This is a genomic window from Brevundimonas sp. SPF441, from assembly GCF_009661015.1.
Taxonomy (GTDB): Bacteria; Pseudomonadota; Alphaproteobacteria; order Caulobacterales; family Caulobacteraceae; genus Brevundimonas; species Brevundimonas vesicularis.
Window position 1 is genome coordinate 1 of sequence record NZ_WJWX01000014.1, and the last position, 54,368, is coordinate 54,368.

General features: G+C 65.7%; 60 protein-coding genes and 1 tRNA gene (1 of these 61 running past the window's edge). 31 read left to right on the forward strand and 30 right to left on the reverse strand.

The genetic code is table 11. The features are described from left to right. Positions 1–174 precede the first annotated feature (174 nt). Both GGC30_RS09375 and GGC30_RS09380 read left to right on the forward strand, forming a co-directional pair. Positions 175–495, forward strand: coding sequence for a hypothetical protein (locus GGC30_RS09375; protein ID WP_153923603.1), 321 nt, complete (start codon positions 175–177; stop codon positions 493–495). Then, positions 492–980 carry a hypothetical protein gene (locus tag GGC30_RS09380; RefSeq protein ID WP_153923604.1) on the forward strand — a complete coding sequence of 163 codons (489 nt, stop codon included), beginning with the start codon at positions 492–494 and terminating at the stop codon, positions 978–980. Before GGC30_RS09375 ends, GGC30_RS09380 begins: the two co-directional genes overlap by 4 nt. Here the strand turns inward: GGC30_RS09380 and GGC30_RS09385 are convergent. Then, positions 951–1,517: an HNH endonuclease signature motif containing protein gene (locus tag GGC30_RS09385; protein WP_153923605.1), complete on the reverse strand. Its 567-nt coding sequence runs from the start codon at positions 1,515–1,517 to the stop codon at positions 951–953. The genes GGC30_RS09380 and GGC30_RS09385 overlap by 30 nt on opposite strands. 111 nt (positions 1,518–1,628) lie before the next feature. Here GGC30_RS09385 and GGC30_RS09390 point away from each other — a divergent pair, with 111 nt between their 5' ends. The 5 genes from GGC30_RS09390 (at position 1,629) to GGC30_RS09410 (ending at position 4,167) form a co-directional block, all read left to right on the forward strand. Continuing rightward, the gene (locus GGC30_RS09390) at positions 1,629–1,853 is read left to right on the forward strand and encodes a hypothetical protein (protein WP_153923606.1); all 225 of its coding nucleotides are present in this window, start codon (positions 1,629–1,631) and stop codon (positions 1,851–1,853) included. Next, the gene (locus tag GGC30_RS09395) at positions 1,850–2,530 is read left to right on the forward strand and encodes a hypothetical protein (protein WP_228763690.1); all 681 of its coding nucleotides are present in this window, start codon (positions 1,850–1,852) and stop codon (positions 2,528–2,530) included. The genes GGC30_RS09390 and GGC30_RS09395 overlap by 4 nt, the downstream gene beginning before the upstream one ends. A 109-nt stretch (positions 2,531–2,639) precedes the next feature. Further along, positions 2,640–2,861: a hypothetical protein gene (locus GGC30_RS09400; protein ID WP_153923607.1), complete on the forward strand. Its 222-nt coding sequence runs from the start codon at positions 2,640–2,642 to the stop codon at positions 2,859–2,861. After that, entirely contained in the window at positions 2,858–3,097 is a 240-nt protein-coding gene (locus tag GGC30_RS09405; RefSeq protein WP_153923608.1) for a hypothetical protein, read from the forward strand. Before GGC30_RS09400 ends, GGC30_RS09405 begins: the two co-directional genes overlap by 4 nt. Positions 3,098–3,168: 71 nt before the next feature. Then, positions 3,169–4,167: a tyrosine-type recombinase/integrase gene (locus GGC30_RS09410; RefSeq protein WP_153923609.1), complete on the forward strand. Its 999-nt coding sequence runs from the start codon at positions 3,169–3,171 to the stop codon at positions 4,165–4,167. Between the two features lie 32 nt (positions 4,168–4,199). On the opposite strand, the gene GGC30_RS09415 is transcribed toward GGC30_RS09410, so the two are convergent. Further along, positions 4,200–4,273: transfer RNA gene (locus GGC30_RS09415), tRNA-Cys, on the reverse strand. A 133-nt stretch (positions 4,274–4,406) separates the two neighbouring features. On the opposite strand from GGC30_RS09415, the gene GGC30_RS09420 reads away from it, so the two are divergent. The 5 genes from GGC30_RS09420 to GGC30_RS09440 all read left to right on the forward strand — a co-directional run bounded on the left by GGC30_RS09420 (position 4,407) and on the right by GGC30_RS09440 (position 11,093). Continuing rightward, on the forward strand, positions 4,407–5,036 hold the full coding sequence (locus GGC30_RS09420) for a protein-L-isoaspartate O-methyltransferase (RefSeq protein ID WP_153923610.1): 630 nt from the start codon (positions 4,407–4,409) through the stop codon (positions 5,034–5,036). A 140-nt stretch (positions 5,037–5,176) separates the two neighbouring features. Beyond that, on the forward strand, positions 5,177–6,712 hold the full coding sequence (locus GGC30_RS09425) for a TolC family outer membrane protein (RefSeq protein ID WP_153923611.1): 1,536 nt from the start codon (positions 5,177–5,179) through the stop codon (positions 6,710–6,712). A gap of 130 nt (positions 6,713–6,842) precedes the next feature. After that, positions 6,843–7,448 carry a DUF2497 domain-containing protein gene (locus GGC30_RS09430; protein WP_153923612.1) on the forward strand — a complete coding sequence of 202 codons (606 nt, stop codon included), beginning with the start codon at positions 6,843–6,845 and terminating at the stop codon, positions 7,446–7,448. A gap of 81 nt (positions 7,449–7,529) precedes the next feature. Further along, positions 7,530–10,340 carry a valine--tRNA ligase gene (locus tag GGC30_RS09435; protein ID WP_153923613.1) on the forward strand — a complete coding sequence of 937 codons (2,811 nt, stop codon included), beginning with the start codon at positions 7,530–7,532 and terminating at the stop codon, positions 10,338–10,340. Positions 10,341–10,361: 21 nt separating this feature from the next. Next, positions 10,362–11,093, forward strand: coding sequence for a TlyA family RNA methyltransferase (locus GGC30_RS09440; RefSeq protein WP_370451936.1), 732 nt, complete (start codon positions 10,362–10,364; stop codon positions 11,091–11,093). A gap of 144 nt (positions 11,094–11,237) precedes the next feature. On the opposite strand, the gene GGC30_RS09445 is transcribed toward GGC30_RS09440, so the two are convergent. Further along, positions 11,238–11,900, reverse strand: coding sequence for a glycine zipper 2TM domain-containing protein (locus GGC30_RS09445; RefSeq protein WP_153923614.1), 663 nt, complete (start codon positions 11,898–11,900; stop codon positions 11,238–11,240). 195 nt (positions 11,901–12,095) lie between these two features. Between GGC30_RS09445 and GGC30_RS09450 the strand changes: the two genes are divergently transcribed. Together GGC30_RS09450 and GGC30_RS09455 are read left to right on the forward strand one after the other, a co-directional pair. Beyond that, complete coding sequence (locus GGC30_RS09450) at positions 12,096–13,340, forward strand: class I SAM-dependent RNA methyltransferase (protein ID WP_153923615.1); 1,245 nt, start codon at positions 12,096–12,098, stop codon at positions 13,338–13,340. Positions 13,341–13,342: 2 nt separating this feature from the next. Then, positions 13,343–13,723, forward strand: coding sequence for a hypothetical protein (locus GGC30_RS09455; protein ID WP_228763691.1), 381 nt, complete (start codon positions 13,343–13,345; stop codon positions 13,721–13,723). An 11-nt stretch (positions 13,724–13,734) separates the two neighbouring features. On the opposite strand, the gene GGC30_RS09460 is transcribed toward GGC30_RS09455, so the two are convergent. The 3 genes from GGC30_RS09460 to GGC30_RS09470 form a co-directional block, all read right to left on the reverse strand. Beyond that, positions 13,735–14,577, reverse strand: coding sequence for a S9 family peptidase (locus tag GGC30_RS09460; RefSeq protein ID WP_153923617.1), 843 nt, complete (start codon positions 14,575–14,577; stop codon positions 13,735–13,737). Between the two features lie 43 nt (positions 14,578–14,620). Continuing rightward, a complete protein-coding gene (locus tag GGC30_RS09465; RefSeq protein WP_153923618.1) occupies positions 14,621–15,706 on the reverse strand; it encodes a PA0069 family radical SAM protein in 1,086 nt (361 codons plus the stop codon). A 61-nt stretch (positions 15,707–15,767) separates the two neighbouring features. Continuing rightward, on the reverse strand, positions 15,768–17,258 hold the full coding sequence (locus tag GGC30_RS09470; RefSeq protein WP_153923619.1) for a serine hydrolase: 1,491 nt from the start codon (positions 17,256–17,258) through the stop codon (positions 15,768–15,770). Between the two features lie 275 nt (positions 17,259–17,533). Here GGC30_RS09470 and GGC30_RS09475 point away from each other — a divergent pair, with 275 nt between their 5' ends. After that, positions 17,534–18,025, forward strand: a complete 492-nt coding sequence (locus GGC30_RS09475; protein ID WP_153923620.1) for a phasin family protein — start codon at positions 17,534–17,536, stop codon at positions 18,023–18,025. 61 nt (positions 18,026–18,086) lie between these two features. Here the strand turns inward: GGC30_RS09475 and GGC30_RS09480 are convergent, their stop codons facing one another. Continuing rightward, on the reverse strand, positions 18,087–18,560 hold the full coding sequence (locus tag GGC30_RS09480; protein ID WP_153923621.1) for a nuclear transport factor 2 family protein: 474 nt from the start codon (positions 18,558–18,560) through the stop codon (positions 18,087–18,089). A gap of 171 nt (positions 18,561–18,731) precedes the next feature. Here GGC30_RS09480 and clpS point away from each other — a divergent pair, with 171 nt between their 5' ends. Continuing rightward, positions 18,732–19,061 (forward strand): ATP-dependent Clp protease adapter ClpS, encoded by a 330-nt coding sequence (gene clpS, locus GGC30_RS09485; RefSeq protein ID WP_017504641.1) that lies wholly within the window; start codon positions 18,732–18,734, stop codon positions 19,059–19,061. A gap of 13 nt (positions 19,062–19,074) precedes the next feature. Continuing rightward, positions 19,075–21,375 carry an ATP-dependent Clp protease ATP-binding subunit ClpA gene (gene clpA, locus GGC30_RS09490; RefSeq protein ID WP_153923622.1) on the forward strand — a complete coding sequence of 767 codons (2,301 nt, stop codon included), beginning with the start codon at positions 19,075–19,077 and terminating at the stop codon, positions 21,373–21,375. A 52-nt stretch (positions 21,376–21,427) separates the two neighbouring features. On the opposite strand, the gene GGC30_RS09495 is transcribed toward clpA, so the two are convergent. Together GGC30_RS09495 and GGC30_RS09500 are read right to left on the reverse strand one after the other, a co-directional pair. Further along, positions 21,428–22,573 carry a GNAT family N-acetyltransferase gene (locus GGC30_RS09495; protein ID WP_153923623.1) on the reverse strand — a complete coding sequence of 382 codons (1,146 nt, stop codon included), beginning with the start codon at positions 22,571–22,573 and terminating at the stop codon, positions 21,428–21,430. Further along, positions 22,570–23,028, reverse strand: a complete 459-nt coding sequence (locus GGC30_RS09500) for a RidA family protein (protein WP_153923624.1) — start codon at positions 23,026–23,028, stop codon at positions 22,570–22,572. The genes GGC30_RS09495 and GGC30_RS09500 overlap by 4 nt, the downstream gene beginning before the upstream one ends. Before the next feature lie 105 nt (positions 23,029–23,133). Here GGC30_RS09500 and GGC30_RS09505 point away from each other — a divergent pair, with 105 nt between their 5' ends. Beyond that, entirely contained in the window at positions 23,134–24,030 is an 897-nt protein-coding gene (locus tag GGC30_RS09505) for a hypothetical protein (protein WP_153923625.1), read from the forward strand. A gap of 4 nt (positions 24,031–24,034) precedes the next feature. Here the strand turns inward: GGC30_RS09505 and GGC30_RS09510 are convergent, their stop codons facing one another. The 3 genes from GGC30_RS09510 to GGC30_RS09520 are packed head-to-tail and all read right to left on the reverse strand — an operon-like array spanning position 24,035 to position 27,384. Next, on the reverse strand, positions 24,035–24,775 hold the full coding sequence (locus tag GGC30_RS09510) for a polysaccharide deacetylase family protein (protein ID WP_153923626.1): 741 nt from the start codon (positions 24,773–24,775) through the stop codon (positions 24,035–24,037). A 36-nt stretch (positions 24,776–24,811) separates the two neighbouring features. Further along, positions 24,812–26,107 carry a nicotinate phosphoribosyltransferase gene (pncB, locus tag GGC30_RS09515; RefSeq protein ID WP_153923627.1) on the reverse strand — a complete coding sequence of 432 codons (1,296 nt, stop codon included), beginning with the start codon at positions 26,105–26,107 and terminating at the stop codon, positions 24,812–24,814. A gap of 8 nt (positions 26,108–26,115) precedes the next feature. Next, positions 26,116–27,384, reverse strand: a complete 1,269-nt coding sequence (locus GGC30_RS09520) for a DNA polymerase IV (RefSeq protein WP_370451937.1) — start codon at positions 27,382–27,384, stop codon at positions 26,116–26,118. Between the two features lie 106 nt (positions 27,385–27,490). Between GGC30_RS09520 and GGC30_RS09525 the strand changes: the two genes are divergently transcribed. Beyond that, entirely contained in the window at positions 27,491–27,856 is a 366-nt protein-coding gene (locus tag GGC30_RS09525; protein WP_164952723.1) for a response regulator, read from the forward strand. After that, positions 27,853–29,214 (forward strand): PleD family two-component system response regulator, encoded by a 1,362-nt coding sequence (locus tag GGC30_RS09530; RefSeq protein ID WP_153923628.1) that lies wholly within the window; start codon positions 27,853–27,855, stop codon positions 29,212–29,214. Before GGC30_RS09525 ends, GGC30_RS09530 begins: the two co-directional genes overlap by 4 nt. 75 nt (positions 29,215–29,289) lie before the next feature. Here the strand turns inward: GGC30_RS09530 and rpmG are convergent, their stop codons facing one another. Further along, on the reverse strand, positions 29,290–29,457 hold the full coding sequence (rpmG, locus tag GGC30_RS09535) for a 50S ribosomal protein L33 (protein WP_003164451.1): 168 nt from the start codon (positions 29,455–29,457) through the stop codon (positions 29,290–29,292). 126 nt (positions 29,458–29,583) lie between these two features. Here rpmG and GGC30_RS09540 point away from each other — a divergent pair, with 126 nt between their 5' ends. Further along, the gene (locus GGC30_RS09540) at positions 29,584–30,150 is read left to right on the forward strand and encodes a hypothetical protein (RefSeq protein ID WP_153923629.1); all 567 of its coding nucleotides are present in this window, start codon (positions 29,584–29,586) and stop codon (positions 30,148–30,150) included. Between the two features lie 2 nt (positions 30,151–30,152). On the opposite strand, the gene GGC30_RS09545 is transcribed toward GGC30_RS09540, so the two are convergent. The 3 genes from GGC30_RS09545 to rnr are packed head-to-tail and all read right to left on the reverse strand — an operon-like array spanning position 30,153 to position 33,575. Further along, entirely contained in the window at positions 30,153–30,566 is a 414-nt protein-coding gene (locus tag GGC30_RS09545; protein ID WP_153923630.1) for a DUF5990 family protein, read from the reverse strand. A gap of 1 nt (position 30,567) precedes the next feature. Next, positions 30,568–31,269, reverse strand: coding sequence for an NUDIX domain-containing protein (locus GGC30_RS09550; protein WP_370451938.1), 702 nt, complete (start codon positions 31,267–31,269; stop codon positions 30,568–30,570). Next, entirely contained in the window at positions 31,266–33,575 is a 2,310-nt protein-coding gene (rnr, locus tag GGC30_RS09555; protein WP_153923631.1) for a ribonuclease R, read from the reverse strand. Before rnr ends, GGC30_RS09550 begins: the two co-directional genes overlap by 4 nt. Before the next feature lie 118 nt (positions 33,576–33,693). Between rnr and GGC30_RS09560 the strand changes: the two genes are divergently transcribed. Together GGC30_RS09560 and GGC30_RS09565 are read left to right on the forward strand one after the other, a co-directional pair. Continuing rightward, complete coding sequence (locus GGC30_RS09560) at positions 33,694–35,094, forward strand: cystathionine beta-synthase (protein ID WP_228763692.1); 1,401 nt, start codon at positions 33,694–33,696, stop codon at positions 35,092–35,094. Between the two features lie 4 nt (positions 35,095–35,098). Continuing rightward, on the forward strand, positions 35,099–36,262 hold the full coding sequence (locus GGC30_RS09565) for a cystathionine gamma-synthase (RefSeq protein WP_153923633.1): 1,164 nt from the start codon (positions 35,099–35,101) through the stop codon (positions 36,260–36,262). 2 nt (positions 36,263–36,264) lie between these two features. On the opposite strand, the gene GGC30_RS09570 is transcribed toward GGC30_RS09565, so the two are convergent. The 5 genes from GGC30_RS09570 to GGC30_RS09590 form a co-directional block, all read right to left on the reverse strand. Continuing rightward, positions 36,265–36,522, reverse strand: a complete 258-nt coding sequence (locus GGC30_RS09570) for a hypothetical protein (protein WP_153923634.1) — start codon at positions 36,520–36,522, stop codon at positions 36,265–36,267. 23 nt (positions 36,523–36,545) lie between these two features. Continuing rightward, a complete protein-coding gene (locus GGC30_RS09575) occupies positions 36,546–36,740 on the reverse strand; it encodes a hypothetical protein (protein ID WP_055754798.1) in 195 nt (64 codons plus the stop codon). 51 nt (positions 36,741–36,791) lie between these two features. After that, positions 36,792–37,004: a cold-shock protein gene (locus tag GGC30_RS09580; protein ID WP_008260450.1), complete on the reverse strand. Its 213-nt coding sequence runs from the start codon at positions 37,002–37,004 to the stop codon at positions 36,792–36,794. Between the two features lie 176 nt (positions 37,005–37,180). Continuing rightward, the gene (locus tag GGC30_RS09585) at positions 37,181–37,897 is read right to left on the reverse strand and encodes a TorF family putative porin (protein WP_153923635.1); all 717 of its coding nucleotides are present in this window, start codon (positions 37,895–37,897) and stop codon (positions 37,181–37,183) included. Between the two features lie 38 nt (positions 37,898–37,935). Beyond that, positions 37,936–38,868: a nitronate monooxygenase family protein gene (locus GGC30_RS09590; protein WP_112861696.1), complete on the reverse strand. Its 933-nt coding sequence runs from the start codon at positions 38,866–38,868 to the stop codon at positions 37,936–37,938. 472 nt (positions 38,869–39,340) lie between these two features. Here GGC30_RS09590 and queF point away from each other — a divergent pair, with 472 nt between their 5' ends. After that, the gene (queF, locus tag GGC30_RS09595; protein ID WP_055805377.1) at positions 39,341–39,802 is read left to right on the forward strand and encodes a preQ(1) synthase; all 462 of its coding nucleotides are present in this window, start codon (positions 39,341–39,343) and stop codon (positions 39,800–39,802) included. 43 nt (positions 39,803–39,845) lie between these two features. On the opposite strand, the gene GGC30_RS09600 is transcribed toward queF, so the two are convergent. Then, complete coding sequence (locus tag GGC30_RS09600) at positions 39,846–40,613, reverse strand: EAL domain-containing protein (protein ID WP_153923636.1); 768 nt, start codon at positions 40,611–40,613, stop codon at positions 39,846–39,848. Between the two features lie 157 nt (positions 40,614–40,770). Between GGC30_RS09600 and GGC30_RS09605 the strand changes: the two genes are divergently transcribed. Then, positions 40,771–41,643 carry a DUF817 domain-containing protein gene (locus GGC30_RS09605; RefSeq protein ID WP_370451939.1) on the forward strand — a complete coding sequence of 291 codons (873 nt, stop codon included), beginning with the start codon at positions 40,771–40,773 and terminating at the stop codon, positions 41,641–41,643. On the opposite strand, the gene GGC30_RS09610 is transcribed toward GGC30_RS09605, so the two are convergent. Then, positions 41,615–42,277, reverse strand: coding sequence for a DedA family protein (locus GGC30_RS09610; protein ID WP_153923637.1), 663 nt, complete (start codon positions 42,275–42,277; stop codon positions 41,615–41,617). The two genes, GGC30_RS09605 and GGC30_RS09610, sit on opposite strands and share 29 nt — an antisense overlap. Positions 42,278–42,349: 72 nt before the next feature. Further along, positions 42,350–42,943: a nitroreductase gene (locus GGC30_RS09615; RefSeq protein ID WP_153923638.1), complete on the reverse strand. Its 594-nt coding sequence runs from the start codon at positions 42,941–42,943 to the stop codon at positions 42,350–42,352. A 45-nt stretch (positions 42,944–42,988) separates the two neighbouring features. Here GGC30_RS09615 and GGC30_RS09620 point away from each other — a divergent pair, with 45 nt between their 5' ends. Next, positions 42,989–43,615: an NUDIX hydrolase gene (locus GGC30_RS09620; protein WP_153923639.1), complete on the forward strand. Its 627-nt coding sequence runs from the start codon at positions 42,989–42,991 to the stop codon at positions 43,613–43,615. Positions 43,616–43,635: 20 nt separating this feature from the next. Then, positions 43,636–44,463 carry a serine O-acetyltransferase gene (gene cysE, locus GGC30_RS09625; RefSeq protein ID WP_153923640.1) on the forward strand — a complete coding sequence of 276 codons (828 nt, stop codon included), beginning with the start codon at positions 43,636–43,638 and terminating at the stop codon, positions 44,461–44,463. A gap of 9 nt (positions 44,464–44,472) precedes the next feature. Here cysE and GGC30_RS09630 read toward each other — a convergent pair whose 3' ends face one another. Continuing rightward, positions 44,473–46,560, reverse strand: a complete 2,088-nt coding sequence (locus GGC30_RS09630) for a TonB-dependent siderophore receptor (RefSeq protein WP_153923641.1) — start codon at positions 46,558–46,560, stop codon at positions 44,473–44,475. A 54-nt stretch (positions 46,561–46,614) separates the two neighbouring features. On the opposite strand from GGC30_RS09630, the gene GGC30_RS09635 reads away from it, so the two are divergent. Beyond that, positions 46,615–47,811, forward strand: a complete 1,197-nt coding sequence (locus tag GGC30_RS09635) for a DUF1624 domain-containing protein (protein ID WP_194943572.1) — start codon at positions 46,615–46,617, stop codon at positions 47,809–47,811. Between the two features lie 72 nt (positions 47,812–47,883). After that, positions 47,884–48,105, forward strand: coding sequence for a DUF3126 family protein (locus GGC30_RS09640; RefSeq protein ID WP_039243756.1), 222 nt, complete (start codon positions 47,884–47,886; stop codon positions 48,103–48,105). Positions 48,106–48,186: 81 nt separating this feature from the next. On the opposite strand, the gene GGC30_RS09645 is transcribed toward GGC30_RS09640, so the two are convergent. After that, positions 48,187–48,438 carry a DUF2164 domain-containing protein gene (locus tag GGC30_RS09645; protein WP_153923644.1) on the reverse strand — a complete coding sequence of 84 codons (252 nt, stop codon included), beginning with the start codon at positions 48,436–48,438 and terminating at the stop codon, positions 48,187–48,189. After that, positions 48,435–50,342 carry an ABC-F family ATP-binding cassette domain-containing protein gene (locus GGC30_RS09650; RefSeq protein WP_055754807.1) on the reverse strand — a complete coding sequence of 636 codons (1,908 nt, stop codon included), beginning with the start codon at positions 50,340–50,342 and terminating at the stop codon, positions 48,435–48,437. Before GGC30_RS09650 ends, GGC30_RS09645 begins: the two co-directional genes overlap by 4 nt. Positions 50,343–50,493: 151 nt before the next feature. Between GGC30_RS09650 and ndk the strand changes: the two genes are divergently transcribed. Together ndk and GGC30_RS09660 are read left to right on the forward strand one after the other, a co-directional pair. Beyond that, the gene (gene ndk, locus GGC30_RS09655; RefSeq protein ID WP_017504672.1) at positions 50,494–50,913 is read left to right on the forward strand and encodes a nucleoside-diphosphate kinase; all 420 of its coding nucleotides are present in this window, start codon (positions 50,494–50,496) and stop codon (positions 50,911–50,913) included. A gap of 211 nt (positions 50,914–51,124) precedes the next feature. Beyond that, the gene (locus tag GGC30_RS09660; protein ID WP_017504673.1) at positions 51,125–51,325 is read left to right on the forward strand and encodes a YMGG-like glycine zipper-containing protein; all 201 of its coding nucleotides are present in this window, start codon (positions 51,125–51,127) and stop codon (positions 51,323–51,325) included. A 91-nt stretch (positions 51,326–51,416) separates the two neighbouring features. Here GGC30_RS09660 and GGC30_RS09665 read toward each other — a convergent pair whose 3' ends face one another. From GGC30_RS09665 to purM, 3 genes are all read right to left on the reverse strand, one after another. Beyond that, complete coding sequence (locus tag GGC30_RS09665) at positions 51,417–53,486, reverse strand: M13 family metallopeptidase (protein WP_153923646.1); 2,070 nt, start codon at positions 53,484–53,486, stop codon at positions 51,417–51,419. Positions 53,487–53,573: 87 nt separating this feature from the next. Further along, positions 53,574–54,158 carry a phosphoribosylglycinamide formyltransferase gene (gene purN / locus GGC30_RS09670; RefSeq protein WP_370451941.1) on the reverse strand — a complete coding sequence of 195 codons (585 nt, stop codon included), beginning with the start codon at positions 54,156–54,158 and terminating at the stop codon, positions 53,574–53,576. 4 nt (positions 54,159–54,162) lie between these two features. After that, a protein-coding gene (gene purM / locus GGC30_RS09675) for a phosphoribosylformylglycinamidine cyclo-ligase (RefSeq protein WP_153923648.1) crosses the window boundary here: on the reverse strand, positions 54,163–54,368 show its 3' end. 832 nt of this gene lie beyond the right edge of the window; 206 of the gene's 1,038 nt are visible here — the last part of the coding sequence; its start codon lies beyond the right edge, outside the window; it ends in the stop codon at positions 54,163–54,165.

Genomic DNA, 54,368 nt, shown 5'->3' on the forward strand with positions numbered 1-54,368 from the left:
CCCATCCCCGACCCCCGCCGGGGAGGCCGACAGGGTGCGGGAGGCGCTTGCCCGCATCGTCAAGAACCACGGGGCTTACATCGAGCGGTTGCCGGGAGCGACGGGACTTTCGGACCTCACGTTTGCAAGAGCCGCCCTGAAATCGACCGCCGCGAAGGAAGGGGAGAAGAAGTGATGGACAACCGAACCGATCGACAAGTCGCGGCAGAAATGGACGAAGCAGGAGTTCCTTTGATGACGCGCGACGCGCTGGATCAAATGATTGCAACTCGGTCTGGATTGATCCACGCACTGCTGACCGTGAAGCGCCATATTCAGCGTCACAGCCCCGATCAGCGATATAGAGAAATCCCCGCTCATCACACGCGCAAACGTCGGGACGCTCAGCGTGTTGTCGATGCGTTGGCTGCGGCAGAGGCTGAAATCGAAGAACAGCAGCAGGGATGTGCGCGCCGGTTGCGTGTTGAGGCTCTGAGAAAAGGCCCAGTCCAATGACCGCCCCCTCCCAAACCTCCGAAGCTGCGGGGCTGGAAGTGGTGGCTTGGCGGTGGAGGTTCCGGACAGATGGAGTCTGGAACTACCAAGAGGCCCAGCAGCACATCCCCGACGTGACCTGCGAATCCCTCGTCACCGCCGCGTCCGCTCAAGCCAGGATCGCGCAGTTGGAGGCTGAGCGGGACCAGGTCGCAGGCGAAAGCATCTGGTGGAAAACCGTGATTGGCGACGACCAATACACGCCATCCGGCGAGGTGCCGTCGATCAAGCACCTTCATCCGGCAACGGTGAAACCAATCTTTGAAGCCCACAAAGGAAGCGCCGTAGCCGACGTGATTGCGGGTCTGATCTTCAGTCGCGCGATCACAGAGAACCGCGAGCAGTTTCTCGTCGGTTATCACACCGACCGCGCCACCGCAGCCGAAGCCCGAGCGGATAGGCTCGCTCAACAAGTACTAAGCTTGGGGGGAACGCCCATGGCCTAGGCTGTACCCGTGCAGTTTAGAGGCCTCGCTGCGAGCCTGGATTGCTTCTTCAATAGTCTTGAAGCGCCCAAGATTTTTCATGCGCCCATTGATGTTGATGTAGGCCATCCACCTGTTCCGAGTTTTGCTCCAGCTAACGCCATTTGACCCGCTGCTGTTGTCCCGCTGAAGAGACTTGTTTCTTTGGTTCTCGGCATTCGTAACCGCGCGAAGATTTTCCAATCGGTTGTCAGCGCGCACTCCGTTGATGTGATCAATCTGGTCTTCTGGGAATCGACCGGTCTGCATCAGCCAAATGACCCGGTGGGCTTTCTGCTTCGTACCGAGGATGCGTCCATGCTTGTAACCATTGCCATCAATACTCGTGAACGCTTCGGCCCCAGAGTATAATGTGTTCCATCTAAGCCATGAGTTTTCTGAGTGGCACGTATCACGTGCCCTCTCTCGCCAGAACAGTCGCCCGGTGTCGGGTTCATATCGAAGCAAAGCGCGGGCTTGTTCCGCTGTCAGCTCAGGAGTATTTTCCGTGATAGCCATTTCGATCCTTCCGAGATCGTCAAGGTTAGAGGTTTCAGCAGCGTTAGAGCGCGCTGAGACCTCGAACTTTACCACAAAATCACGCGCCGCCCTACAGCAGGAGACACAGAAGTGAGCAGCAAAATCACTGTTGAGCGCATTCTCCGTGATGCCGACGATGCTTCAGGCCAGACCATTCGCGAATGGAAACTGGAACTAGAAGGCAAGACGCTGACCATCAGCGGAAGCCGTCACCGCCCTGACTCCTGGATCATCATCCGCCTGTCTGATGCTGACGAGTTCATCGCGGACATCAAGGGCCTGATGTCGGTCCACTATGCCGGAGAGATCAAATGACCCAGACCCCTACCGATGCGCTGCGCTTGGTGCCTGTGGAGCCGACTGAGGCGATGCTCGTGAATGGTAGGGAGGCGCTTATGCCCCTACTGACGCTGAGCAACTATGGTCCGCTGATTGGTTTATGGCGCGACATGATCGCCGCCGCCCCCGCATCGCCGCTGCCGGAAGGGAACGGGTGGCCTCATATCTTCCTGGATTGCGACGGGGTGCTGGCAGACTTCGACACCTACGCTGAGGCCTATTTCGGCATGAACCCGCGCGAATATGAGAAGCGCATGGGGTCGGAGCAGTTCTGGCGCGAGTTAGAGGCCAAGGGCGACTTCTACCGCAACCTTCCCCTCATGCCCGACGCCCGTGCGCTCTACGAGGGCGTCAAACACCTGAACCCCACCATCTTGACCGGATGCCCTCGTGGCAACTGGGCCGAAGCGCAGAAGGTCGCATGGGCGCATGAACACTTCCCCGGCGTTCCGGTCATCACTTGCCGGTCATCGGACAAGCGCGCCCATGCTAAGCCCGGCGACGTTCTGATTGATGACTGGCCCCAGCACCGCCACCGCTGGATCGAACACGGCGGCGTTTTCATCAGCCACTTCGACGCCGAGACTTCGCTCGCGGCTTTGTGGGCGCACTATCCCCAGCTCTCCGCCGCCCCGACAGGTGAACCGAAATGATCGGGATCGCGCTAATGCTGTTCGCCGTCGTTCTAACGCTCGTCTCTATCGACCGAAGGCTCGCCAAGATCAGCGCCTTCCTCGCCCGCAATGGGAAGGGGGAGGGACAGTGAACGACGTGACCGTATTGGACCCATCCCGTTCGGCCTGGGATGTGGCGCACGACCAGCAGCGGTTCGACCGTTTAGGCCTGACGCGCGAAAACATCCTCTCGAAGATGGCCGAGGCCGGAACCGAGATTGCGGGCTGGGGTGCCGGCAATGAGGCCGCCGTCATGCGCTTCGCCATGGCTGAGATCGTCAGGCTTCGGGCTGGGAAGGGGGAGGGATGAGCGCCAACCGCAACGTCTTGCCGATGAGCTGCCCGCCCCGTGGTCTGTCGCGGGTCGAGGGTGCCGCCTACATCGGTGTGGGCGTCAGCAAGTTCGATGAAATGGTTGATGACGGCCGGATGCCGCCACCGCGACCCATCGACCGCCGACTCGTCTGGGACCGGCTGGAGCTTGACGCCGCCTTTTCGAACCTGCCCCATGTCGAGGAAGACAATCCCTGGGATCAGGTTGCGTGAAGAAACCCGCCTACGTCTCGGCCTATAGGGACCGGCACGGCGTACTCCGCTGGCGGTTTCGGCGCCCAGGGATGCCCCAGAGCCAGACCCGCGAGCTTTTTGGGACTGAGGCCTGGTGGACTTGGTACAGCGCGGCCGACGCAGCGAAGAAAGTCGCGATCGGTGAAAAACGGACAGTGCCCGGCAGTCTCAGCGCCGTAGCCGTTGCCTACTACGCCTCGGCCGACTTCAAACGCTTGGCGCCGGTCACGCAGAAGACCTATCGCAACATCATCGAGCGCTTTCGCGACACAGCCGGCGGCCTGCCGGTCGGAAAGATCACCAGCGCCCACGTGCGCAAGTGGGTCGACAATCGAGCCGACCGCCCCGCCGCCGCTAACACCTTTCTCAAGGTCTTCCGCGCCCTGATGCGCTTCGCCATCGAGCGGGACATGCTGAAGGCGGATCCGACGATCGGCGTGAGGCCGGTGAAGAACAGGACGGACGGGCACCACACCTGGACCGAAGCCGAGATTGCGACCTTCGAAAGCAGGTGGCCTCTGGGGACGCGCGAGAGGCTTGCTTTCGACCTTCTGCTCTACACCGCCCAGCGTTCCGGCGATGTCCGCCAGATGGGTCTTCAGCACGTCCTGGACGGCCATGTTGTGGTTCGGCAGGAAAAGACGGGCCAGCCTCTCGAGATCCCCGTCCACCCCCGGCTCGACGAATCTATCAAGGCCTACGCCAGCGGCCAACTGATCTTCATCGCGACCCAGCACGGCAAACCCTACACCGCCCGAGGCTTTGGGAACTGGTTCACTGACTCCGCAAAAGCGGCAGGGTTGCCAGAAGGACGCACTGCGCACGGAATTCGCAAGGCCGCTGCCAGAAGATTGGCTGAGGCAGGCTGCACGCCCCACCAAATCGCATCGATCACCGGCCACAAGACGCTCAAAGAGGTCGAGCGATACACCCGTGCGGCGACTCAAAAAGCCCTTGCTGGCGCGGCTATGGAGCGGGTCAAGACGGGCACAGAGAGCGAACAACCGTGTCTAACCACCCCTGCCAAGGTTAGACAATCTTACCCCTAAGGGGTTGTTTTTCAACAGCTAAAAAACCGCGATGGAGGCCTGACCGGGAATCGAACCCGGGTGCAAGGATTTGCAGTCCTCTGCGTCACCACTCCGCCATCAGGCCGCTTTTGTCCCCGATTTCTCGGGGGCGGTCATCGCGAGGGGCGTTCGCTATCAGATCGGATTGTCCGCTGCAACGCACGGACCTATAAGCGCGCGAGTTTTCCTCCCGGATTATCGTTGAAGGCTGCCTACAGATGGATTTCACCGCAGAGCGCAAGGCCATGGTCGACTCGCAGGTGCGAGTGAACGACGTGACGGATCGCGCGATTCACCTGGCCATGATGGCCGTGCCGCGTGAAAAGTTCTGCGCGCCTGATCGCGCCTTCGCCGCCTATTCCGAAGAATCGGTGGTGATCGCGGGCGAGCGCCGCCTGATGCCGGCGCGCGACGTCGCCAAGCTGCTGCAAGCGGCCGATGCACGCGAAGGCGAGAAGGCCCTGGCGATCGCCGCGCCCTATGCCGCCGCCGTGCTGGCCCGTATGGGTGTCAGTGTCACGGCTCAGGAGTCTGACGACGCCGTTTTCGCCGTGGTCGGCGAGGCCCTGTCCGAAGCGGGCGTGAATACGGTCGTCGCGCCCTTGGCTCAGCCGACCGGCGAAGGATGGGATCTGATCATTTCCGAAGGCGGCGTCGAGAGCCTGCCCGAATCGTGGGGCGCGGCCCTGCGTCCCGGCGGCCGGATCGTCGTGGTCGAACGCCGCGGCGCCATCGGCAAGGCGGCCCTGTATGTTCAGACGCGCGAAGGCCTGTCGCGCCGCGAACTGTTTGATTCGTCGCCAGCGGTCCTTGCCGAGCTGAAGCCCGCCCCCACTTTCGCGCTGTAAGACCAAAGAGACGCGCGGTTGCGACGGAAATCCCGTTCGCAACCGTGAAGAAAACTTAACTGGCGTGTGGTTCGGTCAGGCCGCAGTTACGCTTGAGAAAACATTCGGGCGTTCTTCGGAGCGTCACGCAAGGACGGACAATGTTGAAACGCTCGCGTGTGCTGGCTTCGGCCGCTGTGGTCGCCATGATGACCGGTCTGGGCGCGCCGGCCTGGGCCGAGACGCTGCAGGACGCCATCGCCCTGGCCTATCGGACCAACCCCAACCTGCTGGCCCAGCGCGCCAACCAGCGTGCCCTGGACGAGACGGTGGTTCAGGCGCGGTCGGGCCTGCGTCCGACCATCGGCGCCTCGGCCGGCGTGGACTACACCCGCAGCGACTTCCCCGCCGTGACCCAGTTCGTCGATACGAACGGCGACGGCATACCTGATACCCAGGTCACGACCTCATCGTCCGAAACCGAAGGCGCCAATGTCGGCGTCAGCGTCAGCCAGAACGTCTGGACCGCTGGTCGCACTTCGCGCGCCATCGACCAGGCGCGCGCCAGCGTCCTAGCCGGCCGCGAGAACCTGCGTGAGATCGAACAGTCGGTCATGCTGTCGGTGATCCAGGCCTATGTGAACGTCACCCGCGACATGGAAATCCTGCGTATCCGCCAGGAGAACCTGACGGTGCTGCAACGCCAGCTGGAAGAAACCAGCGCCCGTTTTGAAGTCGGTGAGATCACCCGCACCGACGTGGCCCAGGCCGAAGCCTCGCAGGCGCAGTCCGAAGCCGACCTGGCGAACGCCCAGGCCCAGTTGTCCACGTCGCGCGCCGCCTATGCCGCCGTCGTCGGCCAGTCGCCGGCCGATCTGGAGGCCGCACCGGTTCTGCCGGAGGTTCCCAGCGACTTCGACGTCGCCATCGAGATGGCCTTGCAGCGCAACCCTGCTGTCCTTGCTGCGACCTATCAACTGCAAAGCGCCGAGGCCGCCGTCGCCGCCGCCCGTTCGGAATATCTGCCGTCGGTGCGCGCTACCGCCTCCTATGGCGGATCGACCAATGATCTGGGCGACCTGGGCGAACTGGCCGATCGCCGCAGCTTCACCGCCGGCGCCACCCTGTCCGTGCCGCTCTTCACCGGCGGTCTGAATCGCTCGCGTGTCGCGCAGGCTTTGGAGCGCGCCAACGCGGCCCAGATCGGCATCGAGGGCGAGCGCCGCACCGTGCTTCAGAACGTCAGCTCGGCCTACGCCCAAGTGCTGTCGACCCGCGCCACGGTCGCCGCCGGCACAGAAGCGGTTCGCGCCGCATCGGTCGCGGCCGAAGGCGTGCGCCAGGAAGCCCAGGTCGGCCTGCGCACCACGCTGGACGTGCTGAATCAGGAACTGGCGCTGCGGAACGCCCAAACTTCAGTCGCCAGCGCCCGCGCCGCGGAATATGTCGCCCGCGCCTCGCTGCTGGCCGCCATGGGCCAGTTGGAAGGCCCGGCGCTGAACCCGACGATCGAGGCCTATGATCCGGCTGCGAACTACGACCAGGTCAAGGGACGCGGCGGCCTGCCGTGGGACGGCGTGATCGAGACCCTGGACCGCGTGGCCTCGCCGCCGATCGTGACCACGCCGGACACCGCCGACGCGCCGATCGACGCTCAGCTCAAAGGCGAGGTCGTGCGCACGGTGCCGCAGAACTGACCGCGTCGAATACGGACGGAAACCGCCCGTTGATTCCGACGGGCGAAGATGCGACGACAAGGCACAGGTTTCGAGCGGTCCGTCGTTCGGCGCCCATCCCTTCTACCCAGGCCTCGCCCAAGGTTGCGCCATGACCGATCAGTCCGCCCAGGAACCGACCATGGAAGAGATTCTGGCGTCGATTCGCCGGATCATCTCCGAAGACGAGGCCCCGGCCGAGACGCCGGCGGCCGCGACGCCGGAAGCCACGCCTGAGCCGGTTCCCGAACCGATCGCGGCCGAAACCGTCTTCGCCGCCCCGGTCGAGCCGACGCCGGAACCCGCCGCCGTCGAAGACGACGTGCTGGAACTGACCGACCGCTATGAAGCGCCGGCCGAGACCATCGGCGACCTGGACGTGGTCGAGCATTCGCCCGCGCCCTATCAGCCCGAGCCTGAACCCGCGCCGGCTTACGAATCGGCTCCCGAGCCGGCCCCGGCCTATGACACTCTGGTCGGCGACAGCGCCGCCGCCAGCGCGGCCTCGGCCTTTGCGGGCCTGGCCGCCAGCTTCAAGAAGCCTGAGCCGGCTCCGTCGGCCTCGGGCGACCTGCCCTTCGTCAGCGGCAACACGGTCGAGGCCATGGTCGCCGAGATGCTGCGCCCGCTGCTGAAGGACTGGCTGGACAACAATCTGCCCGGCATTGTCCAGGCGGCGGTACAAAAGGAAGTCGAACGCATCGCGCGCAGCGCCTAGCCCTTCGCTTCAGCCCAGACTAATCCGAGGGGCGGCTCCTGAAGGGGCCGCCCTTTCGCATTTTGCAAAAGACCTATTCCGATGCTTGAGAAGACCTTCGAACCCCGGGCCGCCGAGCCCCGCCTTTACGCCCAGTGGGAAGAGAGCGGCCTGTTCGCGCCCCGCACCGACGGCGCCGCCGAGGCCTATTCGATCGTCATTCCGCCGCCGAACGTGACGGGCAGCCTGCATATCGGCCATGCGCTGAACAATACGCTGCAGGACATCCTGGCCCGCTATCACCGGATGAAGGGCAAGGCGGTGCTTTGGCTGCCGGGCACGGACCACGCCGGCATCGCCACCCAGATGGTGGTCGAGCGTCAGCTGGCCGCCGGCGGCAATGTCGGCAGGCGCGACATGGGCCGCGACGCCTTCATCGAGAAGATCTGGGAATGGAAGGCCGAAAGCGGCGGGACCATCGTGCGTCAACTGCGCCGTCTCGGCGCATCGTGCGACTGGTCCCGAGAGCGGTTCACCCTGGACGAGGGGCTGAACGCCGCCGTCCGCAAGGTCTTCGTGCAACTGCACAACGAAGGCCTGATCTATCGCGACAAGCGGCTGGTGAACTGGGACCCACATTTCCAGACCGCCATCTCGGACCTGGAGGTCGAGCAGCGCGAGGTGGACGGCGCCTACTGGCATTTCGCTTATCCGCTCGCCGACGGCGTCACCTATGAGCATCCGGTCGCCTTTGACGAGGACGGCAAGGCGACCGAGTTCGAGACGCGCGACTTCATCGTCGTCGCCACGACCCGGCCCGAGACCATGCTGGGCGACACCGGCGTGGCGGTGCATCCGGATGATGAGCGGTATGCCGGCCTGGTCGGCAAGTTCGTGACCCTGCCGATCACCGGCCGTCGCATCCCCATCGTCGCGGACGACTATGCCGATCCGACCAAGGGTTCGGGCGCGGTGAAGATCACGCCGGCCCATGATTTCAATGATTTTGGTGTCGGGAAGCGCCAAGGCCTGCCTGCAATCAGCATCATGGACAAGTTTGGTCGATTGAAGTCGTCAGTGTTTGACGAGTTCGAATGGGGACATCGCGCTCCGGACTCCGACGGCGTGTCCTTGGCGGATGAGGATAGCGCTGGCGAAACGGGCTTTGATCGCATCCCTGAAGACATGCGCGGCCTAGATCGTTTTGCGGCTCGCAAGATGATCGTCGCCCGGGCCGAGGAAGAGGGCTGGCTTCGCGAGATCGAGAAGACCAAGCATGTCGTGCCGCACGGCGATCGTTCCGGTGTCGTGATCGAGCCTCTCCTAACCGACCAGTGGTACGTCGATGCCAAGGTCCTGGCCCAGCCGGCGATGAAGGCGGTGGAGCAGGGCGATACGGTGTTCGAGCCCAAGTCGTACGAGAAGATCTATTTCGAATGGCTGCGCAACATCGAGCCTTGGTGCATTTCGCGCCAGCTCTGGTGGGGCCACCGCATTCCCGCCTGGTACGGCCCGAACGGCGAAATCTATGTCGCCGAAACGGAAGAGGACGCTCGCGAACAGGCGATGGCCGACTATGATTCCGAGGTCGCCCTGACCCAGGACGAGGACGTTCTGGATACCTGGTTCTCCTCGGCCCTGTGGCCCTTCTCGACCATGGGTTGGCCCGAGAAGACCCAGGATCTGGAGCGGTTCTATCCGACCAGCGACCTGGTCACGGCGGCGGACATCATCTTCTTCTGGGTCGCCCGTATGATGATGATGGGCCAGCACTTCATGGGCGAGGTTCCGTTCAAGCGCGTCATCATCAACGGCCTCGTCCGCGACGAGAAAGGCCAGAAGATGAGCAAGTCCAAGGGGAACGTCATCGATCCCTTGGGCATCATCGACGAGCTGGGCGCCGATCCGCTGCGCTTCACCATGGCCATCCTGTCCGGCACGCGGGACATCAAGCTGTCGAAGCAGCGGATCGAGGGTTACCGCAACTTCGGCACCAAGCTGTGGAATGCCGCCCGCTTCAGTCAGATGAACGAGGCGCGCCGCGTCGAGGGCTTCGACCCCGCGACCGTCGAGCAGACGATCAACCGCTGGATCCGCGGCGAGCTGACCAAGGCCGAACGCGCGGTGTCGCAAGCCATCGAAGGCGGCCGGTTCGACGATGCGGCGGGCGCGCTGTACCGCTTCGTCTGGAACGTCTTCTGCGACTGGTATCTGGAACTGGCCAAGCCGGTGTTCAACGGCGCCGATGAAGCCGCCAAGGCCGAAACCCGGGCGATGACGGCCTGGACGCTGGATCAGACGCTGAAGCTGCTGCACCCGGTCATGCCCTTCATCACCGAGGAGCTGTGGGCCGAACTGGGCAAGGAAGGTCCGGCCCGCCACGGTCTGCTGATCGGCGCCGAATGGCCGGTGCTGCCGGACGCCTTCATCGACGCCTCGGCCGAAGCTGAGATCGGCTGGCTGGTCGATCTGGTCGGTGAGATTCGCGGTCTGCGCGCCGAAATGAACGTGCCGCCGTCGGCCAAGCCGCCGCTGGCCTTTGTCGCGCCCGATGACGTGACGGCCGAGCGGATCGCCCGCCATCGCGATCTGATCCTGACCCTGGGTCGTGTGTCCGAGGTCGACTCGGCCGACGCGGCGCCGACAGGGGCTGTCACCTTCGTGTCCGGCGGGTCGACCATCGCCTTGTCCTTGGCGGGCATCATTGATCTGACCGCCGAACGGGCCCGTCTGGAGAAGGAGATCGCCGCCTTCGATAGCGACATCGGCCACGTGAACAAGAAGCTGGGCAACCCCAACTTCGTCTCTCGCGCCGCGCCGGAGGTCGTCGACGAACAGCGCGCCAAGCTGGCCGAGGCCGAGGCGGGCAAGGTCAAGCTGCAGGCGGCGCTGGCGCGTCTGGCTTCGCTTTGACGCCCTGATGAAAGCAAGGCCGTGAAGACGCGGATTGATCAGCTTCTGGTCGCACGCGGCCTGTTCGACAGCCGCTCGCAAGCGCGCGCCGCAATCGAGGCGGGGCTGGTTCTGGCCGACGGCGTGATCGTGCGGAAGGCGTCCGAACAGTTCGCGGACGACATCGCGCTGGAGGCCCAAGCCGCCCACCCTTGGGTCGGGCGTGGCGCGCTGAAGCTGGACCACGCGCTGACCCTGTGGCCCGTCCTCGTGAAGGGCAGGGTGGCGCTGGATGTCGGCGCTTCGACCGGCGGTTTTACCGAGGTTTTGCTAAACCGCGGCGCGGCAAAGGTGTTCGCCGTCGACGTCGGCTTTGGCCAGATGCACGCACGGGTGTCATCCGATCCACGCGTGATCAATCTGGAGCGCACCGATGCACGCGACCTGACGGCAGAACTGATCCCGCAGCCGCCCTCACTGGTCGTCTGCGACGCCAGTTTCATCAGCCTGATCAAAGTGCTTCCAGTCGCGCTCGATCTGGCGACGCCTGGCGCGGATCTGGTCACCCTGGTCAAGCCGCAGTTCGAAGCCGATGGCCCGGGCGGCGGCAAGAAGGGCGTGATCAAGGATGCGGCGGCGCATGCGGCCGCTGTAGAGCGCGTGCGCGACTGGCTGGAAGCGCTGGGCTGGGCGGTGCAAGCGACGACCGAAAGCCCGATCACCGGCGGCGACGGCAACGTCGAGTTCCTGCTTTGGGCGAAGAAGCCGGGTTGACCAAGCCCAAGCCTTAAGGCCGATAGCTTCAAGGCTGGGCTCAAGTAGGCCAACGGCCGATAGCCCCTGAAACAAAGAGAAACCGCCGGAGGATTACTCCTCCGGCGGCTCCGTCACGTCGTCGATCGACAGGGGGGCTGAAAATTAATCGACGACGCGATAGCGGCCGTACTGGTCGGGGCAGGTGCGGACGTAGCGGGTGTCCGTGCGACCATCGGGCAGACGGATCTGGCTTTCGGCCAGACGGCATCCGTCTGAATTCTGATAGGAGTCGACCGGGCGCGAGCGGTCGTCGTAGTAGCCGCCACGGCTGTAGGCATAGTCATCGCGACGATCATAGTCGTCGTAGCGATAGCCTTGGTCGCCGGTGTAGCGATCATCGTAGTAGCCATAGCTCGGTTGGCTGTAGCCCTGGGCGTAGTAGCCGTTTGAGCCATAGCTGCTTTGATAGCTGCGGCAGGCGTCCGAGCTGGACCGACCGACCTGAGACCCCACGACGGCACCGAGCACGCCGCCCAGGATGCTGCCTTCGGTGCGACGGCCGCGTGCGGCCAGTTGCGAGCCGATGACGGCGCCCGCGCCGCCACCGATCACCGCGCCGGCACCGGTGCGACCTTGGCGCTCACGCGCGCAAGGATCGTAGTAGCGGCCGCTGTTGTAATCATACGAGCGGCTGTAGGCGCCCGTGCCGTAGTTCTGGCTGTAGCCGTTGCCGTAATAGTTCTGGGCCGACGCCGTAAGCGGGGCGGCCGTGACGCCGAACGCCAGGGCGGCGACGGCGGCGATCGATGTTTTCGTGAGACGCATTTTCCAACCCTCTGAGGACCGAACGGTTTTCCGTCAAACGTTAACGGCAAAGCCTCGTGTCTCGTTGCACCAAGATTTACGACGGCGAAGCTGAACGGCGATTGATCGGTTCGTTCATCTTCGTTCATGTCCATCCGGTCGCCGATACGGCCGCGTGGCTTGAGCGAAAGGGGACGCCCGGCTAGAAGCCGGCCGATGGAGATCTTCACCATCGACCGCGTCGGCGGCCAGGGCGACGGCGTCGCCCAGACGCCGTCCGGCCCGATGTTCGCCGGCCTGACCTTGCCCGGCGAAACGGTGCGCGGCGTGGTCGTGGACGGGCGGCTGGAAGAGGTCGAAATCATCACGCCCAGCCCCGACCGGATCGTACCGGTCTCGCCCCAGTATGGCGATTGTGGCGGCTGCTCGCTTCAGCATTGGTCCGAGGGGCCGTATCTGGACTGGAAGCGAGAACAGGTGCGACTGGCCCTGGCGCGCGAGCGGATCGAGACCGAGATCGAGGCGACGGTGGCGACTCCGCCGGCCAGTCGTCGCCGCCTTGCGCTTCATGCCCGTCGCACCCAGGATGGACGGGTCGTGCTGGGCTTCAAGGCGCGCCGCTCCTGGCGGCTGGTCGAGGTGAAGGCCTGTCCGGTCGCCGATCCCCGGATCGTGGCGGCCATTCCGGCGCTGACCCAGGCCGCGGCCGCCTTTTTCGAACATCCTAAGTCCGCGCCGACCCTGCACGTCACCTGGACGCTGTCGGGGCTGGATGTGGATGTGACCGGGGTCGAACGGCGCTCGGGCGGAGGCCTGTCGGCCGACGCGCAGATGAAGGCCATCGAGGCGGCGCACCGGGCCGATCTGGCGCGCCTGAGCCTGGCGGGCGACACCCTGGTGATGGCGCGCCAACCCAAGGTGGGGTTCGGCCCTGCCACCGTGGCCCTGCCGGCGGGTGGATTTCTGCAGGCGGTCCCTCAGGCCGAGGCGGCGATGGTGTCTCGCGCGCTGACGGCGGTGAAGGGCGCCAAGAAGATCGCCGATCTGTTCTGCGGCGCCGGGACCTTCACCTTCCCCTTGGCCACGGTCGCGCCGGTGATCGCAGCGGACGCGTCCAAGCCCGGCATCGATGCGCTGAAGGCCGCCGTCGGTTCGGCCAAAGGGATGAAGGCCATAACGGCCGAGGCGCGCGATCTGTTTCGTCGGCCGATGAATCCTTATGACCTGAAGGGATGCGACGCCATCGTGTTCGATCCGCCGCGGGCCGGCGCGATCGACCAGACGGCTCAGATCGCGGACACCAAGGCCGGCGTCGTCGTGGGCGTATCGTGCAACCCTCAGACCTTTGCGCGTGATGCGCGGGTGCTGATCGACGCCGGTTTTACGTTGGAGACGGTGACCCCAGTGGATCAATTCCTGTGGTCGTCGCACGTCGAACTGGTGGGGGTTTTCAAACGATGACCTTGGACGACACGAACGAAGAGGACGGCGGCGGTTTCGACGCCGACGACTGGATGCGGCTGAAGCCGTTCACGGGCGCTGTGGCGACGCTGGACGACGTTCAGGCGAGACGTGCGGTGTTCGCCTTGGGCGAAACCGACGATCCGCGTCCCATCGTCATGGATTTGCCTCAGCCGGTCATCTGGTGGGAAGAGAACGGCGAACAGGCGGCGGTGGCGGTTCAGGCCGAAAGCCATCTCGGCGCCGATGGCGAGGAGATGGAAATACTGGGTCTGATCCTGCCGGATGGGGAGGGCGCGGTGGCCTTGATGGAGGATGTCGATCTGGTCGATGACACTGACCCCACCTGGCGCGATCTGGTCACGCGCGCCATCGATCCTTAGGCGGCGGACGACTAATTCAGAGCAGGGCCGACGCGAGTGGCGAAATCCGGCTGCGAGGGGATGTCGCCGTGGTCCGCTCTCGCGAACACAAGACGCTCAACGTTCACGCCTCTCGCCCGAAGATCATGAGCAAGTTTGCGGCTGAGTACGGGCGGCAGGGTCGTGTCGCGAGAGGCTTCCAGCACGACGACCTTGCCTGAATAGCCGTCCAGCGTCGCGGGCACATCCACTGTCGTCAGAGGCTCGGCCAACTGAACGCGGACGATCGGCCGCCACAGACCCACCATGGAATCAACGGCGGCGCGGGCTGTCGGCGTGGTCGCCTCCAGCACCAGGGCGTCGGCGCGGATGACGCGCGCGGCCTCGGCGCAGATCGGACCGCCCAGGGAATGCCCCCAGGCAATCAGCCTGCGGCCTTCGGCGTCGGCCTGGGCGCGGGCGGTCGCCGCGATGACCTCGCCTGCATTCCTGTAGGTCGCGAAGCTGGCCTGCCCCGGCGTATCGCCGGAGCCGGGATAGTCGAACATCAGCACATCGCCGAACGGCGCGAGTTCGGCCGCAACCTGCGCGCCCGAAACACCACGCCTGAACAGATTGCCCCCGCAATACAGGATCAGCGGCGCGTCGGCGCGTCCCGTCCGCACGCGGGTTGCAGCGACAGCGCCTCCCGCAAAAGGCAGTGACAGGACTTCAGCCCCAGGAATGGCAGGGCCGGGGGCCAAAATCAGCTTCTCCGCCTTACCCCGCGTGTCGGGATAGAAGAACTGCCCTTCAGGCACACTGACGGTTAGGCAGCCGGCCAGGATGGTGGACAGGCCAATGGCGGCAGCGGTCGCCGACAGACGTTTGATCATGACATCCCCCAAGGATCTGCGACGCTAAACCGAAGGCGGTTGATCAGGCAATCTTGTCGAGCGGCGGATCGAAGAGGTCCATCTGAGGCCGGGCATCTGCTGGCACGCGGAACTGGGTTTCGTCCAGCAGGCGGTGCGGCGTGTCGAGGCCGTAGCGTTTGACGGCGGCCTTGAACCGGGTTCCGATCAGTTCGGCGACAGGGCCGGTTCCCTTCATCCGCTGAGACCAGTCGGCGTCATAATCCTTGCCCCCGCGTGTCTGGCGGATCAGGGACATGACGCGCGCGGCGCGATCCGGGCGGGCGTCGGCCAGCCATTCCCGAAACAGATCCTTGATCTCAAGCGGCAGACGCAGGGTGACATACATGGCCCGCGTCGCCCCGGCCTTGGCGGCGGCTTCCAGTATGGCTTCCAGTTCGTGGTCGTTCAGACCGGGAATGACGGGGGCGAAACCGACTCCGACAGGACAACCGGCGTCCGCCAGGCGGCTGATCGCCTCCAGCCGCTTGGCGGGGGTGGAGGCGCGCGGCTCCATCGCCCGCGCCAGCCCACGATCCAGGGTGGTGATGGAGACGAAGGCCGAGGCCAGCCCCGCCTTGCCCATCGGGCCCAGAATGTCGGCATCGCGCGCGATCAACACCGACTTGGTGATGATGCTGAACGGATGCCTGAATCTTTGCATGACCTCCAGGATCGAGCGCGTCGACTTCAGATCACGTTCAACCGGCTGATAGGGGTCGGTGTTGCCGCCTATATGGATGCGCTTGCATCGGTATCGGGGTGCGAGGAACGCCTGTTCCAGCAAACTTGCGGCCTGGGGCTTGAAGAAGATCCGGCTCTCGAAATCCAGGCCCGGGGATAGGCCCATCCAGGCATGGGACGGACGGGCGTAGCAGTAGATGCAGCCATGTTCGCAACCTTTGTACGGGTTGATGGAGCGGTCGAAGCCGATGTCCGGACTGTCGTTCCGGGCGATGATGGTGCGGGCGTGTTCAGGGGTGAGGGTGGTGCGCAGAGGCGCGGCCTCGGCGTCGTCTTGCGTCCAGCCGTCATCGAACGACTGATGCTGCTCAGGCTCGTAGCGGCCGCTGGCATTCGAACGCGCGCCTCTTCCCTTGGCGGTTTCCATGGGAAGGACGATGCGACATCAGATAGAACAAAGCAAGAACATTTGTTCTAGCGGTTTTGGTTCAGTCGGGGCCGATGACCATGCAGGTCACGCGACGCGCGGCCAGCGCCTCGCAGGCGGACTTTGCCCCGGTTTCGGTCAAGCCGACAAAGCGCGAGCGATACCAGTCGCCGGCGGTCTGGACGTTGCGTTCGGCGGTGGCGAACTGATCGCGGAAGCGGCGGTTGACCTCGGTCAGCCAGTCGGTCGCCACCTTTTCCTCGCGGAAGGCGCCGACCTGCACTGCCCAGCGACCGGCCGGCGTTCTGGGTGCGGCTCGGGCGGGTTCCCGCGTTGCGGACGACGCCGAGCGACGGGGCGTGGTAGACGGCGCGACAGCAGCATTGGCCGGCGCGCCGTTCAGCGAAGCGGTGACATTGCGGGGTGCACGGGGAGGGGCAGAGGCGGCCGGCGCCGAACCAGTGGGCGGCAGCGTCGCGGCGGCCCGCTGGCTGGCTGCGCGCTCTGACGGGGCAGGGGCGACGCGGGTCGGCAGGGCGGCGGGCGCCGGTGCGGCCGTATAGGCGACAGCGGTGGATTCCGCGCCGACGCCGTCCTCGTCGTCATTGAGCGAAGCATAGGCGATCGGGGCGTCGGCGATTGCCGACCCGACGCCGAACCCGCGCTGCTCGAAGAAGGTCTGCGCCACCTGGATCCGCTCGCCCTGGGCGCGGCGGCGCTCGACCTCGAAGCCGGTGTCCATGAGTTCGGCGACGTGGGCGTTGCGGCTGGCGGTCGAACGGCCGCCCAGGACCACGGTGATCAGGCGTCGCCCGTCACGCACGGCCGAGGCGGCGAGGTTGTAGCCCGAGGCGTTGGTGTAGCCGGTCTTCATCCCGTCATAGCCGCGCCCTGTCGGCAGCAGGCCGTTGGTGTTGCGATAGTTGCGGCCGTTGTAGGCCCAGTCGTGAAGGCCGAAATAACTGTAGTACTGAGGGAAATCGCGCATGATCGCGCGCGCCAGAATGGCTTGGTCGCGCGCGGAGGTCACCTGACGTGCGTCCGGCAGGCCGTTTGCGGTGTAGTAGCGCGTCTGGGTCATGCCTAGCTGCGCGGCCTTCTGCGTCATCATATTGGTGAAGCGGGCTTCCGATCCGCCGATGTGCTCGCCGATGGCCAGGGCCATGTCGTTGGCGGACCGCACGGCGGTGGCGCGCATGGCGTTGTCCAGGGTGATGGTCTGACCGGCGGCCAGGCCCAGTTTTGACGGCGGCTGGGAGGCGGCGCGCGGCGAGATCGTCAGCACGTCGTTCACATTGGCCTTGCCCTGAGACAGCGCCTCGAACGTCAGATACAGCGTCATCATCTTGGTCAGCGACGCTGGATAGCGGCGGCTGTCGGCGTTCCGCGCGAACAGAACCTCGCCCGTGGCGGCGTCGATCACGATGGCGGCGTAGCGGCTGTTCTCCTGGGCCGAGTAGGCGGTCTGGGCCTCGATCGGCCTGACGTTCGCGCCCAGAACCAGCGAAAGCGCGAGGACGGCGAACAGGCCACGGCGGAGAAAAGCGATCATGGGCGGGACAACCCCTCGGTGAGCAGGGTGCGACAGGCCCCCCGGCCGTCACGAATAAACAGCTAGCATAGGAAGCGGGGGTTTCGTGGTGGTTAACCGCGCGTCAACGCAAATTTGACCGGTCGATCAAGGTTATCGTCGATCATATTGTGCATTGCACAAAACGCTTGAAAAATCTTCGCACTTGCAGCATATTGTGGGTCTGCGAGATCCTCTCGCGTCATTATTTCCGCCCTCAGGTCCGTTCCAAAGGACCTTCTACCGGAGAGACGATCATGGCCGACGCCGCTGAAACCGTGAAGAAAACCGCCGACCAAGCCACCGCCGCTGCGACCTCGGCCGCCGCCAAGGTCAAGGCGCAAGCCGAATCCATGCAGGCTGCTGGCACGCAGGCCTTCCGTGAAGGCATCGACAAGTCGACGGCCTCGATGGCCGAACTGAACGCGCACAGCAAGAAGACCCTGGAAGCCATGGTCGAGTCGGTCACCGTGGCCCAGAAGGGTGCCGAGGCCCTGTCGCAACAGGCGCTGGGTTTCGCCAAGTCCTCGTGGGAAGACGGCGTCGCCGCCTCCAAGGAACTGTCGACCGCCCGTTCGGTACAGGAGTTCTTCGAGCTCCAGACCGCCTGGGCCAAGAAGTCGATGGAGCGCTATGTCGCCGAGCTGACCAAGACGAACGAGATCGTCACCGCCACGGTCAAGGACAGCATCAAGCCGATCAACGAGCGCGTCACCGCCTCGGTCGAAACCTTCCAGGCCGCTCGCTAATCCCGCGAACCGCCAGAAGAATCGAGAAGGCCCTGGAGTTCGCTCCGGGGCCTCTTTGCTGTCAGGGCAGGGCGGAATGGTCGTAGCTGAAGACCCGCGCCAGCTTCCACTCGGCTCCCTCCTGTTTCCACATCTGCGTGAAGCGGGCGCGTCCGACGCGGGTTTCGGGTCCGTCGCCCTGGCGTTCGTAGAAGACGTGCTCGCCCGTTTCGACCGCGCCGTAGTTGTTGATGGGATAGACGGCCAGACCGTCCCGCAGGGCCTCGCGCCGGGACCGCCAGGCTTCGGGCGCGCTACGGTCCTGACAGCGCACGGCGTATTGCGCGACAAAGCCGTCGGCGTCGGTGGCCACGCGTCCGCCGCGGTCGTCGAAAAACTCGAAATCGTCGGTCAGCATGGCCCGAAGCCCAGCCGGGTCGCAGCCTTCGAAGAAGACGGCGAAAAGTTTCGCGTCAGCCGCCATGACGGCGGTTTCCAGCGGCGTAGGCTGGGAGAGGGCGGCGAGCGAAAGGGCGGCGACGAGGGCTGCGGGCATGGCGATCGGGAGCTGTTCAACTGAGGCGCTCAACCTGAGCCGTTGACCGCCTGCGATCACGTGAAATCTTTGTCAGACGCCCTTCACGAAAGCCGTGACTGGACGCCGCTTCAATTCAGGCCATCATTCCCTATCTGAGAGTCAAGACGACTCCCCGATTACGGAACACGAATGCCCATACAAAGGCCCGGTGAGACCGGCGGCGGTCAAGGAACCGCCGTCGTCACCGAAACAAAGCCGAAGCTGCAAAAGCCCTCGCTCTATCGAGTGCTGATTCTGAACGACGACTATTCGCCGATGGAATTCGTCGTTTATGTGCTGGAGCGGTTCTTCCAAAAGAGCCGGGAAGAGGCCACCCGCATCATGCTGCATGTGCATCAGCATGGCGTCGGCGTCTGCGGCGTCTTCACCTACGAAGTCGCCGAGACCAAGGTCGCGCAGGTCATCGAGACGGCGCGGCGCCACCAGCACCCTTTGCAATGCACGATGGAAAAGGACTGAGAGGAGCCTCCCTATGCCTTCATTTTCCCGTCCTCTCGAAGAAACCCTGCACCGCGCGGTGGGATACGCCAATGCGCGCAGGCACGAGTATGCGACGCTTGAGCACCTGCTGCTCGCGCTGATCGACGATCCCGATGCGACCGGCGTCATGCAGGCCTGCAACGTCGATCTGTCGGCGTTGAAAGCGGCGTTGACCCTCTATGTCGACAACGACCTGGCCGCCCTGGCCACCAGCGACGGCGAGGACGCCAAGCCGACCGCCGGCTTCCAGCGCGTGATCCAGCGCGCGGTGATCCACGTCCAGTCGTCCGGCCGCGAGGAAGTGTCCGGCGCCAACGTCCTGGTCGCCATCTTCTCCGAGCGCGAGAGCCACGCCGCCTACTTCCTGCAAGAGCAGGACATGACGCGCTATGACGCGGTCAACTTCATCGCCCATGGCATCGCCAAGAAGGCGGGCGCCAACGAGGCGCGCCCGGCCAAGGGCGCTTCGCCCGAAGAGGCCGAGGATGCTTCCGCCGTCAAACAGGGCGGCGAGGCGCTGGAAGCCTATTGCGTCGACCTCAACGAGAAGTCGCGCCAAGGCAAGGTCGATCCCCTGATCGGTCGGCAGGCCGAGGTGGATCGCTCGATCCAGATCCTGTGCCGTCGGACCAAGAACAACCCGCTTCTGGTGGGCGACCCCGGCGTCGGCAAGACCGCCATCGCCGAAGGTCTGGCCCGCAAGATCGTCAACGGCGAAGTGCCCGACGTCCTGAAGGACGCCACCATCTATTCGCTCGATATGGGCGCGTTGCTGGCCGGCACTCGCTATCGCGGCGACTTCGAGGAACGCCTGAAGCAGGTGGTCAAGGAACTGGAGAACCACGACAACGCCGTGCTCTTCATCGACGAGATTCACACGGTGATCGGCGCCGGCGCGACCTCGGGGGGGGCGATGGATGCCTCGAACCTGCTGAAACCGGCCCTTGCGTCCGGCACGCTGCGCTGCATGGGATCAACGACCTACAAGGAATATCGCCAGCACTTCGAAAAGGACCGCGCCCTGGTGCGTCGCTTCCAGAAGATCGACGTCAACGAGCCGACGGTCGAGGATACGGTGAAGATCCTGAAGGGCCTGAAGACCTACTACGAGCAGCACCACAAGGTCCGCTATACCGACAGCGCCGTGCGCACGGCGGTGGAACTGTCGGCGCGCTACATGACCGACCGCAAACTGCCGGACAAGGCGATCGACGTAATCGACGAGGCCGGGGCGTCGCAGATGCTGCTGACCGAATCCAAGAGGAAGAAGGTCATCGGTCAGAAGGAAGTCGAGGCCGTCATCGCCAAGATGGCCCGCATTCCGGCCAAGTCTGTGTCCAAGTCCGACACGGAAAGCCTGCGCGAGCTGGAAACCGATCTGAAGCGTGCGGTCTTTGGCCAGGAGCAGGCCATCGAACAGGTGTCGGCGGCCATGAAGCTGGCGCGGGCAGGTCTTCGCGATCCGAACAAGCCGATCGGCAGCTTCCTGTTCAGCGGCCCGACCGGCGTCGGCAAGACCGAGGTCGCCAAGCAGCTCGCCGCCACATTGGGCATCGAGATGCAGCGTTTCGACATGTCGGAATATATGGAGCGCCACACGGTCAGCCGTCTGATCGGCGCGCCTCCCGGCTACGTCGGCCACGACCAGGGCGGGCTTCTGACTGACGCCGTCGATCAGCATCCGCACGCCGTCGTGCTGTTGGATGAGATCGAGAAGGCGCACCCGGATGTCTACAACATCCTGCTGCAGGTGATGGATAACGGCATGCTGACCGACGCGGTCGGCAAGAAAGTCGATTTCAGGAACGTCATCCTCATCATGACCACCAACGCCGGGGCCGCCGACAACGCGCGCGCCTCCATCGGCTTCGGCCGGGGCAAGGTCGAGGGCGAGGATGACAAGGCCATCCAGCGCCTGTTCGCGCCGGAGTTCCGCAATCGCCTGGACGCCATCGTGGCCTTCAAGCCGTTGCAGGCCGATACGATCCGTTCGGTGGTGACCAAGTTCATCCTGCAGCTGGAAGCCCAGCTGGCGGACCGCAACATCACCATCGAACTGACCGACGAAGCCGCCGACTGGCTGGCCAAGAACGGCTTCGACGAACTGTATGGCGCGCGTCCGCTGGCGCGGGTCATCCAGGACTCGATCAAGAAGCCGCTGGCCGACGACATCCTGTTCGGCCGCCTGACGCGCGGCGGACACGTCAGGGTCCAGCTGAGGGACGGCAAGATCGACTTCGACATCACGAGCGCCAGCGCGCCCGCGAAGGCCGAGGAAGAAGAGACGGCCTGATCCTTAAAAAGGTGATGGCGAAAGGCCCGGCTGGCAGCAGCCGGGCCTTTTTCTATGCCTGCTTGTAGGGCGACAGTTCTTCGGTCATCGCCCGCATCTGCGCTGCGACAGCCGGGCGTTCGCCGTCCAGATAGCGGGCGACGGGATCGCGCAGGGCGGGGTCGGCGATGAAATGGGCGGAATAGACCGGGGAGGGCAGGTAGCCGCGCGCGATCTTGTGGTCGCCTTGGGCCCCGGCTTCGACGCGAGACAGGCCGCGCGAAATGGCGAAGTCGATGGCCTGATAATAGCAAAGCTCGAAATGCAGGAAGGGCACGTCTTCCAGCGTGCCCCATTGGCGGCCGTAGAGTGCGTCGCGGCCGATGAAGTTCAGCGCGCCGGCGATGGGCGTCTCGTCCCGAAACGCCATCACCAAGGCGATCCGCTCGGCCATGGTCGCGCCGATGCGACTGAAGAAGTCGCGCGTCAGATAGGGCCGGCCCCATTTGCGCGAGCCGGTGTCCATGTAGACGGCGAAGAAGGCGTCCCAGTGGGCTTCAGTGATGTCGGCGCCGGTCAGGACGCGGATATCCAGATCGGCCTGGGCGTCTCGGCGCTCGCGCTTGATGGTCTTGCGGCGGTTGGCCGACAGGGCGGCCAGGAAATCGTCGAAGGTCCGGTAGCCGTTATTGCGCCAGATAAACTGGATGTCCTGGCGCGGCAGCAGGTCCGCCTCGGTCATGGCGGACCAGTCGGTTTCGGTCGGGAAGTTGACGTGCAGGGAGGAGACGCCCAGCCGTTCGACCAGGGTCACCGCCCCCTGGATCAGGGCCTGACGCACCGTCGCGGCGTCGGTCTCGGGATGGTTCAGGAAGCGCGGGCCGGTCGCGGGCGTAAAGGGCACGGCGCCCAGCAGCTTTGGATAATACCGGCCGCCGGCCCGTTCGTAAGCGTCGGCCCAGCTGTGGTCGAAGACATATTCGCCCTGGCTGTTGCCCTTCAGATAGAGAGGCATGACGCCCAGCACCGCGTTGTCTTCACCCCTCAGGGCCAAGTGGCGCGGGGCCCAGCCCTGGCGCGGCGCGGCGCTGCCCGATGCCTCGCACGCGTGCAGAAAATCGTAGGACACAAAGGGATCGCCGGTGGGCAGCGCGCACGCGTCCCAGGCCTCTTGGCCGATGTCGGCGATCCCTTCGTGAACCGAGATCTGAAAGATCAGCGGATCTCCACGATCGCATCGATCTCGACGGCGAAGCCGAGCGGCAGCTTGTACACGCCGACGGCCGAGCGGGCGTGCTTGCCTGCGTCGCCGAAGACCTCGACCATCATGTCCGAGCAGCCGTTGATGACGGCGGGAATGGCGGTGAAGTCGGGGCCGGCCTGAACGAAGCCGCCCAGTTTCACGATGCGGACCACCCGGTCCAGATCGCCATCGCAGGCGGCCTTGATCTGGGCGATCAGGTTCAGACCGCAGAGACGCGCGGCTTCCAGCGCCTGCTCCGGCGTCACGTCCACGCCAACCGTGCCCTTGATCCCGCCGTTCGCGTCGTTCGACAGCTGGCCCGAGATGGTGACCTGTTCGCCCGAACGGACATAGGAGACATAGCTGGCCACCGGCTTGGCGGGTTCCGGCAGGGTGAGGCCGAGTTCGGCGATGCGGGCTTCGATGCTCATGGGGGCTCCTGTTTATCTGGGCGCGGTTTAGCGCGGGGCAAGGGCGGCGTCACCCGTTCGGCGCGCTTTAAAGGTTCGCCAACCGCGCCGTGTCATGATGCGATCATGGATATGCATCTGACCCCCGACGTCGCCGCCTTCCATGCCGTGCTGGCGCGGTTGTCCCCTGACGACCGCTCGCGCGTGGATGCCGCCGCAATCCCGGCCGCGCAAAAGGCCGCCGAGGCCGCGCCGCATTGGGACTTCGAAATGCCGGCCAAGGCGGTGGATGCGCTGTTGGGCGCTGATGTATCGGACAATGTGCGTCGGGGTTTGGTCGCCGCCTGGGCGCTGCAACTGCCCGACCGGGCAGCGGCGATGAGCCTGCCAGCCGAGGTCATGGCCCTCTATCCCTACTGGATCGAACAGTTGGCGGGGTTTCTGGACAAGGCCGAGGGCGACTACGTTTTCGACCACTGGTCCAAGGACGTCCGCTTCACCCTGGCGCTCAGCGTGCCGGGCGCGAAAAGTCAGGTGATCGACCTGTCGTCGCCGGTCGGGCCGGGCCAGATCGTCAAACACGTCCGCGACGGCTGGGGCCTCAAGCCGCTGTTCCGCTATCTGGCGGCGGGCGCCAAGCGCGAGCCGTGGCTGGAGGTTCATACCGAAAGCCGCTGGCTGAGGGGCTTCAACGAGGATGGCTGGAACGAGGCCTGGGCCACGGCGGCGGAGCTGTGCCGCGCACGGCCGGAACTGGCCGGCATGATCGGCTCCAGCTGGTTCTACGACCCGCCCCTGACCGAGATCAGCCCGCGACTTGCGCACCTGCGCCTGAACCCGCTGAAGGGCGGCGCCTTCATGGTCCATCAAGGACCCGGCGAGATCCATACCGAACGGGCGGCGACGGCGTCGGCGTCGCGCAAGGCGCTGATCGACAGCGGGGAATACACTGCCCGGTCATGGCTGATGATCTGGCCCCGCAAGGAGCTGATCGCCTGGGCTGATCGGCGCAAGGCCGCCTGATCCCTCACGGTGTCGCCATCCGCCACGCCGCCGCGACCGGTTGAATGGCCAAGTCGGCCGCCCTGGCCAGTCGGATCAACCGATCGATGTCCTCCGGACGGCAGCCATACGGCGTCGGCGCGTCGCTGACATCGTGGCCGTAGGCGATCAGCCAGCCGTTCGAGGCCGCCGTCTCCGAAACCAGCGCCTCCAGATCGTAGCCGGGCAGACGACGGCTTTCCAGGCCGACGGCCTGCAGCAGATTGCGATCCGAACGCCCGGCGTTGATCCCGTCGCGCACCCCACGCCCGCACAAGAAACGGCGGTCGATCACGGCTTTCGATCCCAGGGCGCAATCCCCGAACGGATAGGCGAAGGTCTGCATTTCGTATCCGTCCAGCCGCTCGGCCACCCAGGCGGCGTTGCGGGCCAGGCTGGCGTCCAGTTCGGCCGGCGACAGGCTCAGGGTCGAGACATGCTCATAGGTGTGGCAGCCGACTTCGTGCCCGGCCTCATGGAGGGCTTGCAGATGCTCCACCTCAAACTGGGGCAGGTCCAGATTGCGACCGCCCGACAGCCCTCCACAGACATAGTAGGTCGCCTTGATCCCGTGCTGAGCCAGGATCGGTCCGGCCTCGGTCCAGGCCGACGCCGGGATGTCGTCGAACGACAGGCTGAGGATGCCGCGCGCGGTCCGCACGTCGGCAGGACGGACATCGAGATAGCGGCCGGCGCGGCGACGCATCTTGTCGATAAAGGCGCTCATGCCCGCCTTTTCGCATGACGGGCTTAAGGCCGGGTTTCAGACCGTGACGGGTTGAGCCGTCAGACCGCGCACGCCGAAGACACGGCGATACCGTTCGATCTCGCTGGGATCGCCGACCGCTTTCGCCGGATTGTCCGACAGTTTGACGGCGGGGCGGCCGCCGGCCTCGACCACCTTGCAAACCAGGGAGATCGGCTCCAGTTCCGGCGCGAAGGCGGGCGAACAGTCGCGAAAATCATTGGTCAGATTGGTGCCCCAGCCGAAGCTGAGCCGAGCGCGGCCGTGGAAATGGGCGTGCGTCGCCTCGATTCCGTCGATGTCCATCCCGTCTGAGAAGATCAGCAGCTTCTCCTTTGGCTCTCGTCCATGCGCGCGCCACCAGTCGATCAGGCGGTCGCCGGCCGGGATCGGCGGGGCCGAGTCGGGACGGAACCCGGTCCAGTCCGCCACCCAATCGGGCGCCTGCTCCAGAAAGGCCTCGGTGCCGAAAGCGTCGGGCAGGACGATCAGCAGATTGCCCGCATAGTGCCTGCGCCATTCGTCCAGCACCGCATACGGCACCTGGGCCAACGCCGCGTCGTCGGGCGCCAGGGCCGCTAGAACCATCGGCAGTTCGTGGCCGTTGGTGCCGATGGCTTCCAGATCGTTCTCCATGGCGTGCAGGACGTTGGATGTGCCGATGAAGGATTTGCCCAGCCCCTCCTTCAACGCCTGAATGCACCAGCGTTGCCAAAGGAAGCCGTGCCGCCGCCGCGTGCCGAAGTCGGACAGGGCGAGGTCGGGCAAGAGCCGCAGCCGCTCGACCTTGGACCAAAGCCGCGTCTTGGCGCGCGAATACAGGATGTCCAGCTCAAACCGACCCAGCCGCCGCATCCCGACCCGGCAGCGCAGCTCGTTCAGGATCGCCAGCGCCGGGATTTCCCACAGCGTCACCTCGGCCCAGGCGCCCGAGAAGGTCAGCACATACTGCCCGTCCTGAACCGACAGCTCGTAGTCTGGCAGGCGATAGTCGGTCAGCCAGGCGATGAAGTCGGGCGAGAAGATCTGCTTCACGCCATAGAAGCTGTTGCCCGCCAGCCAGACCAGTTCCTTGTTGGTGAAGCGCAAGGTGCGGGCATGATCCAGCTGCTCACGCAGGGCATCGATATCGATCTCGTCGGCCAGACGCACGGTCTTGGTGCGGTTGATGACCTGGAAGACGACCGGCACGTCGCGATGCTCGCGCCAGATCATCTGCAGCATCAGCAGCTTGTAGAAGTCCGTGTCCAGCAGACTGCGGACGATCGGGTCCAGGCGAAAGCCATGGTCATAGGCGCGTTTGGCGAGATCCATGCCCTGTCCTACGGCTTCAGTGCGCGGCCCGCCACCACCGCATCCTTGCCGAACTTCTCGCGCAGCACATCGATGGCGCGCTCTGTCTTCAAGGCGCGCGTCTCGGTGGTCTGAAACAGGCCGGCGGGCGCGTCCTCGGCGTCCTGCACGTCCGCCATGCCGATGCCGATCAGGCGATAGGGCCGGCCCAGCTCGGGCTTCAGCAGATCGCGCCCCGCGGCGAACAGGGCGCGCGCGGTCTGCACCGGGTCGGGCAGGGTGACGCGTCGGGTCACGATCTTGAAGTCGGTGCGGCGCAGCTTGAGCACCAGCACCCGGCTGGCGACCCCGTCGCGCCGGGCCTTGGACGCCAGCTTCTCGCACAGGGGCCACAGCTCGGCCTCCAGCGCTTCGGCCGACGTCAGGTCTTCGTTGAAGGTGGTTTCGGCGCTCATACCCTTGCGGTCGCGCTCAGGGTTCACGGCGCGGGCGTCGCGGGCGTGCGCCAGATCGTGCAGGCGCAGACCGGATTCGCCGTAGCGTTTGACCAGGTCGCGCACGTCGGCCCGCGCCAGATCGCCAATGGTCGAATAGCCGTCGCTGCGCAATGCCTTGCCGAACACAGGCCCGACGCCGGGCAGGGCGGTGACAGGGCGAGGCGCGAGCAGGGCCTGGGCGTTGGCGGTGCCGACGACGGAGAAGCCGCGCGGCTTGTCCATCTCCGACGCCATCTTGGCCAGGAAGCGGTTGGGCGCTAGGCCGATTGAGACGGTCAGGCCGGTCTCGTCCTCGATCTGTTTCTGGAACCGGATCAGCTGTAGCGCGGGCGGCCCGCCGTTCAGCCGCTCCGTGCCCGACAGATCGACCCAGGCCTCATCCAGCGACAGCGGCTGGATCAAGGGCGTCAGCTGCCCCAACGCCCCCAGAATGCGCTGCGATTCGAAGACGTATTTGGCGAAATCCGGCCTGATCACAACGGCTTCGGGACAGGCCTTCAGCGCCTTGAACATGGGCATGGCGGAGCCGACGCCGTACTGGCGCGCGACATAGCAGGCGGTGGAGACCACGCCGCGCTTTCCGCCGCCGACGATCACCGGCTTGTCGCGCAATTCTGGCCGGTCGCGCTTCTCCACCGAGGCGTAGAAGGCGTCGCAGTCCATGTGGGCGATCGACAACTGGTCCAGTTCGGCGTCTGCGACCACACGCCGAGATCCGCACGCCGGACAGCGGTTCTCGCGCGGCCCGGCGGGATCTTCGCCGGTCCACAGGCAGTCGCGACAGATGGCCTTGATGGCCACGCTTAAGGTCTCCGTAAGGTTGGCTTCACCCCAACTTAAGACTGGGCGCCTACGAATGCGACCAACGAGGCGTCCCGCGTTCGAGGGGCGCGCAGGTCAGGTGATGATGTCCAAGAAAGTCCTCATCGTCGAGGATAACGAGCTGAACATGAAGCTTTTTCATGATCTGCTCGATTCCCAGGGCTATGAGACCCTGCAGACCCGCGAGGGCTTGCAGGCGCTCGCCTTGGCGCGCGCCCATCATCCCGACCTGATCCTGATGGATATCCAGTTGCCTGAAATCTCGGGCCTGGAGGTCACCAAATGGCTGAAGGACGACGAGGAGCTGAACCACATCCCCGTCATCGCCGTCACCGCATTCGCCATGAAGGGCGATGAGGAGCGGATACGTCAGGGCGGCTGCGAGGCCTATATCTCCAAGCCGATCTCGGTCATGCACTTCCTTGAAACCATCCGGCAGCACCTCGGATGAGCGCCCGTATCCTCGTCGTCGACGATGTGGACGTGAACGTCCGCCTGCTCGAAGCCAAGCTGACCATCGAATATTACGATGTGCTGACCTGTAACGACGGCCTGTCAGCCCTGGCCATCGCCGCCGAGCACCAGCCGGACCTGATCCTGCTGGACGTCATGATGCCCGGCATGGACGGGTTCGAGACATGCCGACGGCTGAAGGCCCAGGCCGAGACGCGCCATATCCCCGTCGTGCTGGTCACGGCGCTGGACGGGCGGGAGGATCGGATCAAGGGGCTTGAGGCCGGAGCTGACGACTTCCTGACCAAGCCCATCGACGACGTCATCCTGTTCGCGCGGGTCAAGTCGCTGACGCGGCTGAAGCACGTCATGGATGAGCTGCGCGAGCGCGAGGAAAGCGGCCGTCGCCTGGGCGTCGATTCGGACAATGCTGCGCGGCTGCGTAGCGAGGGCGGGCGGGTTCTGATCGTCGACGACGACCAGCGTCAGGCCGAGAAGATCGCCCAGGAACTGGGCGGCGAACATCGCGTCACCATCGAAACAGATCCCGAGGCGGCGCTGGTTGCGGCCAAGGGCGCGCTGGACCTGATCATCGTCAACGTCGCCGCCGCCAACTTCGACGGGCTTCGGATTGTCGCTCAGGCCAAGTCGGGCGATGCCCGCCGCGCGCCGATCCTGGCGATCGTGGAGCCGACCGAACGGCCGCGCATGATCAAGGCATTGGAATTGGGCGCCGCCGACATCCTGCCGCGCCCCGTCGATACCGAAGAACTCTCGGCGCGGGTTCGCACCCAGATCCGACGCAAACGTTACACCGACTTCCTGCGCCAGAAGCTGGACAGCAGCATGGAAATGGCCGTCACCGACGCCCTGACCGGTCTGCACAATCGGCGCTACATGACTGGCCAGCTACAGGCGCTCGTGGGTCGTGCGGCCCAGGGCGGAGCCCAGGTGGCCGTGCTGGTTTTGGACATCGACCACTTCAAGTCCGTCAACGACAGCTTCGGCCACGACGCCGGCGACGAGGTGCTGGTGGAGTTCGCCGTGCGCCTGGCCACCAATGTCCGGGCCGTGGATCTGCCATGCCGCATGGGCGGTGAGGAGTTCGTGGTGGTCATGCCGGGCGCCAGTCTGGAAGACGCCGGCCGTGTCGCCGAACGGATTCGCCGAGACGTCGCCTCAGCGCCGTTCCGCGTCATGGGCGGCAAGGAGCAGATCACCATCACCATCTCGATCGGCGTGGCCGCCACGACCGGCGACGGCGATACGCCCGAGGGCTTGCTGAAGCGCGCCGACGAAGGGGTCTATGAGGCCAAGGCCGCCGGCCGCAACCGGGTCATCGCCAAGGCGGCCTGACGCGGGCGCACAGACAACGAAAAACGCCCGGCTGGAGACCAACCGGGCGTTCTCACTTTTCAACCGATCAAGGACTTACTTGATCTTGCCTTCCTTGAACTCGACGTGCTTGCGCACGACGGGGTCGTACTTCTTGACGACCATTTTCTCGGTCATGGTGCGGGCGTTCTTCTTGGTGACATAGAAGAAGCCGGTGTCGGCCGTGGAGTTCAGGCGGATCTTGATGGAAGCCGGTTTGGCCATCGGAATTACCTCTGCGACGGCGAAAGCCGCTTAAAATAAGAGGCGCGGAACATACTCAGGATCGCCCTAAAGTCAACGGGCGCGATGCCACGTTGATGAGGCGGAAAGCACATATAGTCTGACCGCATGAAAATCGCATCCCTGCTGGCCGCTACGGCCCTGATGTCCTTGTCGTGCGTCGGCGTCGCAACGGCCGATCCGGCTCAGTCCCAGGACGATTTCCTGGCGCGGTTGAACGCCCTGTGCGGCCAACGATTCGAAGGACGGGTCGTCACCACCGACGCCGCCGACGCCAAGTTCGCCAGCGAGCGGCTGGTCATGCAGGTCCGCGACTGTTCGCCGGACGAGGTGCGTATTCCCTTCGCCGTAGGGTCGGATCGTTCGCGCACCTGGGTGGTGACGAAGACCGACACGGGCCTTCGGCTGAAGCACGATCACCGACACGCGGACGGCACGACCGACGTGCTGCATTGGTATGGCGGCGATACGGTCAACGCCGGCACGGCCGAGCATCAGGAGTTCCCGGTCGACGCCGAATCGATCGCCCTGTTCAACGAAAACGACGCGGCCGTCTCGACCACCAATGTCTGGGCGATGGAGGTTTATCCCGACCGAGTGTTCGCCTACGAACTGCGTCGTCCCAACCGGCATTTCCGCGTCGAGTTCGACCTGACCAAGCCGATGGCCGACTAGGGTCAGACTGCGCGCCAGGTCCGGATCGGTCGCACGGTGGCGCAGGCGGGACCGCCGTCCTTGGCGCGGCCGGGCAGGACGACTTCCAGAACCGCGCCTTCGCGCGCCTGGGCCAGCAGATCGGCGGGAATGTCGTGGACGTCGATCTTGGCGCGTCGGCTCCATTCGCTGGCGTGCTGGCCTGCCGACTTGCCGATCGCGATATAGACGAACCGCCGCGTTGCTCCCTCGCGCCGCACGAAGGGGCCGGTCAGGCGGCCATCCTCGGACAGGGTGACGGGCGCGTCGAAGCTGATCGGACCGTCGGCGGCGATGTGCGACTCGACCGGCATGTTCGCCTTGTCCTGCAGGCTGTAGGCGACGCCCGCGACCGGATCGGCGATCGTCAGGCGCAGGGTGATCGTCGTTCCGGCCATGTCAGTCCCTGTGTTCCACCGTATGCCGACCCCGCACCATCCGCACGAAGGGCAGGGGGCGGTTTGGGTGTTCCAACCGCTCGGCCAGTTCACCCAGCACAAACCGGGTGATGGCGGGCAGGTCCAGTGCGCGCGCCTCGTCCAACGGCAGCCAGGCGATCTCGTCCAGTTCGCCCGACCCGGCGGTCGGTTCGGGTGTCAGCAGGGCCTCGGCCGAGGCCATGAAGAACCGCGCGTCGAACCGCCGCGTGCGGCCCGGCGGCGTGATGGCGCGGGCGATGTAGGACAGGACCGACAAATCGGGCAGGGCGCCCGCCTGACGATACTCGCGCCACGGTCCAGCGACGGAGGCGCGGGGCGCCGGCCGCCCCAGAATCAGCCCTGTCTCCTCGAACGTCTCGCGCACCGCTGTCAGGGCCAGGGCGCGCGCACGGCGAGCGGGCAGTTCGCCTTCCAATCGCCGCGCAACCTCGCCCGACAACTCACCCGTCGCGGCGGCGGTGAAGTCGCTGCGATCGATCCGCCCGCCCGGAAACACCCATTTCGACGCCATGAACACATGCCCCGGCGCGCGCCGCCCCATCAGCACCTCGGGCCGATCGCGGCCGCGCGTCAAGATCAGCGTCGCCGCATCCTTCGGCCGCTGAGCCCCGCCGACACGCGGGGTGTCGGCCAGATCCTGAGCGGCGTCGAAAGGGGTCACTTTCGCTTGCCCTTCCTCACGCCCTTCAGGCCGCCGGAGGGTTTGGAGCCGTTGCGGGGCTTGGGGCCGCCGGGCCGGTTCTTGCCGCGCATCGGCGGGCCGTCGCCGCCGCGTCCGCGAATGCCATAGCGGGGCGCGGGGGCGTTGGGATCGCGAGGTTCGGGCTCGCTGAGCATTTCGAACACAAGGCCGCCGGTGAGGGGCGTGGCCTCGCGCAGCTTGACCTCGACCATCCGGCCCAGAGTGAAGCGTTTGCCGGTGCGTTCGCCGACCAGGGCGTGGGCGCGGTCGTCGTGGGTGAAGTATTCGCTGCCGAGCGTGGAGACGGGCACCAGGCCGTCCGCGCCCGTATCCTCCAGACGAATGAACAGGCCGAACCGCGTCACGCCGGTGATCCGCCCGGCGAAGGTCGCGCCGACGTGCTCTTCCAGATAGGCGGCGATGTAGCGATCCATGGCGTCGCGCTCGGCGGCCATCGACCGGCGCTCGGTCATGGTCACGCCCTCGGCGATGGCCGGCAGTTCGGCGATCTCGCGGTCGGTCAGTCCGTCCTTACCCAAGCCCAGCGCCCGGATCAGGCCGCGGTGGACGATCAGGTCGGAATAGCGCCGGATCGGCGAGGTGAAGTGGGCGTAGCGATCCAGGTTCAGGCCGAAGTGGCCGATGTTCTCAGGAGAGTAGATCGCCTGCATCTGGCTGCGCAGGACCACCTCGTTGACCACGTCGGCGTGTTCGGTGTCGCGCGTCTCGTCCAGCAGTTTGTTGAACCGCTTGGTCGTGCCGGGCTCGCCCTTGTTCCAGGGCTTGCCGATGGTCGACAGGAAGTCGGCCAGGTTGAAGATCTTCTCCTGGCTGGGCGTATCGTGGACGCGGTAGATCAGCGGCGTCTTCTTCTGCTCCAGCGTTTCTGCGGCGCAGACGTTGGCCTGGATCATCATCTCTTCGATCAGCCGGTGCGCCTCCAGCGAAGCGCGCTTTTCGATGGAGGCGATGCCGCCATCGGGCGCCATGCGGATGCGGCGTTCAGCCGATTCGATCTGCAGCGGGCTGCGCTTGAGCCGGCCCTTCAGCATGGCGTGATAGGCGTTCCACAGCGGATAGAGGATCGCCTCCATGATCGGGCCGGTCGTGTCGTCAGTTTGCCCATCAATGGCGGCCTGCGCCTGCTCGTAGCTGAGCTTGGCGTGCGACCGCATCAGGCCGCGCACGAACCGGTGGCCGGTCTTTCGTCCGTCCTTGTCGAAGACCATCCGCACGGCGAGACAGGCGCGGTTCTCGCCCTCCTTCAGGCTGCACAGACCGTTCGACAGCACTTCCGGCAGCATCGGCTCGACGCGATCGGGGAAATAGGTCGAGTTGCCCTTGTCGCGCGCCTCGCGGTCCAGCTGGCTGCCGGGGCGGACGTAGGCGGCGACGTCGGCGATGGCGACCCAGACGATCCAGCCGCCCTCATTTTTCGGATCCTCGTCGCGCGCCGCATAGACGGCGTCGTCGTGGTCGCGCGCATCGGCGGGGTCGATGGTGATGAAGGGGACCTCGCGCAGGTCCTCGCGGCCCTTCAGGGTCGGCAGGGCCTGATCCTCGGCCTCGCGTTCGACCGCTTCGGAGAAGCCGGTCGGGACGCCGTGGGCGTGGATGGCGATCAGGGAGGCGGCGCGGGGATCATCCTCCTTGCCGATGTGCTCCAGAATTTTGCCGCGCTTGGGACCATAGCGTTGGTCGCCTTTCTCAATCGCGGCCAGGACCAGGTCACCGTCGCGCAGGTCGCCGGACTGGGCCTGGGGCACCACCAGCACGTCCTTGGAGCGACGATCGACCGGCTCGACACGGGTTTCGCGCGCTGACTTGCGGATCACGCCCAGGACGCGGTTGGTCCCCACATCCAGCTTCTTGATCAGCCGGGCTTCCCAACCCTCCGCGCCGCGCTGGAACTTCACCAGCACGCGGTCGCCCAGGCCAGGGGCGGCCTTTGACTTGTCGGGCATCAGAATGGCGCGCGGGGCGTCGGGACTGGCCTCGACCAGGCGAACATACAGTTCGCCGTCGCCGTCGCGCTCGATCACATCGGCGACGCCGACGGGGGGCAGGGCGCCGGCTTCGGAAAAGCCTTTGCGACCGCGTTTGCCCAGTCGCCCTTCGGCTTCCAGTTCGCGGATCATTTCGCGCAAGGCCCTGCGGTCACCGCCTTTCAGCCCGAAATGGCGCGCGATGTCGGTCTTCTCGGCCGATCCGGCCTCGCGCAGAAAGGCGACGAGGGTGTCTTTGTCGGGGAGACCGGCGGGCGGCCTCTTGGATGATTTGGTCATTATGTCTTTCGTAGCGCGGAACCGCGCCCTTGAGTAAATCTTGAGGGGTCAAATCTTGCGTGAGTTGACCATGTGAAGGCGGGGCTTCAGCTTCCGCCCGCCCCGAATGGAGTTTTCGATGTCCCTGACCGCCCCCGCCCTGAGCGCGACCGTCTCGTCGCCGCTGGATCTGATCGGCAAGACGCCGATGGTGGAGGTGACGAAGATCGACACCGGCCCGTGCCGCCTGCTGCTGAAGCTGGAGTCCCAGAACCCCGGCGGTTCGATCAAGGACCGGATCGCCATCTCGATGCTGGACGCCGCCGAGCGCGAAGGCTTCCTGAAGGAAGGCGGCACCATCGTGGAGGCGACGGCGGGCAACACCGGCCTGGCGCTGACGTTGGTCGGTCGGGCCAGGGGATATAAGGTGCTTCTGGTCATCCCGGACAAGATGTCCAAGGAAAAGATCCAGCATCTCAGGGCGATGGGCGCCGATGTTCGTCTGACGCGTTCGGACGTGCCGCATGGCCACCCGGAATACTATACCGACATGGCCGAGCGTCTGGCCCAGGGCATTCCCGGCGGCTTCTACGTCAATCAGTTCGCCAACACCGCCAACGCCGAGGCCCATGTGAAGACGACGGGCCCCGAAATCTGGGAGCAGACGGGCGGCGACATCGACGCCTTCGTCGCCGGCATCGGCTCGGGCGGGACGATCACCGGCACGGCGCAGTTTCTGAAGAGCGTTGGCTCGAAGGCCCAGATCATCTTGGCGGATCCCGTCGGCTCGACCCTGGCCGGCATCGTCAACGACGGCGTGCCGGGGCCGGAAGGCAGCTACACCGTCGAGGGAATCGGCCAGAACTTCGTGCCCGACACGGCGGACATGAGCCTGATCGACAAGGCCTATTCGATCCCCGACGCCGAGGCGATCGCCACGGCGCGCGAGCTGCTGCTGAAGGAAGGCATCCTGGCTGGCTCGTCGTCCGGCACCCTGATCGCCTCGGCCCTGCGCTGGTGCCGCGAGCAGACGGAAGCGAAGACCTGCGTGACCTTCGTCTGCGACACCGGGGCCAAGTATCTGTCGAAGGTTTATAACGACGCCTGGCTGGCGGATCAGGGCCTGGGCGAGCGCGAGCTGCACGGCGACCTGTCGGACCTGATCAACCGCAAATACGAGAAGGGCGACGTCGTCGTCGCCGGGCCGGGCGATACCCTGGACACCGCCTTCAAGCGGATGAAGGGCGCCGACGTATCGCAACTGCCGATCATCGAAGACGGCCGGCTGATCGGGATCTTGGACGAAAGCGACCTGATCCGCATCATGAACACTGACGAGATCACGCGGAAGGAGCGGTTCGCCAAGCCGGTGGCCTCGGCCATGACCCGCGATCTGGACACGCTTCAGGTTAATGAGCCTCTGGACGCTCTGATCCCTGTCTTCGACCGCGACCGGGTGGCCATCGTGTTGGACGGAGAGCGGTTCGTCGGCCTGATCACCCGCACCGACCTGATCAACCACCTCAGCCTGAACCGGTAAGTCCATGAGCGACAAGAAGAACAGCCAGGGCTTTTCGACCCGCGCCATCCATGCGGGCCAACATCCTGACCCGACGACGGGCGCGGTGATGACGCCGATCTACGCCACCTCGACATACGCCCAGGAAAGCCCGGGCGTGAACAAGGGTTATGAGTATGCGCGGGGCAAGAACCCGACGCGCGAGGCGTTCGAGGCCTGTATCGCGGACCTCGAGGGCGGCACGCACGGGTTCGGCTTCGGCTCGGGCATGGCTGCGACCTCGACGGCGCTGGAGTTGCTGGATGCGGGCGATCACATCGTCACCGGCGACGACCTGTACGGCGGTTCGTGGCGGCTGTTCGAGCGGGTGCGCCGGCGCACCATGGGGCTGGACTTCGCCTATGTGGACCTGAGCGACATCGCGGCGGTCGAGGCGGCGATCACTCCCAGGACGAAGATGCTGTGGGTCGAGACGCCCACCAATCCCCTGATGAAGCTGGCCGATATCGCCGCCCTGTCGAAGGTGGCCAAGGCGCATGGGTTGCTGCTGGTCGTGGACAACACCTTTGCCACCCCCTTCTGCCAGCAGCCGCTGAGCCTGGGGGCGGACGTGGTCATGCACTCGGCGACCAAATACCTGAACGGCCATTCGGACATTATCGGCGGGGTGCTGGTGACGGCGGACGCCGAGTTGGCGACGCGGATCAAGTTCCTGCAGAACTCGGTCGGCGGGATCATGGGGCCGTTCGACGCCTTCCTGGCCAACCGGGGCTTGAAGACCCTGGCGCTGCGGATGAAGGCGCACTGCGAGAACGCGCTGACCATCGCGCGCTGGCTGGAGACGCGCGCGGGGATCGCCAAGGTGATCTATCCCGGCCTGATCGCTCACCCTCAGCATGAGCTGGCCGCGCGCCAGATGAGCGGCGGCTTTGGGGGGATGGTGACGGTGATCCTGGAGGGCGATCTGGAGCGCACCAAGCGGGTGCTGGAACGGGTTCAGGTCTTCACCCTGGCGGAATCGTTAGGCGGGGTTGAAAGCCTGGTGAACCACCCGGCCATCATGACCCACGCCAGCGTGCCCAAAGAGGTTCGCGAGGCGGGCGGCGTGACCGACAACCTGATCCGTCTGTCGGTCGGGGTCGAGAATGTCGAGGACCTGATCGCGGATCTGGATCAGGCCCTGGGCTGATCTCAGCTGGAGGGAAGGGCTGTCTGGTGGCCGGTGACCGGCGGCAGCTTCTTCTTAAGGGCGGCGCGCTTGACCGGGGCCTTTGCGGGCTTGGGCAGGGCCGCGCGGCGAGCTATTTCGGTGTCGATGACCGGGATGATGTCGCTGGCGGCCATGACCTGGGTCGAGGCGCCGTGTTCGACCAGGCGGGCGGCGTTGGCGCGCAGCGTCGTCAGGTCGGCGTCGGTCATCGCGGGGATCATGTCGGCGAGCGGGGTCATGTCGGCATCCGTATGCAGAAGCCTCAGGGCTGGCGCGACAGGCGCCAGCCCTTCAGCTGATTGAAGGCGATTTCCACCGTCACGCGGTCGCCCAGCAGCGAGACGCCCGTCTGGGCGCCCAGCGAGGGCAGGACCGTGATCAGGTGGCCGTTGTCCAGGCGAACGCGACGGCCGCCGAGCGGCATCAGTTTGATGACCTCGCCGTCGAAAGCGATCACGCCGGCCCTGGTCGGGGCCGGCTCGTTCGTGTTGGACGCGTGGAGCGTGTCCTACTCCGCCGCCGTAAGGCGACCGGCGGACTCTTTGCCGGAGCGCGAATCGCGCTCGATTTCGTAGGAAATCTTCTGGCCTTCGTTCAGCGAGCCGACGCTCGAGGTTTCGACGGCCGAGGCGTGGACGAAGACGTCCTTGCCGCCGTCATCGGGCGCGATGAAGCCGTAGCCTTTGGTGGGGTTGTACCATTTTACAGTGCCGGTAGCCATTTGGAGACCTCCGTCTGGCGTTGACCGCAGGGAGGGATCCCTGGTCGGCCTGTCGGGTCTGAATGGGATCGGCTTTTGGACCTCGGTGCGTGATGCAAAGGGAGCAGCGGCGTTACGCAGAGAGATCGACCAGACCTAGATGGGCGCCTGACAACCGTTACGCAAGGGGCTGGCGATCAGAAGGCGTAGGCGACCTTTGCGACCAGGGCGTCCTCATATTGTTCGCCGAAGGTGTGGGCGTCGGTGTCGTAGTAGCGCAGGTCGAGCTCAAGGGCGTCGGTGAGGGCGTAGGTCACGCCGGCGTTCCAGCCGGTGTAATCGGGCGCGCCGTTCTGCTCGCGACGACCGACGGCGACCGTGCCGTTCAGTTGGGGCGTGAAGTCCCAGCCCAAGCGGCCCTCGACCCAGGTGAAGCTGTCGGTCGAGCCGGCGGCGTCGGGCGAATACTGGACCTGCAGTCGCGCGCTGGCCGGGCCGATCGAGCGGCTGGCGTTGCCAGTGATCTCCCAGGCGTCCTGATCATAGCCGGCTTCGGCGTCGAGGCGGTTCTTGTAGGCGACGTTGAAGTCGAACCGATAGCCGAAGGCTTCAGGCTGATAGCCGACCACGAACTCGGCCTCGACGTTTGAGCCGCCGGCTTGGATCGTCTGGAAGCCGGGGCCGACGTAGAACAGGCCGTCCGCGCTTTCCCACGTCGCCGAGCCGAAGGCGTAGCCGTCGTTGCCGGACTTGGACGCATCCTTGGAGCGGTTGTCCGTGCCCGCGCCCAGTTCGAAGGACCAGGCGTCGCGCGTGGACGTCGGGGCGGACCCAGACGCCGACTGGGCGGCGGCCGGCAGGGCGACGGCGAGCACGGAGACGGAGAGGGCGGCGAGGACGGTCGTGCGGATCATGGGGGCTCCAGCGCGAGAGAAGCGGATTTGCGCCGCCTTTAGCGTGCTCCGGCCTTGATGGCGAATTCCTCCGTGGCCTGAGCGAACTCTTGTCGCAGGCGCGCGACCAGTTCGGCGGTCGGCAGGACGTCGTGGATGGCGCCCGCGCCCTGGCCGGCGGACCAGACGGTCTTCCAGGCCTTGGCCTCGTCGCCCATGTCCAGCTTGTGCTCGGGCAGGGTCTTCGGATCGATGCCGTTCTCGATCAGCGACTTGCTCATGAAGTTGGCGGGGATGCCGGACACGGCGGGCGTGTGGACGATGTCGGTCGCGCCGCTGTCGATGACCATCTGCTTGTAGGCGTCGGCGGCCATGGCCTCGGTCGTGTTGATGAAGCGCGTGCCCATATAGGCGAAGTCCGCGCCCAACATCAGGGCGGCCGCCACATCCTGACCCGTCGAGAGCGCGCCCGACAGGATGATGGTCCCCTTGAAGAAGCTGCGAACCTCATTGACCAGGGCGAAGGGGTTGATGATGCCCGCATGGCCGCCCGCGCCGTTGGCGACCAGGATCAGACCGTCGACGCCCGCCTCGGCCGCCTTTCGCGCATGGCGAATGTTGGCGATGTCGTGGAAGACCTGACCGCCGTAGCCATGCACCGCGTCGACCACGTCGCGCACGGCGCCCAGGGAGGTGATGATCAGCGGCACCTTCTCCTCGACCGACACCATCATGTCGGCCATCAACCGGGGGTTGGTCGGGTGGACAATGTGGTTGACACCGAAAGCCGCGGCCTCGGGCTTCAGCCGGCCTTTGATTTCATGAATCCAGTCGCGATAGCCCTCGGTCGTGCGCTGGTTCAGCGACGGGAAGGTGCCGATCACGCCCGCATTGCAGGCCTCGACCACCAGATCCGGTCCGGACACCAGGAACATCGGCGCCGAAATGATCGGCAGGATCAGACCTTTTTGCAGCGAAGCGGGAATGGCCACGGGCGTCTCCTTTGGTTTTCTTTCGCTACGCTTAGCGGGCTGTCGCCGGGGAAGGCAATCGCGGGGATTTCAGACGGTGGCGCGAAAAAATGAGTCTAATTCGTCTAATCTCGGGTCGGGGGCGGGGTGAAATAGGGCGGTGGCCGGCGTGGGTGAAAACCGGCCATCATACGGCGGTTCGGGCGTAGGGTCGGTCGATTGACGCTGGTCGCGGCGAAGGCGTTGAAAGGGCGAGGGAAGCCGTCCGGGATTAGGATGGCTGGCTGGTCGTCTCCCTTCTCCTATTGGGAGACGGTGGCCCGGATGGCCGGATGAGGGTCGGTCGGTTGGCCAGATCGCGCCATCCGACCCTCACCCTTTCGCGCGATGACGCCGGCTGACGCCGCCGTGCGCTCAAGCCCTCTCCCAATGGGAGAGGGAAGTGGAGTGGGGGAGGATTTCCAAGCCGGTCGCAAGCGCCTAAATGCCCGGCATGACCCACTATACCGACAACCTCAGCCAGCTCGGCGCCCAGACCGCCGCACCGACCAGTCCCGAGACGGCGGTGCTGGAGCGGGTGCCGAACCCGCATGCGGACACGCTATATCTGGCCCGGTTCACGGCGCCGGAGTTCACCAGCCTGTGCCCGGTGACAGGCCAGCCGGATTTCGCCCACATCGTCATCGACTACGCGCCGGGCGACTGGCTGGTCGAGTCCAAGAGTCTGAAGCTGTATCTGACCAGTTTCCGCAATCACGGCGCCTTCCACGAGGACTGCACCGTCGCCATCGGCCGCAAGCTGGCCGACCTGCTTGAGCCCAAATGGCTGAGGATCGGCGGATACTGGTATCCGCGCGGTGGCATCCCGATCGATGTCTTCTGGCAGACCGGCGCGCCGCCCGAGGGGCTGTGGCTGCCGGACCAGGGCGTGCCGACCTATCGCGGGCGGGGGTAGTCGGAGTGGGCGGGTCCGCCGTTCAGCGGCGCGCGCGTGGCGATCAGGCGCTCAGGGCCGCAGGCGCGACCTGATCAGGCCAGGCGACAGGCGAGAGGGCTTCCAGGGCCGGCTTCGCCAGCAGATAGCCCTGCATCAGATCGACGCCGAGATCGCGCAGGACATCATGTTCGGCCAGGGTCTCGATGCCTTCGCAGACCGGCTGGATGCCCAGGTCCCGCAGCATGTTCAGCGTGTTGCGCACGATGGTGCGCTTGACCGTGTTGGTGTCGATGTCGCGAACCAGGGCCATGTCCAGTTTGACGATGTCGGGCTGGAACAAGGTGAGCAGGCCCAGACCCGCATAGCCGGCGCCGAAGTCGTCGATGGCGGTCTTGAAGCCCATGGCGCGATAGGATCGCAGGATGTTGAGGATGTGGTCGGTGTCCATCACCTCGCTTTCGGTGAACTCGAAGATGATCCGATCCACCGGGAAGTTGGTGCGCATCGCCGCCGCCAGGGTGGCGCGGATGCAAGCGCGCGGTTCATAGACGGCGTTGGGCAGGAAGTTGATCGACAGGCTGGCGCCGCCCGCAGTCATATCCAGACCGGCGGCGAGATCGATGGCGGTCGTGCGGCATAGCTGATCGAAGGCATAGCGGTTGTCGTGGGAGATATGCGACAGAACCTGACCCGCGCCCCGGCCGTCCTTGCCCCGCACCAGGGCCTCGTAGGCGAAGACCGTCTGGGTCGTCACATCGACGATCGGCTGGAACGCCATGGTGATCGGCAGGTCGAACCCCGCCCCATCCTTACAGCCTGCGCAAGACATAAGCTTCTCCTACTGGCCGGCAAGTCTAAGGCGGCAGGCGTTAAAGACTGATGTCGAACAGGAAATTCGCTCTCGGGTTCCTTCGTGCGGTTGAAACGCCTTAGCGGTAGAGCGGTCCGCTCTTGAAGTTTTTCGCTGCGCCGTCACGGGTAATGCGATGAAGCACGCACTTCCGCTCGAAGCCCGGGGGCGCCGTCTGATGACGCGGGCGGAGGCGTGGGCGGATGGGTCCCGACCGCGTCGATACGCCTATGAGTTCCTGTGGTTCGGGCTGAAGCAGGGGTGGGCGTGTCTGTTCGGGGGGCTGATGCTGGCCCTGATCCTGGGGACGTTTCTGCTTTGGCCGGAGAGGGCGCCGGTGTCCCGTTACGATTTCCTGGCCGTCGGGGCGGTGGTCATCCAGGCGGCGATGCTGATCTTCCGGCTGGAAAGCTGGGAAGAGGCGCGGGTGATCTTCCTGTTCCATGTGGCGGGGACGATCATGGAGCTGTTCAAGACCGCGCACGGGTCGTGGGTTTATCCCGAGGATAGTCTGCTGCGGATCGGGGCGGTGCCGCTGTTCTCGGGCTTCATGTATGCCGCGGTGGGCAGTTATATCGCGCGGGTGCAGCGCATCTTTCATATCCGGGTGCGGACGTATCCGCCGCTGTGGACGACCTGGGTGCTGGCGGCGGCCATCTACGTCAACTTCTTCGCCCATCACTGGCTGCCGGACGTGCGCATCGCGCTGTTCATCGCGACCGCCGTTTTGTTCGGGCGGGGATGGTTCTATTTCACGGCGGACCGGAAGCGGCGGTCGATGCCGCTGCTGCTGGGCTATTTCCTTGTGGCGCTGTTCATCTGGTTCGCCGAGAACCTGGGCACGCTGGGGCGGGCCTGGGTGTATCCGGGGCAGGCGGACGGGTGGGAGATGGTGTCCCTGGCCAAGCTGGGCAGCTGGTTCCTGCTGATGATCATCTCGGTGGTGCTGGTCTCGTTGGTGCACCGACCGGAAGAGGAACTCAGCGGCCCTGCAACGCCCCGCGCATGATGGCCGACTTGCGGCTCACGCGGGCCTTCACCAGTCGATAGACGACAGCGACGACCAGGATGGTGACGGCGAGGCCGCCGATCAGCAGGGTCGGGCCATGGGCCTCGCTGAGGACTTCCATCTTCGCCAGGCCCTGGGCGGCGAGATAGCCCGGCGCCAGCATGGCCAGCACCCAGACGATGCCGGATGTGACATTGCCGAACTGGAAGGCCCGCTGACGCATCCTGAGCATGCCAAGGGTCAGCGGCACGAAGGCGCGCAACGGACCGAAGAAGCGGCCGACGAAGATCGACATGACGCCGTAGCGACGGCAGTACAGGCGCGTCCAGGCGATGCGGCGGCGGTGCGCCTTGAACATCGGGCGCTGGAGGAAGCGCACGCCCAGCCGACGTCCGGCCCAGTAGGAGATGGCGTCGCCGATCACCGCGCCGATGACGCAACCGACGATGACATTGACGGGGTCCAGCACGCCGGCTGCGATCAGGCCGCCCGCCGCGACCAGCAGGCCGGTGGCGGGCACGAAAGCGCCGACGACGGCCAGCGACTCGACGAACACGACCAGGCCCAGCATGACGCCGGCCCACATATGGTTGCGGGCGACGAAATCGCCCACGGCTTGCAACAGGGAATCCATACGAAGGCCTTGGGGGAGGAAGGCGGGGTCGGTCGAGGTCAAACTGACTTGGGGCGACCTTATGTCACCCGCTTACGGCAGGCGTGTGACCTTGGCGGCCAAGTCGGGACGCGGGCGTTCCAGCGCGGGTTCGTTCAGCGTGCCGATGTGGATGAAGCCGGCGACGCTCTCGCCCTCGCTCAGGCCGAACAGAGCCGTGGCCTGGGGGTCGTAGCTATACCAGTCGGTGATCCAGCTAGACGAATAGCCGAAGCTGCAAGCCGCGTGTTCCAGGTTCATGCAGACGGCGCCGGCCGACAGGTGCTGCTCCCAGATCGGCTTGGACCCTTCGACCGGCGTCGAGACGACCAGGATGGTGACGGGCGCGGCGGTCAACTTGGCCAGGACCGCCTGATCCTTGGCCGGGCCGTTCCTGAGTTCGACCAGCACGGCGAGGCGGGCGGCGATGTCGGCGCGCGATTGCGGACCCAGGACCACGAACCGCCAGGGGAACAGCTTGCCGTGATCGGGCGTGCGGGCGCCCAGGGTCAGGATCTCGTTCAGTTCCGCCTCGGACGGGCCGGGCGCGACCAGGGCCTGGGCCGGGGCGGAGCGCCGCTGGGCCAGGCGGTCGCGGAAATCTTTGGACGGAACGGGCGGGGGCAGGGGTTCGTTGAGCGCGACCATGCCGTCTAGCTAGGCTTTCATCCACGTCTTCGCCATAGGTGGCCCATGCGCAAATCCAACGAACCGAAATGGGCCGAGGGGCTGTCGAAACCGCCGGCCTGGCGCAGCGACGGAACCGAGACGGTGTTCGACAGCCCCTGGATGGCGCTGACCCGGCATCCGGCGACGGCGCCGACCGGGATGAAGGCCGACTATGCTGTCGTGCGGTTCAAGAACGTCGGGACCGGCGTCCTGCCCGTCCACGACGATGGGACGGTGACCTTGGTGGGCCAGCAGCGGTTCGCCCACGCCAACTATAGCTGGGAAATGCCCGAAGGCGGCGCGCCGCTGAACGAGGATCCCTTCGACGGCATCCGGCGCGAACTGGCCGAAGAGGCGGGATTGCAGGCCGAACACTGGCTGCCGGCGCTGAAGGTGGAGATGTCGAACTCCATCACCGACGAGATCGGCATGACCTGGATCGCCTGGGGCCTGTCGCCCGCGCCGACCGATCCCGATCCCACCGAGATCATCGCCGTGGTGCGCGTGCCGTTCGTGGATCTGCTGGACGAGATCGGGAGGGGAACGGTGCGCGACAGCCTGACGGTGGCGACGGCCTATAAAGCCTATCATATGGCGATGAACGGCGAACTGCCCGAGGCGCTGGCGCGCGCCTTGCTGGGGCGCGTATGATGTCGCCGAAGGAGCCGGTCATGGCCAAGCTGGAAGTCGTCGCAGAACTCGAAATGGACACCGTGTGGCGTCAGCTGCGCGCCTCGGCCGAGGCGGCGTCGCGCGAGGAGCCGCAACTGGGCTCGCAGATGAATGCGGTGATCCTGTCGCACGACGACCTGGCGGGCGCGCTGAGCTTCCAGATCGCGCGCAAGCTGGCGGACGGCGAGATGAGCGCCATGTCGGTGCGCGAAGTCTGTCTGTCGGCGTTCAAGGCCGACCCGTCGATGGTCGAGGCGGCGGAGGCCGATCTGCAGGCTGTGGCCGAACGCGACCCGGCGATCCGCAACCTGTTGCAGCCCTTCCTGTATTTCAAAGGCTTCCAGGCCTTGCAGGGCTGGCGCGTGGCGCACTGGCTGTGGGGACAGGGGCGCGAGACGCTGGCCTTCCACTTCCAGAGCCGGATCTCAGAACTGTTCCAGCTGGACATCCATCCGGCCGCGCAGATGGGCAAGGGGCTGTTTCTGGATCACGGCACGGGCATCGTGATCGGCGAGACGGCGGTGGTCGGCGACGACGTGTCGATGCTGCACGGCGTGACCCTGGGTGGGACGGGCGCCGAACGCGGCGACCGCCACCCCAAGATCGGCAAGGGCGTCCTGTTGGGCGCCGGGGCAAAGGTGCTGGGCAATATCCATGTCGGCGACTACGCCAAGGTGGCGTCCGGCTCGGTGGTGCTGAAGGCCGTGCCGTCCGGCTGCACCGTGGCGGGGGTGCCGGCCCGGCTGGTCAACTGCCCGACCAATGCCGAACCGGCCCGGACCATGGATCACACCCTGGCCGAGGTGGTTTACGACTTCGTCATCTGAGCCGACGCCTCACAGGGCGATCCTGAGCGAGGCGCGGACGCTGCGTGGGGCGCCGGGGTAGATCCACAGGGCGCTGTAGGAGCTGGCGGCGTAACGCTCGTCAAACAGGTTGTCGATCTCGACGCGGGCGGTGATCTGGGGCGTCAGTCCGTAGTCCAGCGCCGCCTTGGCCTTCCAATAGGCGGGCAGTTCGGGCGCGCCGAGCGCCAGGCCGCCGGCCCGGTCGCCGACGTAGGCCGCGCCGGTCATGAACGACCAGGTCGTGCCGTGGATGGTGGGGAAGCGACCGATCACGAACAGCGAGCCCGAATGTTCGGGCACGTTCAGCACGGCGTCGGTTGCGAAGGCGCTGTCGTCGGCCTTGGCGTCGGTCCAGCCGTAGTTGGCCACCACCTGCCAGACGTCGTCGATCTTCAAGGCGCCGTCCAGCTCGATCCCGCGCGTCGTCAGCTTGCCGACCGGGGCCAGGAAATTGGGATCGACGGGATCAGTCGTCAGAATGTTCGACTTCTCGATGTCGAAGACGGTGGCGGCCAAATCCAGTCCGTCCCAGGCGCCGGCCAGGCCGATCTCATAGCCCTTGCCATCCTCGGGCGCGAAGCCGGAGCCGTCGCGGCCCGTGCCCGAGTTCAGCACGAACGACTGACCATAGCTGGCGTGGGCGGTCAGGTTGTCGGTCAGGCGATAGCGGGCGGCGAAGCGGTATTTCAGGGGCGTATCGCGGGCCTCGCCGACGGCGCCAGTGCGGTTGTTTCGGATGGTCTGGTCGTAGTCGTCGAATCGCAGCCCGGCCAGCAGGCTGAGGCGGTCGTTCACCTCCCACAGATCCTGGGCGTACAGGGTGACGACGTCGCGCGTTTCCAGATTGTCGGTGAAGGGCAGGGGCGTCGGCGGCGTGATCGCGCCATAGACGGGATTGAGGACATTGATCGGATAGGGATTGGCCGCAGTCGGATTGATGCGCAGCCACTTCTCGCCATAGGTCAGCTGATAGGCCTTCACCCCGAAACCGAGGTTGTGAACGCCCAGCCCCGTTTCGACCACGCCGTTCAGCTCGAGCCGGGCCGACAGGTCCTCGACCGAGAAGTCGCGTCCGCGACGCTGACGCCACAGCTGGTCGCCGACCAGGCGCGACTGATCGCTGGACAGGCCCTTCAGCGAGCCGCCGCGCCAGGCGACGCCGCCGTTCAGGCTCCAGTCGTCATTGATCCGGTATTCGCCGGTGATCTGATGCCGTTCGTTGCGGAAGCGGGTCACGCCGTCGCCGGGCTCGCCGTAGTAGTTGGAGGGCGGCAGGAACAGCGCGTCGCCGTTGATCGCCGGCATCCCCCGGTCGAACAGGGTCGTGAAGGTGGTGAACTCGCCCACATAGGTCAGGCGCAGATCATCGGTGGGACGCCAGGTCAGGGACGGCGCCACGACGGTGCGGTCCAGGCCGACATAGTCGCGCCAGCCGTTCGAGGTCTCGCCCGCCACCACAAGCCGTCCGGCCAGGGAGTCGTTGATCGGGCCGGTCAGGTCCAGCTCGCCGCGACGCAGGCCGAAGGATCCCACCGTGGCGGTAAAGGCGGCGGCGGGCGCAAAACGCGGGGTCTTGGAGACGATATTGATGCGTCCGGCCGGGTCGATGTCGCCGAACAGCGCGCCGGACGGCCCCTTCAGCACTTCGATCCGCTCGGACGTCGCTGGGTCGCGAGGCGGGGCCATGCCGCGATTGGCCAGGAAGCCGTCGACATAATATTCCGCGCCGCCGTCGGGCGTGCCCAGGAAGCCGCGGATGGCGAAGTTGTCCATGACGCCGCCGCGATTGTTCTGCTGGCTGATGCCGCTGACCAGTTCCAGCGCATCGGCAAGGCGCGTTGCGCCCACGGCCTTGATCAGATCGTTCTCGATAGAGCGGCTGGACGGAGACATGGCCTCGGTGATCGATCCTGCGCCCAGGGTCAGGTCACGCGGCGCCGAACGGCGGCCCAGAACGACGATCTCCCCGACAGTCGCGGGTTCGGCCGTCCCAACGGGCAATGGGACGGGTGTGACGATGGGGCTGTTGGCGGCGCCCAGCAGGCATGCGCCGGCGCAGCTCAGGAGGAGAGACAAGGCAGACTCCGTTTGAAACGTTATAATATATCGGCTATCCGCTCCGGTATGACGATGTCAACCGCTGCAACGCCTGTCCCCGCCTTCGCCACTCCGATAACCGCCGCGGTCCGAGCGGTCGGTCGGATTCGATCCATCGACGCCCTGCGCGGGCTGGTCATCCTGCTGATGCTGGTCGATCACGCGCGGGAGTTCTTCTTCATCCACGCCCAGGTCTCGGACCCGATGAATGTGGAGACGACCTCGCCGGCGTTGTTCTTCACCCGGCTGTCGGCCCATCTGTGCGCGCCGGTGTTCGTGGCCCTGACGGGGTTGGGAGCCTGGCTGTACGGAAACAAGCAGGCGGGCGGTGGGAACGGAGCCGGCGCGGCATCGGCCTTTCTGCTGAAACGCGGTGTGTTTCTGGTCGTGCTGGAGCTGACGGTGGTCAACTTCGCTTGGACCTTCTCGATCACGCCCGAGTTGATCTATTTGCAGGTGATCTGGGCCATCGGCCTGTCGATGATCGCGCTGGCGTCCCTGGTGCATCTGCCGCGCGCGGTGCTGATCGGCGTGGGGTTGGTCATCGTGCTGGGTCACAATCTGCTGGACCCGATCACCATCGCGGCAGGGCAGCCAGGCCATGCGATCTGGGCTGTGCTGCATGATCGCGGTTTCATCGATTTGCCGTGGAGCGGTCAGGCGAGGACCTCCTATCCGCTGCTGCCGTGGATCGGCGTGGCGGCTTTGGGCTATGCCATAGGGCCGTGGTTCGCAGGCGGGCAGGGGACGCGGCTGAAGCGGCTGGTGCTGACCGGAGTGGGCGCGCTGGCCCTGTTCGTCGTGCTGCGGGCGATCAACGTCTACGGCGATGCGCCGTGGGCCGTGCAGGCGACGCCGATCCAGACGGTGATGAGCGTGCTGAACCTGACCAAATATCCGCCGTCGGCCGACTTCCTGCTGCTGACGCTGGGGATAGGCGCGCTGATCCTGGCGGGGCTGGAAAAGGCGCCGGATCGGTTGGTCGGCGTGCTGGCGGTCTTTGGCGGAGCGCCGCTGTTCTTCTATCTGATCCACCTCTACGGGCTGCATCTGCTGAACCTGGCGGCCCTGATGCTGTTCGGCGCCAATCAGGGCGAGGGCTTCGGCGTGCCCGGCGTCGGCTGGGTGTGGTTGCTGGCGGGCCTGGTCGCCGTGCCTTGCTGGTTCGCCTGCCGATGGTTTGGCGGGGTCAAGCGGCACAGTTCGCAATGGTGGATGAAGTATCTCTGAAGCGGGAAAATGCGCGGCGCCAGTTTCCCTGAACCGCCGATGTCTCTAGGGTCCGCCGCCAACGTCCAGACCATGAGGCCCCCCGTGAAAGACACCGACCTGAAGCGCATCGAGGCTCACCTCAAGCGCACCTTCAACACCGGCGGCATCATCGTGAAGGCCCGCCCCAAGCAGAATGACTCGGCCGAGGTCTATGTCGGCGACGAGTTCATCGGCATCGTTTTCGAGGATGAGGACGAGGAAGGCTCGTTCATGTTCGAAATGGCGATCCTGGCCGAAGACCTTCCGGCCTAAAGCGCCGACCGATCCGACCGCCCGGCGTGAATGCGCCGGGCGGTTTTCGTTTGGGCCGACCCATTCAGCGATACGGGTCGGTCAGCGCGTGGGGGCTGCGCGTTCGAGGCCATACAGCGCCTCGACGATGTCCTCGGCCTTCTGCTGGACCAACTGCTGGGCGTCGTGGACGCCGCGATTGTAGAAGGCGCCGCCGATCTCCGTGCCGATGAAGTCCAGCAGCATATCGGCCGGAAGCTGGCCGAGTTCCTGATCCAGTTCTCGGGCGAAGTAGTCGCGCAGTTTGGCGGTGATCGCCGCGCGTTCTTCCTTGGAGAATTCGATCGGTTTCATGCGACTTCGGCGAGGGCTTCTTCGGCGGCGACCCAGGCGGCTTCGGCGGCGGCCAGATCGGCCTCGGTCTTGGCGCGGGCGCGGGTCAGGCCTTCGAGGGCCTTGGGATTGCTGACCGAGGCGGTGGCCATGTCGTCGTCGATGCGGGCGATCTCGGCCGTCAGGCGGGTCATGGTCTCCTCGGCCTTCTTGACCGCATGGCGCAGGGTCGAGGGCGAGGGGCCGGATCGCTTCTTGTTGCCCCTATCGTTCGCGCCGCGGGCGCTCTCTGCTTGAGGGGCGCCTGAGTTCGCCTTGGCCTCTTCCTTCTTGATCTGGCTGGGCTTGGCGATGGCCTGTTTCGCGCGGTCCAGGACGAACTTGGCGTAGTCGTCCATGTCGCCGTCGAACGGCTTGACCGTGCCGTCGGCGGCCAGCCACAGGCGATCCGCCACCATCTCCATCAGCGAGCGGTCGTGGGTGATCAGGATGACGGCGCCGTTGTAGTCGTTCAGCGCATCCAGCAGGGCGCGACGGCTGTCGATGTCCAGGTGGTTGGTCGGTTCGTCCAGGATCAGGACGTGGGGCGCGTCCATCGCCACCATGTTCAGCAGCAGCCGCGCGCGCTCGCCGCCCGACAGGCTGTCGACTGTGGTCTCCTGCTTCTCATAGCCCAGGCCGAACTGGGCCAGCTTGGAGCGTCGGGCGCTTTCGGGCGCATCCGGCATGGCGCGGCGGATGATTTCCAGCGGCGTGTCGGTCGGGTCCATGGCCTCGATCTGGTGCTGGTGGAACCAGCCGACGCGCATCTTCCTGTCGCGGTGAAGCTCGCCCTCGGACACGTCCAGAGCGCCGGCGATCATCTTGGCGAAGGTCGACTTGCCCGCGCCGTTGACGCCCAGCAGGCCAATGCGGTCGTCCAGGTCCATGCGCAGGTTCAGATTGCGCAGGATCGGCTTGCCCGGCTCATAGCCGACATTGGCCCGCTCCAGCCGGATCAGCGGCGGCGCCAACGGACGCGGCGGCGAGGGCAGGGTGAAGGGGGCGACGCGCTCCTCGATCGTGGTGGCGACCGGCTGCATCTTCTCCAGCCGCTTCATGCGCGACTGGGCCTGCGCGGCCTTGGAGGCCTTGGCCTTGAACCGATCGACGAAGGCCTGAAGGTGGGCGCGTTCGGCGTCCTGCTTGGCCTTGGCAGACAGCTGGAGGCGCGCCTTCTCCGCGCGAGCCTTTTCGAAGGCGTCGTAGTTGCCGGTGTAGAGCGTCAGGGTGTGGTTCGCGAGGTGCAGGATATGGGTGCAGACCTCGTTCAACATCTCGCGGTCGTGGGAAATGATCAGGGCGGTGTGCGGGTATTTCTTCAGCCGCGCCTCCAGCCACAAGGCGCCTTCCAGGTCGAGGTAGTTGGTCGGTTCGTCCAGCAGCAGCATGTCCGGCTCGGCGAACAGGGCGGCGGCCAGGGCGACGCGCATCCGCCAACCGCCCGAGAACTCGGACATCGGTCGGGCCTGGTTTTCCTGGTCGAAGCCCAGACCGACCAGGATTTCGGCGGCGCGCGCGGGCGCGGCGTCGGCGTCGATCTCAATCAGGCGCGACCAGATCTCGCCCATCTCTTCCGGTTCTGCGGTCTCGAGTCGGCCCAGCAGGGTGTGGCGTTCGACGTCGGCCTCAAGGATGGTGTCGATGACGCTGACGGGGGTCGCCGGATGCTCCTGATCGACCGAGCCAATACGGGCGGTCTTGGGCAGGCTGATCTCGTCGCCGGCGGCGTGAAGCTCGCCCAGGATCAGCTTGAACAGGGTCGATTTGCCGATGCCGTTGCGGCCGACCAGACCGACCTTGGAGCCGGGCGGCAGGCTGACGGAGGCGTCCACGAGAAACTTGCGGCCCCAGGCGTTGAAGGTCAGGTCGGTGATCTGGAGCATTGCGGCGAAGGTTCTTCGGTTGGGCGGCGTCCCTCAATCGGCAGGTCGCCATGCGGCGTGCGTCAGGGATGCAAAAAGGGACGGTTGGAAACGCGGGAGGTGGTCGCTATAAGCCCGCGACACTCAATCTCCCAACAAGAAGTCAATTCCCATGACCGAACGTACCTTCTCGATCATCAAGCCCGACGCCACGCGCCGCAACCTGACCGGCGCGATCAATGCCGTGATCGAAGGCGCCGGCCTGCGCATCGTGGCCCAGCGTCGCGTCAAGCTGACGACCGAACAAGCCAAGAAATTCTACGAAGTGCACGCCGAGCGCCCGTTCTACGGCGAGCTGGTCGAGCAGATGACGGCCGAGCCGGTCGTCGTTCAGGTGCTGGAAGGCGACAACGCCGTCGCCGCCTATCGCGAAGTCATGGGCGCCACCAACCCGGAACAGGCCGCCGAAGGCACCATCCGCAAGCAGTTCGCCCTGTCGATCGGTGAAAACTCGGTCCACGGTTCGGACAGCCAGGACAACGCCAAGATCGAGATCGCCCAGTTCTTCACCGACGACCAGATCGTAGGCTAAGCGCTCAAGCCGCGAGGGACCGCGTTCCGAGCGTAGCGCGAACACAAGGCGCTCAAGTCGCGCGGGACCGCGTCCCGAGCGTAGCGCCGAAACAAAGCGATGCGAGAGCGAAGCCTCTCGCATAGCGTGACTATATAGGCCCGCGCCCGGAACCGGACGCGGGCCTTGTCGTTTGGTGGTCATTATCTCGTTCGTCTCCCGGAGAAGACCCATGAAGACCATGATCAAACTGGCCCCCGTCATCGGCGTCGTGGCCCTGCTGGCCGCCTGCGGCCAAACGATGGAACAACGCGCCGCCACCGGCGCCCTGGGCGGCGCCGTCGCCGGTCAGGTCATCGGCGGCAACACGGGTTCGACCGTGGCCGGCGCCGCCATCGGCGCCGTCGCCGGCGCGGCGACCAAGCCCCGCTAAATCGGGCTCAGTCTTTCGGGCGAAAGCCCGGATGACAAAAAGGCCCGGAGCGCTCGCTCCGGGCCTTTTCTACGTCTGGCGTCCGGCGCCCTTACCAGATGCGGGCGCGGGCCTCGGGCGCGATATATTCCTTCTGGTCCGGGGAGACGCCGAAGGCCGCGTACCAGGCGTCGATGTTGCGCGGCGAGGTCGCGGCGCGCACCGGGCCGGGCGAGTGCGGGTCGGTGGTCAGCTGTTCCTTCAGGGCCGCCTCGCGCGACTTCTCGCGCCAGACCTGCGCCCAGCCTAGGAAGACGCGCTGATCGCCCGTCAGCCCGTCGATGACCGGCGCCGGCTGGCCGTTCAGAGACTTGTGATAGGCGTCCAGCGCCAGCAGCAGGCCGCCCAGGTCGGCGATGTTCTCGCCCATCGTCAGGTCGCCGTTGACATGCACGCCGGGGATCGGCTCCAGCTTGTCATAGATGTCGCCCAGCACCTTGGCGCGCGCCTCGAAGCGGGCGGCGTCTTCCGGCGTCCACCAGTCGCGCAGCACGCCGTCGCCGTCGGACTTGCGGCCCTGATCGTCGAAGCCGTGGGTGATTTCGTGGCCGATGACCGCGCCGATGCCGCCGTAGTTGACGGCCGGGTCCGCGTTCGGATCGAAGAAGGGCGCCTGCAGGATGGCGGCCGGGAAGACAATCTCGTTGCGCGGCGGGTTGTAGTAGGCGTTCACCGTCTGGGGCGTCATGCCCCATTCCAGCGGATCGACCGGCTTGCCGATCTTGCCGCGCTTGTACGCCCATTCGAAGGCCGATGAGCGTTCGACGTTGCCGTACAGGTCGTCGGCCTTCAGCTCCAGGCCGTCATACGAGCGCCACTTGTCGGGATAGCCGATCTTCACCCCGAACTTGGACATCTTGTACAGGGCCTGCTCGCGCGTGGGCTCGCTCATCCAGTCCAGGGTCTTCAGCCGCTCCGTCATGGCGTCGCGGATGTTGCCGACCAGGGCTTCCATCTGGGCCTTGGACGAGGCGGGGAAGTGCAGGCGGACGTATTCCTGGGCCAGGACCTCGCCAAGCTGGCCGTCGACCAGGGCCACGCCCCGATTCCAGCGGGGACGGTTTTCGGGCTGACCGCGTAGGGTCTTACCGCGGAAGTCGAAGCGGGCGTCGACGAAGGCCTTGGACAGATAGGGGCTGGCCTGATCGACGACGTTGAACGCCTGCCAGGCCTTCAGCGTCTCGATGGGGGTGTCGGCGAACACCTGGGCGATGGCGGGGATGGCGGTGTTTTCCATCAGCACCAGGGTGTCGACGTCCGACACCTGGGCCCCCGCCAGGAAACCGGCCCAGTCGAAGCCGGGAGCTAGGGTCGCCAGGTCCGAGGCCTTGGCCGGGTTGTACAGCTTGTCGATCTGGCGACGCTCGACGGTCGTCCACTGCTTGTCGGCGACCTTGGTTTCGAAGGCCAGGATGTCGGCGGCGGTTTTGGCCGGGTCGGCCCAGCCGATGGCGGTCAGGGTGGTCGTCAGATAGGCCAGATAGGCCTCGCGCTGGGCGGCGAAGTCGGCCTTCAGATAGTAGTCGCGGTCCGGCAGGCCCAGCGACCCCTGACCCAGATAGGCCGAGTTCAGATTGGGGTTCTTCAGGTCCTCGAACACATCGATGCCGAACAGTGAGCCGCCGAAGCCCGAATGGCTCTCGCCCATCAGGCGCGCCATGCCGGCGTGGTCGGTGACCGCCTTGACGGCGGCGAGGTCGGCGGCCAGCGGCGTTGCGCCCAGCTGCTCGATCTTCGCCTCGTCCATGAAGCTGGCGTACAGGGCGCCGACCTTGCGGGCGTTCTCGTTGGCGGGATTGGCGGCGCTGGTTTCGATGATCGACTTCAGCTGGGACTGGGCGTTCTCATACAGGACGTCGAATGGGCCGAAGCGCGACTTGTCGGCCGGAATCTCGGTCGTGCGCAGATAGGTTCCGTTGGCATATTCGTTGAAGTCGTCGCCGGGCTTCACCGAGGTGTCGCGACCGGCCAGATCGAAGCCCCAAGCGCCGAAGGGGCTGTGGGCCGCACCGGCCATGCCGTGCGAATGCTGGGCCGAAGCGTCCTGGGCCGAGGCCGCGCCGCCGGTGAGAGCGACGACGATACAGGCCGAGCAGGCGGCCATCAGACGAATGCGAGTCATGGATAGAGAGGGTCCCGATTGAGGTCGGGCGCACCATTGCGCCGGTGCGGCGGTCTGTCGCATGACGTTTTTGTAATCTTCGCGCCGCTAACGGCGGGGCAGGTCTCGGCAGAAGTCGGTCAGCACCTGCGGGTAAAGCTGATGCTCCGCAGTCTTGACCCGTTCGGCCAGGGCCCCGGCCGTGTCGCCCTCGACGATCGGCACGCGCGCTTGGCCAAGGATCGGTCCCTCGTCCACGCCCTCGGTCACCAGATGGACCGTGCAGCCGGCCTCGGCGTCGCCGGCGGCGATCGCACGGGCGTGGGTGTCCAAGCCGGGATACAGGGGCAGCAGGCTGGGGTGAATGTTCAGCATCCGCTCGCGCCAGCCGCCGACCAGCCAGGGCGTCAGAACACGCATATAGCCGGCCAGCGCTACGACCTCGACACCGACGTCGCGCAGGACCGCGTCCACCGCCCGCTCATGCGCCTCGCGATCCTTCCCGAACGGTTTGTGCGTCACGGTCGCCGTCGCCACGCCCTTGGCGGCCGCAATCGCCAGACCGCCCGCGCCCTCGATGTTCGACAGCACCAGCACGACCTCATAGCCGTTGTCCGGCGCCTGACCGGCGTCGATCAGAGCCGCCATGTTGGAGCCCGCCCCAGAGATCAGGACGGCGACGCGCGTCTCCACAGTCTCAGGCCGCTTCCAGTTGTCCGCAGACGAACGCGACTTCGCCGGCGTTGAGCAGGGCCGCCAGCACCGGCTCAGCGTTCTCGGGCGAGACGATCAGGATGAAACCGACGCCGCAATTGAAGGTGCGGCGCATCTCATGGTCGCTGATGCCGCCGGTTTCGGCCAGCCACTGGAAGACGGCGGGCATGGGCCAGGCGTTCCAGTCGA

Bases quoted from the DNA above. Each gene is read 5' to 3' on its own strand.
- cysE (WP_153923640.1), top strand. From the start codon at position 43,636: ATGGCCAAGCTGGAAGTCGTCGCAGAACTCGAAATGGACACCGTGTGG.
- GGC30_RS09580 (WP_008260450.1), bottom strand. From the start codon at position 37,004: ATGGCTACCGGCACTGTAAAATGGTACAACCCCACCAAAGGCTACGGC.
- GGC30_RS09525 (WP_164952723.1), top strand. From the start codon at position 27,491: ATGTCCAAGAAAGTCCTCATCGTCGAGGATAACGAGCTGAACATGAAG.
- GGC30_RS09420 (WP_153923610.1), top strand. From the start codon at position 4,407: ATGGATTTCACCGCAGAGCGCAAGGCCATGGTCGACTCGCAGGTGCGA.
- GGC30_RS09605 (WP_370451939.1), top strand. From the start codon at position 40,771: ATGAAGCACGCACTTCCGCTCGAAGCCCGGGGGCGCCGTCTGATGACG.
- GGC30_RS09395 (WP_228763690.1), top strand. From the start codon at position 1,850: ATGACCCAGACCCCTACCGATGCGCTGCGCTTGGTGCCTGTGGAGCCG.
- GGC30_RS09600 (WP_153923636.1), bottom strand. From the start codon at position 40,613: ATGTCTTGCGCAGGCTGTAAGGATGGGGCGGGGTTCGACCTGCCGATC.
- clpS (WP_017504641.1), top strand. From the start codon at position 18,732: ATGCCCATACAAAGGCCCGGTGAGACCGGCGGCGGTCAAGGAACCGCC.
- GGC30_RS09510 (WP_153923626.1), bottom strand. From the start codon at position 24,775: ATGAGCGCCTTTATCGACAAGATGCGTCGCCGCGCCGGCCGCTATCTC.
- GGC30_RS09375 (WP_153923603.1), top strand. From the start codon at position 175: ATGGACAACCGAACCGATCGACAAGTCGCGGCAGAAATGGACGAAGCA.
- GGC30_RS09540 (WP_153923629.1), top strand. From the start codon at position 29,584: ATGAAAATCGCATCCCTGCTGGCCGCTACGGCCCTGATGTCCTTGTCG.
- GGC30_RS09475 (WP_153923620.1), top strand. From the start codon at position 17,534: ATGGCCGACGCCGCTGAAACCGTGAAGAAAACCGCCGACCAAGCCACC.
- GGC30_RS09405 (WP_153923608.1), top strand. From the start codon at position 2,858: ATGAGCGCCAACCGCAACGTCTTGCCGATGAGCTGCCCGCCCCGTGGT.
- GGC30_RS09465 (WP_153923618.1), bottom strand. From the start codon at position 15,706: ATGGAAACCGCCAAGGGAAGAGGCGCGCGTTCGAATGCCAGCGGCCGC.
- GGC30_RS09665 (WP_153923646.1), bottom strand. From the start codon at position 53,486: ATGACTCGCATTCGTCTGATGGCCGCCTGCTCGGCCTGTATCGTCGTC.
- GGC30_RS09545 (WP_153923630.1), bottom strand. From the start codon at position 30,566: ATGGCCGGAACGACGATCACCCTGCGCCTGACGATCGCCGATCCGGTC.
- GGC30_RS09435 (WP_153923613.1), top strand. From the start codon at position 7,530: ATGCTTGAGAAGACCTTCGAACCCCGGGCCGCCGAGCCCCGCCTTTAC.
- GGC30_RS09505 (WP_153923625.1), top strand. From the start codon at position 23,134: ATGGATATGCATCTGACCCCCGACGTCGCCGCCTTCCATGCCGTGCTG.
- rpmG (WP_003164451.1), bottom strand. From the start codon at position 29,457: ATGGCCAAACCGGCTTCCATCAAGATCCGCCTGAACTCCACGGCCGAC.
- GGC30_RS09635 (WP_194943572.1), top strand. From the start codon at position 46,615: ATGTCAACCGCTGCAACGCCTGTCCCCGCCTTCGCCACTCCGATAACC.
- GGC30_RS09560 (WP_228763692.1), top strand. From the start codon at position 33,694: ATGTCCCTGACCGCCCCCGCCCTGAGCGCGACCGTCTCGTCGCCGCTG.
- GGC30_RS09385 (WP_153923605.1), bottom strand. From the start codon at position 1,517: ATGGCTATCACGGAAAATACTCCTGAGCTGACAGCGGAACAAGCCCGC.
- GGC30_RS09470 (WP_153923619.1), bottom strand. From the start codon at position 17,258: ATGATCGCTTTTCTCCGCCGTGGCCTGTTCGCCGTCCTCGCGCTTTCG.
- GGC30_RS09620 (WP_153923639.1), top strand. From the start codon at position 42,989: ATGCGCAAATCCAACGAACCGAAATGGGCCGAGGGGCTGTCGAAACCG.
- GGC30_RS09445 (WP_153923614.1), bottom strand. From the start codon at position 11,900: ATGCGTCTCACGAAAACATCGATCGCCGCCGTCGCCGCCCTGGCGTTC.
- clpA (WP_153923622.1), top strand. From the start codon at position 19,075: ATGCCTTCATTTTCCCGTCCTCTCGAAGAAACCCTGCACCGCGCGGTG.
- queF (WP_055805377.1), top strand. From the start codon at position 39,341: ATGACCCACTATACCGACAACCTCAGCCAGCTCGGCGCCCAGACCGCC.
- GGC30_RS09430 (WP_153923612.1), top strand. From the start codon at position 6,843: ATGACCGATCAGTCCGCCCAGGAACCGACCATGGAAGAGATTCTGGCG.
- GGC30_RS09410 (WP_153923609.1), top strand. From the start codon at position 3,169: ATGCCCCAGAGCCAGACCCGCGAGCTTTTTGGGACTGAGGCCTGGTGG.
- GGC30_RS09615 (WP_153923638.1), bottom strand. From the start codon at position 42,943: ATGGTCGCGCTCAACGAACCCCTGCCCCCGCCCGTTCCGTCCAAAGAT.
- GGC30_RS09570 (WP_153923634.1), bottom strand. From the start codon at position 36,522: ATGACCCCGCTCGCCGACATGATCCCCGCGATGACCGACGCCGACCTG.
- GGC30_RS09565 (WP_153923633.1), top strand. From the start codon at position 35,099: ATGAGCGACAAGAAGAACAGCCAGGGCTTTTCGACCCGCGCCATCCAT.
- GGC30_RS09450 (WP_153923615.1), top strand. From the start codon at position 12,096: ATGGAGATCTTCACCATCGACCGCGTCGGCGGCCAGGGCGACGGCGTC.
- GGC30_RS09585 (WP_153923635.1), bottom strand. From the start codon at position 37,897: ATGATCCGCACGACCGTCCTCGCCGCCCTCTCCGTCTCCGTGCTCGCC.
- GGC30_RS09640 (WP_039243756.1), top strand. From the start codon at position 47,884: ATGAGGCCCCCCGTGAAAGACACCGACCTGAAGCGCATCGAGGCTCAC.
- GGC30_RS09500 (WP_153923624.1), bottom strand. From the start codon at position 23,028: ATGAGCATCGAAGCCCGCATCGCCGAACTCGGCCTCACCCTGCCGGAA.
- ndk (WP_017504672.1), top strand. From the start codon at position 50,494: ATGACCGAACGTACCTTCTCGATCATCAAGCCCGACGCCACGCGCCGC.
- GGC30_RS09650 (WP_055754807.1), bottom strand. From the start codon at position 50,342: ATGCTCCAGATCACCGACCTGACCTTCAACGCCTGGGGCCGCAAGTTT.
- GGC30_RS09425 (WP_153923611.1), top strand. From the start codon at position 5,177: ATGTTGAAACGCTCGCGTGTGCTGGCTTCGGCCGCTGTGGTCGCCATG.
- GGC30_RS09645 (WP_153923644.1), bottom strand. From the start codon at position 48,438: ATGAAACCGATCGAATTCTCCAAGGAAGAACGCGCGGCGATCACCGCC.
- GGC30_RS09530 (WP_153923628.1), top strand. From the start codon at position 27,853: ATGAGCGCCCGTATCCTCGTCGTCGACGATGTGGACGTGAACGTCCGC.
- GGC30_RS09380 (WP_153923604.1), top strand. From the start codon at position 492: ATGACCGCCCCCTCCCAAACCTCCGAAGCTGCGGGGCTGGAAGTGGTG.
- rnr (WP_153923631.1), bottom strand. From the start codon at position 33,575: ATGACCAAATCATCCAAGAGGCCGCCCGCCGGTCTCCCCGACAAAGAC.
- GGC30_RS09610 (WP_153923637.1), bottom strand. From the start codon at position 42,277: ATGGATTCCCTGTTGCAAGCCGTGGGCGATTTCGTCGCCCGCAACCAT.
- GGC30_RS09480 (WP_153923621.1), bottom strand. From the start codon at position 18,560: ATGCCCGCAGCCCTCGTCGCCGCCCTTTCGCTCGCCGCCCTCTCCCAG.
- pncB (WP_153923627.1), bottom strand. From the start codon at position 26,107: ATGGATCTCGCCAAACGCGCCTATGACCATGGCTTTCGCCTGGACCCG.
- GGC30_RS09660 (WP_017504673.1), top strand. From the start codon at position 51,125: ATGAAGACCATGATCAAACTGGCCCCCGTCATCGGCGTCGTGGCCCTG.
- GGC30_RS09460 (WP_153923617.1), bottom strand. From the start codon at position 14,577: ATGATCAAACGTCTGTCGGCGACCGCTGCCGCCATTGGCCTGTCCACC.